Origin of the sequence: Pandoraea eparura (genome assembly GCF_902459725.1) — a bacterium.
Lineage (GTDB): Bacteria > Pseudomonadota > Gammaproteobacteria > Burkholderiales > Burkholderiaceae > Pandoraea > Pandoraea eparura.
In genome coordinates this window covers 346,029-403,060 of sequence record NZ_CABPSH010000003.1, presented here as the reverse complement: position 1 = coordinate 403,060, position 57,032 = coordinate 346,029, and the positions used below count along the sequence as shown (strand labels likewise).

The window sequence follows — 57,032 nt, the reverse complement described above, 5'->3', positions numbered from 1 at the left end:
TGCTTTCGAACCACGCGCTCGGCGGCTGGCGTTGTCATGATTCTCCGCGGAACGGCCAAGCCGTGACGCGTGCCACGCTCACCCGGGACGGACGCTTCCGGCGAGGCACGCACGGCAACGCATGGTTGATGAAAGGGATCGGCGGGTGCCGTGCCCGGTGGCATGGCCTGGGCGTGGCCCCGGGTTGCACCGGACGCGATCAGCATGCTGAGTATGACGAAGCCGAACCGAAGCCATGCCATATGACGACCGGCGGGCGGGAAAGTGGGTGAAAAAGCGGGCGGGACTTGTGGCCTGGCGTGTCTCGGCGGCATGGCGGGCTCCGTCGGGGCGATCGTTGGGACGCCGTGCAGGGCGAGTATTGCAAGCGGCTGCGCGGTGTTTTCACGAAGCTAAAGCCAATATCGTGCCGGAATCGGTAAGTGAATGATTTTGCAAGGAATGTGGGGACGTGATGGCACACATGCACCGATGGCCTGATATCAAGTGTTGCAGTTCCGAAACGTGCGCCTGAGAATCGACGTGTCGACGTGTCGACGTGTCGACGTGTCGACGTATCGATGTATCGACGCATGCGCGGACGCGGACCCGACCCGACCCGACCATGACATGGGCAATTTACCGATTTCGTGAGTGCTGTATATAATTACAGTATTCCACTCCACGGCGAGACAGAACCCCTCATGAAAGCCAACTACTCCATCGCCGACATCGAGCAGGCGATCAACTACTGGACTGGCCGTCAGGCCGCCGACAGCCACTGGTCGTTGTGTCAGTCGGCGCGAGCGCTGGCCAACATTTATGGCGAGATGATCTACCGGCGTGAGACGAGCATTCCCGCCGATACGCTCGACGCCGAGCAAAGCCAGGCCATCGAGACGGCGCTACATCAGATGGAGCTGGGTCTCGCGCCGTGATTCGGGATGAGGCCGGGCATTCCACGGCCTTCCGCCTTCCAGGACGTTTCAGGAGAGCCGGGGCGACGGCGAGGGGGGCCGTGTCGACCATCGTTCGAGCCAGCATTCGAGGTCGACGGCCGACAGCGCGGGGGCAAACAGATACCCCTGCGCCACGCGATACCCCTGGGCGACGAGCAGCGCACGCTGGGCCTCGTCCTCCACCCCTTCCGCAACAACGGTCAGGTGCAGATTGCGCCCGATGCTGATGATGGCATTGGTCAGTGCCCGGACTGTCTCGTCGCGGGCGATGTCGTGCACGAAACTTCGGTCGAGCTTGAGCTCGGAGACCGGCAGGCGACGCAGATAGCCCAGACTCGAGTAGCCGGTGCCGAAGTCGTCCATCGACAGCCGTACGCCCATGCCGTGAACTTCCTCGATGATGCGCAGCGTGCTCGGGTTGTGGTCCATCAGCACGCTTTCCGTGATTTCGATGGCCAGGCACGACGGTGGCAGATCGTGATCGGCCAGAGCGTCGGCAATCGTGCGCGGCAGGTTGTGATCGTGAAAATTGGTCGGCGACAGGTTGACGGACACGTTGCCGATGCCCACGCCACGCTGGCGCCAATCTGCCAACTGGCGGCATGACTCGCGCAGTGTCCAGGTGCCCAGTTCCCCGATCAGGCCGCATTCCTCCGCCAGAGAAATGAAGCGCGATGGCGACACGTCGCCGTACTGCGGATGCGTCCAGCGCGTCAGCGCCTCCGCGCCGTAGACCGAGTCGTCGGACAGATCGATCTGCGGCTGATAGAAAAGCTGGAGCTTGCCTTGGTGCAGGGCGTCGCGCATGGCGGTCTCCAGCTCGAGCCGCTCCTGCGCGTGGAGGTTCATGTCTTCGTGATAGAAGCGCACGCTGCCCGGGCTGGTCATCTTCGCCTGATACATTGCCATGTCGGCGCGTTGCAGCAGGATGTCGAATGCCTTGCCGTGATTCGGATACAGGCTGATACCGAAGCTGCCCGACGGCGCGAGCGTCACGCCATCGATCTGGCACGGCGCGCGCAACGCGCTGCGCATGCGCTCGAGGGCAATATCGAGCCGCTCGGGATCGCACTCGGTGAGCATGGCCACGAACTCGTCGCCCGACAGACGCGCGACGATATCGGCGCCGCGCAGCGAGCGTCGCAGCCGCTGGGCGATCGTGCGCAGCAGGGCGTCGCCCGCCTGATGGCCGAGCGAGTCGTTGACCTGCTTGAAGCGATCGAGGTCGATAAAGATGACGGCCATGCGCGCGTTCAATTCTGCCGCGCTGGCGATGGCCTGCGCCGCGAGCACGCCGAGCATGCTTCGATTGGGCAGGCCGGTGAGGTTGTCCGAGAACGCCAGTTGACGAATGCGCGTGCGCGACTCGTCGCGCTCGAAGGCCAGTTTGCACAGATGCACGCAGACGTCGACGAGCCGCTCATGCAGGGCGTCCGGGCCGCGAGGCGTGCGGTAATAGAAACCGAGCACCCCGAGCACCCGCCCGTCGTTCGCGATGATGGGCATGGCCCACGACGCGGCCAGTCCGAATTCGGCCGCCATGTCGCGGAAATCGGCCCAGCGCGGGTCGTGCGCGATGTCGGTCACGATCACCGGGCGTGCCTGGAACGCCGCCGTGCCACAGGTGCCCACATTCGGTCCGATGGCCAGGCCGTCGATGCACTTGTGATACTGCGCGGGCAGGCTTGGCCCTGCCTGCGGACGCAGCCGGCCTTCGGCGTCGACCCGCACGACCGAGGCCACGACCTCGGGAGCGATCTGCTCCAGTTCGCGGCAGATGAGCGTGAGCACCTCAACGAGGGGCGCATCGCGTACCATCGCGGCGAGCGCCTTGTGCTGCAGCACTTCCTGAATCTTCGACTGCGTGATGTCGGTGAACAGCACCACGGCGTTGATGAGCTGGCCGTTCGCGTCGAGAATCGGGTTCGTCACCACGGACACCCACAGGGGCTGGCGCTGCGCCGTGCGCACGAGCACCTCGCTATGGCAACTGCGGCCGTCGCGAGCGGAAACGAGGTAGTTCGCGAGGGCGTCTTTTACATCGACGGCCGACGCGCCATCGGCGAACTCCCCCACCGGTGTCTCGCCGGCGGGGACGTTGGCGGACTGACCGATCACCTCGTTCGCGGCGTAGCCGAACATGCGCGTGAACCCCGCGTTCACATAGCACACGTCACCCTGCGCGTCGGTGATGAGCACGGCGTTGTCGGTCTCATCGACGCCGAGCGAGAGCAGATGCAGGCGGGCGTCGTCGGCCGCTTGACGCTCCACATGCGCGCTCACGTCGATTGCGAGCTTGATCACGAAGGCGAGCTTGCCCTCGTCGTCGATGACCGGGTTGTAGGTAGCGTCGAGCCAGATCGGGCTGCCGTCGCGGCGACGCCGGCGGACTTGCCCGGAGTGCGAGCGGCGGGTGTGGGTGACGTTGGCGAGGGCGTCGCCGCATGTGGGATCACCGGGGTCGCACAGGAGGGTGTGCGACTGACCGAGCAGGTCGGCGCGCGCGTAGCCGAACATGCCGAGCAGCTTGTCGTTGACATCGACGACGATGCCATCGGGCGTAAGCGTGAGCATGCCCAGCGAATGGTCGAGCGCCGCGAGCAGCGCTTCGCGCCCCGGCGCGGCGCCGGCGACGGACGGTGAACCGGGCACGACCATCACAACGGCCTCCTCGGACGTCCTGTGGACATTGTCGGGTGTGACTTGGGCTGACACGCCAAAATCGCTTTCAAGTATAGCGACCTGCGAGGGCAGGCTCACGTGGGGGAAACCGGGAGGGCGTGACATGTCGACGCCGTTCCGGGCAATAAGCGCATGGGTTGACGTGCCGCTATCCCCGGCCGGCCTCAGTGAACCTCAGCAAATCTCAGGCGGCTTCGGTGGATGCAGCAAACTTCAGGGGGACGCCGGAGATATCAAGCCGCTTTGACGCGAATGCGCACTCCATCGACCGACACCGTCTGACCGGCGCGGATCTTGCAGGTCTTGCGCGTCTCGCGCTGGCCGTCGACACTGACCGCGCCGCTGGCCACCATCACTTTGCCGGCGCCCCCCGAATCCACAAGGCCGGTGAGTTTGAGCAAGTCGTTCAGGGCGACGAATTCGCCTGTCAATTCAAAGGTTACGTTTTGCATGATGGAGCGGATACTACGTAAAAACCCGATGCGCGTCGACTGCCACCGTGCAGCGATCGCCCGCCGGCTGCCCGCTGACGGTTCCCGCTTTACGTGACCACCTGACATGACCGCTTAACGTGAGCACTTAACACGACCACTTAATACGACCAGGTATGGCGTTACTTATGGCAACCCCGTTGAGCGACCCCTTGCGTCGCCTTTATGACTCGATCACTTGTTCGATCCGGCGATCCGGAATCAGCCAGACGGCGGCGACCAGAGCGTACAACGCAAGCGAGAACGCCGGCACCACGAACGCCAGCCCGATGGCAAGCGCGTAGGCCACGACCGACAACTTGCCCTTGACGTCGCGTCCAACGGCGGTGGCGAGCTTCACATTCCCCCCGGTGCCATGCACGCCGAGCAGCGCGCGCGTGAGCAGGTAGTACGCCACTGCCGCCATGAACAGCACCATGCCGTAGAGCGCCGTCGGCCAGGCGGTGAAATGGTTGTCCCCGAGCCAGTGGGTGACGAACGGAATCAGCGACAGCCAGAACAGCAGGTGAAGATTGGCCCAGAGCACGCTGCCGGACACGCGCTGGACGACGTGGAAAAGATGATGGTGGTTGTTCCAGTACAGGCCGACGTAGATGTAGCTCAGGATGTAGGTGAGGAACGTCGGGGCGACTGGCAGGAGGTCGGCCAGTTCGCTGCCGTGCGGGGCTTTCATCTCCAGCACCATGATCGTGATGATGATGGCGATCACGCCGTCGCTGAAGGCTTCGAGTCGGCTTTTACCCATGGGGTTGGTTGTGGTTGTCGGTCACAGGTGGGAGTCACGCCACGGCCACGCGATTGCGGCCGGACTGCTTGGCGGTGTAAAGCGCGCGGTCGGCACGCTGCAGCAGGGTGCCGAATTCGGCGTCGTCGGGGGTGAGGCTGCCGATGCCGATGCTGGCGGAAAAGCGGATCGGCCCGGCGGGGACTTTGGGACCGCTGGGGCCGGGCACGCTGGCGCCGCCGATCGCGATGAGCAGGCGTTCGGCGGCCTGCATGGCGCGTTGTGCGTCGGCCTCGGGCAGCAGCACGGCGAATTCCTCGCCGCCCAGGCGACCGATCGCCGTGCCTTTGCGCAGCGTGGCGCGCATGATCTGCGTCAACTCCACGATGACGCGGTCGCCGACGGCATGACCCCAGGTGTCGTTGATCCGCTTGAAATGGTCGATATCGAGCATCAGCACGGACAAACGACGCTGCTGAGCGCGCGCTGCGGAAAACAGACGTTCGGCTTGCATCAGGAAGGCGCGGCGATTGAGCACGCCGGTCAGTCCGTCGCGCATGGCCATGTCACCCAGCACTTTGTTGACGCGACGCAGCTCGAGGGCGTCGACGACGAGCGCGGACAGATCCGCGAGCAGGGCACGCTTCTCGTCGTCGAGTGTGCGGGGACGGCGGTCCATCACGCACAGGGTGCCCAAGCGATGGCCTTCGGGCGTGCGCAGTGGCGCGCCGGCATAGAACCGGATGTTTGGATCGCCCATCACCAGTGGGTTATCGGCGAAGCGCAGGTCGTCGCGCGCGTCGGGCACGACGAGGACGTCGTCGTCGAGAATCGCATGGGCACAGAAGGCGATCGAGCGCGGGGTCTGCGTGGTTTCGATGCCCTGGCGCGCCTTGAACCACTGGCGGGACTCGTCGATCAGCGAGACCAGCGAGATCGGCGCGCCGACCACATAGGACGCAAGGCGCACGATGCGGTCGAACGCCGGCTCGGGCGGCGTATCGAGAATGTCATAACGGCGCAGCGCTGCGAGACGTTCGGCCTCGTCGAGGGGCACGCCAGAGGTCAGGCCCCGCCTCGACGGGGACGCGGGGGCATGCGATGCGTGGAAGTCGGCTCCGGAAGCTGTCATTTCGCGACGGGCGGTCGCCAAAGGCGACTCTCGATCGATGATATCTGGGACGGCGTCAATTCTGCCCCGCCCGTCGTCACTTGGCAAATGCGGGGGCGTTGCGCCGGTGGCCGGGGGCGCGCCGTTCGTGCGCCAGAGGGCGCGGGCGGCTTGCGCGACCTCATTCGCGACGTCCTGAGGGCTGTCGTGTGGGGTGTCGACATCGTGTGACGCAGGCGAGGAGTGGCTCATGATTTGACTTCGAACGCTTCGCCGGTTTCGAAGAAGTGGCCGCCGGCAATATAGTGAAGGCTGCGCGCCGCACCGGGCTCGACCTGCCAGTGCCCATTGTGCAACGCGCTTGGGTCGGCCCAGGCCGCCTCGCCCCGTTCACGCGTGAGCGTGTTGCGGTCGATGACGACGGCGACCTTGGGCGGCGAGAAATCCAGCGGCATCGACCAGGCGGCGGCCATAACGTTGCGGCGCGCGTCGTGCGCACCGCCCACGAGAACGGTCGGGCCGTGATTGAGCGGACGATAGGCTTTGGAGAGTTCGACGGGCAGGCGTTCGGTCATGGCGGGCACTCGGCAGGCGTAACTTGATGGCTGGCGTAATGGCTGGCGTGAAGGCAAGCGGCCCATGATAGCGCGGCATGGCGACATGCCGGAGGCCTTCGTGACGAAAGCGGGGAACCGAAAAAGGCGGCCCGCAGGGTGAGCTGCGGGCCGCATAAACGGCACGGTGCGGGGAACGCGTGCCGGATCAGATCTGCGCGCAGTATCGCACCCGTTCGTCCTAGTCCAGTCCCCATGCCTTGCGTGCGCGCTCGCCCTATACTGGCGCAACGCAACCGCACGAACACAACGCTTGCCGCCACGGGAGGATTTGGCATGAGCCGAGTGAAATTGCCCACCTCGGGGCAGGCCGATTGGCTGGCGCCCGACAGTGCCTACGGCGTTGACGCAACCGGTGCCACCGTTGGCAGCGACGTCACCGACGTCACCGACAGCGACACCGACGCAACCGACGTGAGCGACGTCCTCGGCAGCGACGACACCGATGCCGAGGACGTCGCTACCGCCGCCGATGCTCCGGTAAGTACCGCGACGGCTGGCCCGAACGTGTATGTCGGCACGGCGTCGTGGACGGACAAGTCGCTGATCGCCTGCAAGCGGTTTTATCCACCGGGGCATACGTCGGCCGAGGCGCGGCTTCGCTACTATGCGAGCCAGTTCCCGATGGTCGAGGTCGACAGCAGCTACTACGCCATGCCCTCGGCATCCAACGCGCAGCTTTGGGCCGAGCGCACGCCGCGCGCGTTCGTCTTCAACATCAAGGCATTCCGTTTGCTCACCGGGCACCAGACGCCCCGTATTGCGTTTCCCCGAGACCTGCAGACTGAGCTACCGCCGGGGCCGCGCGCGAACGTCTACTACAAGGACCTTCCCGATACGCTCAGAGACGAGATCTGGCGGCGCTATCTCGAGGCGCTCGCTCCGTTGCGGCAGGCGGGGAAGCTGGGATTGGTGCATTTTCAGTTTCCGCCCTGGCTGACGGGAGATCGCGCGAGCCGGGCGCACATCGAGGTATGTGCGCAGCGGATGCAGGGCTACGGCGTGGCGGCGGAGTTTCGGCACCGTGGCTGGTTCGACGGGGCGCACGGCGAGGCGACACTGGCGTGGCTGCGAGAGTTGGGCTGGGTCAACACGATCGTCGACGAGCCGCAGGGCTTCGCGAACAGCATTCCGATGGTCTGGGCGACGACCACGCCGCTCGCCGCCGTCGTTCGCCTGCATGGGCGCAATCAAGAAACGTGGAACGTGCGAGATAGCACCGCAGCGTCGGATCGCTTCAACTATGACTATCGCGACGCGGAACTGGCGGCGCTGGTCGATCCGATTCGCGTCATCGCCAAGGAGGTTGCCCGCGTGTATGTGGTGTTCAACAACAATTACGAGGATCAGGGGCAGCGCAACGCGAGGTCGTTGATGAGCATCCTCGGCGCTGATGCCGTCGTGCCGTGAGGTGGTATGTCGGTGATCGGCCATGAAGCGACACTCAGTCGGCAGCGATAGATGGCCGAAACTCGACAAGTCTCCGCCATCTAAGTTGGAGCGTCTCCGAGTGCCTGGCGATGCCGCTCAACTCGTCGTCAGGATGATTTTCCCCACATTCTCCGCCGATTCCATGCGTCTATGGGCGTCGGCAGCCCTCGCCAGAGGAAACGTACTGTCGACAACAGGTTCGAGGCGCCTGCCACCGGAGAAGCGGTTGAGCCAATGTTCACGGAAGCGCCCGACCATAGCGTGCTTTTCAGCCTGAGCGCGCGACTTCATGACCGTGCCGATAATCTGGATATGGTGGTACAGAATGGTCTCCAGGTCGACACTCACTTGCCCGCCCCCACCCAGAATCCCAACTTGCACAAGACGCCCTCCGTGCGCGAGCGAAGCTATATTGCGCGCAAAATATGGCTCGCCGACGAAATCAATCACAACATCGACGCCCCGCCCACCAGTCTTTTGCGCGACGAAGGCTGCAAAATCCTGTGTGCGGTAGTCTATGACATGGTCGGCGCCCAGTTGAACAACACGTTCGAGCTTCGATCCTTCGGCCGTCGCGAACACGGTGGCTCCGGTTGCATATGCGAGCTGTACCGCCGCGGAACCCACACCGCCTGCCGCCGCGTGAATGAGCACGGCGTCTCCTTGCTTGAGTCGGCCGAGATGCATCATCGCTTCATGTGCGGTGACGAACACTTCGGGGATAGCCGCCGCGTGCACGTAATCCAACTGCTCCGGAATGGGCATCGCCATACGCCAGTCGATGCGTGCGATTTCGGCATACGCGCCGCCGCCGACCACACCCATGACGCGGTCGCCCACCTTGTAGCCTTTGACCGAGGCGCCGACCTCCAGTACTTCGCCCGCGATTTCCAGGCCCATGATGGTCGAGTCGCCGAAGTTCGGCCGGCCGTATCCACCGCGGCGATGCGTGAGGTCAGCGCGGTTCACACCAGCCGCATGGACTCGCACGAGCAGGTCGTCGGGGCGCAGTTCCGGTTCAGAAACCTCGGCGAGTTTCAGAACATCGGCATCGCCGAATTCGTTGAAGGTGATGGCTTTCATGGTTGCATATCCTGTTATGGCTGTACATCGCCGAGCGTCGATTGCGCAGCGGCAGAAGCTGAGATGGCGGCCGGGAAACCCGCGTAGAACGCTAAGTGGGTAATGATTGCTGCCAGCTCCTCACGCGTGACGCCGTTGCTCAAGGCACGTCGCAGATGTGCGGGAAGTTCGTCTGGGTGGCCACCCACGATTAATGCGGCGACTGTCACAAGGCTGCGATCGCGCGGCGAAAGCGCCGGGTCGGCCCAGACCTGCGGGAACAGCACATCGTCGACGAGCGCTGCGAGCTTAGGTGTGAACGCGCGCGCGGCTTCACGCGGGCTGTCGAAATTGGCTTTTGACATGATTATTCGCTCCTCAGATTTGACTGATGAACTTGTTGGTAAGGTAGTACTCGATGCCTTCGGCACCACCTTCGGAGCCGATTCCACTTTCCTTAAGGCCACCGAAAGGAAGCTCGGTAGACACGATGCGGTACTGATTAATGCCAATCATCCCGGCTTCCAGCCCGTCGCCAACGTCGATGGCAGTGCGCGCGTTATTCGTGAACGCATAGGCCGATAGGCCATACGGCAGGCGGTTCGCTTCGGCGAGACCGTCTTCCAGTTGGCCGAATCGCATCAAGACCGCAATGGGACCGAACGGCTCCTCATGCATCACTCGGGCGTCCTGTGGTACGTCGGCGAGCACGGTCGGTTCGAAGAAGTAGCCCTCGCTCGCGATGCGCTTTCCGCCGATCAGCACCTTTGCGCCGCGCGCCACCGCATCGGCGACGAGCTCTTCCATCTTTGCAATCTGCCGCAGATTCGCGAGCGGGCCAACTTGCGTGCCGGGCTGCATGCCGTCGCCCACCTTGAGCCTCTGGGTAGCGGACACGAAGTGACCAACGAACTGCTCGTAGACCTCGCGTTGAATCAGGAAACGCGTTGACGAGATGCAGACCTGGCCTGTGCCCCGAAAGCGGTTAGCAGCGCCTTCGACAGCAGCACGTTCGACGTCGGCGTCCTTAAATACGAGCACGGGACCGTGGCCGCCAAGTTCAAGCGTAATAGGCTTCACGCCTTCGGCGGCCCGCGCAGCCAGCAGTCGTCCGATGGGAAGGGAGCCGGTGAACGTCACTTTGCGGATAATCGGCGACGCAATCAGCGTCTTCGACACCTCATCGGGCACGCCGAAGACCACCTGAAGCACGCCCTTGGGCAAACCTGCATCGTCGAGTGCGCGGGCAAGCGCGAGTGCCGTCGCAGGGCTTTCCTCGCCGGGTTTGATGATGACGCTGCAACCCGCAGCCAGTGCCGCCGAGAGCTTACGAGCCGGCGTGATGGCCGGGAAATTCCATGGGGTGAAGGCCGCCACCGGCCCGATGGCCTGCCGCTTCACCAGTTGCTGCACTCCAGGGCGATTCGACGGTACAACGCGACCGTCGATACGACGAGCTTCTTCCGCGAACCATTCGAAGTATTCGGCAGCACGCAGCACTTCATCAAGGCTCTCGGCGAGCGGCTTGCCCTCTTCAAGCGTCAGCAATTCCGCAATGTGAGCGCTGCGCTCGCGAATAAGGTTCGCGCCGCCTTTAAGAATACGTGCGCGCTCCGCCGGCGCAGTATTGCGCCACACGTCGAATGCGCGCTTTGCCGTCTGCAACGCCAAGTCGAGGTCGTTTGCAGTCGCAAGCGGCAAGCGTGCCAGTTCCTGCAATGTGGCAGGATTGATGACCGGGGCGGTATCGCGCTCGCCGGCTGCAACCCATTCGCCGTTGATAAATAGATAGAGTGAGTCGTAGTGAGTGTTCATTGTTTTCGCACTTAAGTAAGTAGTAATCGAATCGATGTGCACGCATGCCCTGCCAAATGGGTGGGGGCTAGCCAGCGCTGTCAAGCCTCTCGATGCTGACGGACGCCACCGCGGCGGCTCACAGTTCTCAGTGAGTGCCTGTCTGCGGAACCCAGTCTAGGTGAGAAGCACGGCTGGTTTTAGCCTGCGTGGAGAGAATGATTCTTCCCGTGAAAGAGAGAATCGGTGTGCGTGACTCGGTTACGCTTGCCGAAACGCAAGGCGGGGATCGCCTACGATGGACGGGTGCCCATGCCACATGGCATTTGAACCGCATGGCTTGGGGCCGATACGATGAATTCAGACGAATGGGACAGATGGGATGGACAAGCTATATAACATGTCGATTTTTGCTAGAGTCGTGGAGATGGGCAGTTTCACCGCCGTCGCGAACCATTTGGACACGACAGTGGGTAACATCTCGCGCGCGGTTTCGGTGCTTGAGGATTCGCTCGACACAAAGCTCATGCAACGCTCAACGCGCCGCCTTGTCGTCACCGATGCTGGACGGCGGTTCTACGACCGGTGCGTGGCCATCTTGGCCGATGTGGAGCATGCAGAGGCCGAGGCACGTGACGCTTTGCTCGAGCCTCGCGGCGCGTTGCGCGTTCACTCGGTTCCTGGACTCGGGCGCAATCTAGTGACACGGGCCGTCCTCGCGTACCGCAAGTCATATCCGGAGGTGTCGGTCGAGCTCTTACTGTCGCAACGCATGCCGAATCTGCTCGAAGAGCAACTCGACGTCGGGATCGTGATTGCGCGAACGCTGCCCGATTCCGCATATGTGAGCCAGAACATCGGCACCAGCCATTGCATCCTCGCAGCGTCACCCGCTTATCTCGCGACACATCGCGCGCCGGCGTGCCCAGACGACCTTGTCGACCATCAATGCGTGTTGCTCGGGACAGTCGATTACGCGCCCGACGAATGGCGTCTACAGAGCCCCGCCGGCGATTCGATCTTCCGCCCCACCGGCCCTCACTTCAGCGTCAACGATATGGATTCGATGTCGCATGCCCTTCGGGACGGGGCTGGGATCGGCCTCCTGGCGGCATTCTCAGCTATCGATGACCTGCGCAGCGGCGCGCTCGTTCGCGTACTGCCGCAGTACCACACGCATGTCCGCAACGTGTACGCTGTCTACCCATCTCGTCAGTTCGTCGATGCAAAAATCAAGCGGTTCGTCGAGTCGTTGAAGACGCACGTCGCCGAGCCTCTTGAAGGCTACGCGAAGGAACTTGAAATTGCGCCGGCGCTGCGAACTGGACCTGAGGTCGTCCGCGCTTAACCAGGGAGACTGCTCCCGAGGCGGGTATTCGTGAGAGTGCGCCATGCAACATTTGCTCGCCTAGGCAAACACCCAAACTCCCGGAACTCTTGGAAATCGGCAACACTCCCGCTGCTCACACATCTCTAGTGTGTTGCATCCACCGGTCGAATCCACAGTCGCTCACGGTCCTTCGTGGCCGTGGGTATGGCGTTCCAACGCAAGCGCCGATAGACGGCGTTGGTGTGCCGGCGGCGGCGCGACTTGCCCTAGAATGGGCCACCACCGTCAACCATGAGGCGCCATTGCAATGAGCAAGTACCTGATCAAAAGCGAAGACATTGCCGGGATGGACGGCATCGCGAAAACGCATTTCCGGAACCCGCACGCAAAACGGACCAACAAATCGCTGGGCGACGCCACTGGACTCACCGGGTTCGGATTTCACATCATTGAAGTTGAGCCGGGGCATGAGACGACGGAGTATCACGTCCATCATCACGAAGATGAGTGCGTTTTTGTGTTGAGCGGAACGGCGACTGCTGTGATCGGGGACGAGGAATTCATTATCGGCCCGGGGGATTTCATCGGTTACCGGAAGGGCGGCTTGGCGCATTCGATCCGCAATACCGGTGCCGAGGTCTTGCGATGTATTGTCGTCGGAGAGCGGCTCCCGCACGATGTTTGTGACTACCCGCGTCAAAACAAGCGGCTGTTCCGCAATCCCGGCATCGGGATGCCTTCGAATCTCGTGGATATTTCAGCGATTGAGGTGCTTGGCAGTCACGTCGGCAAGAAATGACGCCACCCCTGGTCTCCACGCGTTGGGAGAACACGCCGGGCAAGCGCCCCCACCGCTGGCGCTGGGCGATATCTGGACAAATCAAATCGGACAAATCGATCGACGCGACCGACGTCGCGTCATCGATCGCGCGCTTGCGATATTCAACCTCGCGATGGATCGCAAGCGCCGCGCACGCGTCCCGACACGCGCACTACACGAAACTCTGCAACGCCTTGGCGAACCTGGCCACCGCGCCGTCGACGTCGTGCAGTTTGTCCAGGCCGAATAATCCGATGCGGAAGGTCTTGAAATCGTCGGGCTCGTCGCATCGAAGCGGCACGCCGGGGGCGATCTGCACGCCGGCGTCGGCAAATTTCTTGCCGGATCGAATGCCGTCGTCGTCCGTATAGCTGACCACGACCCCCGGTGCCTCGAAGCCTTCCGCCGCCACGCTCTTGAAGCCCTGCGCCGTCAGGAGCGAGCGAATGCGCGCGCCGAGTTCAAGCTGCTCCGCTTTCACTTTGTCGAAACCGTAGGCCTCGGTTTCCTTCATCACGTCGCGCAGCGTCGCGAGACTGTCCGTGGGCATCGTGGCGTGATAGGCGAATCCACCGTTCTCGTAAGCCTCCATGATCTGCAGCCATTGCCGCAGATCGCAAGCGAAACTCGTGCTCGTGGTGGTGTCGATCCGTTCGCGGGCGAGCGGGCTGAGCATGACCATGGCGCAGCACGGTGGGGCGCTCCAGCCCTTTTGCGGAGCGCTGATCAGCACATCGACGCCACACGCCTGCATGTCGACCCAGACCGTGCCGGACGCGATGCAATCGAGCACGAGCATGCCGCCAACGGCATGCACCGCGTCGGCCACCGCGCGCAAATAGGCGTCAGGCAGCATCATGCCGGAGGCGGTCTCGACATGCGGTGCGAAGACCAGATCCGGCTTGTGTTCGCGGATCGCCGCCACCACCTCGTCGATCGGGGCCGGCGCAAAGGCCGCTTGCCTTCCCGGCTCGACGGGGCGCGCCTTCATGACCGTCGCCTCGGACGGAATGCCGCCGGCGTCGAAAATCTGCGACCAGCGGAAGCTGAACCATCCATTGCGAATGACCAGGCACTTCTTGTTCGTCGCGAACTGCCGCGCCACGGCTTCCATGCCGAACGTCCCGCTTCCCGGGACGATGATCGCCGACTTCGCGTTGTAGACTTTTTTCAGCGTATCGGAAATATCGCGCATGACGCCCTGAAAGCGTCGCGACATGTGATTGATGGATCGGTCGGTGTACACGACCGAATATTCGAGGAGTCCCTCGCGGTCGACATCGGGAAGTAGTCCTGGCACGTCCGCCTCCGACAATAGACGAGTATGAAAATCAAAAACAGGGGCTGATGAAAGCCACCTGCGCATGAAGGGAGAAGCAGGGAGAAGCCGATGGGTAGGGTCTCAGCCGTATCAAATCACAAATGCGCCTCACCCGGGGAACCGTTTCGTTCATTATCGTCGCACGTGAGCGCTTGCACCACCCACTTGCACCGTCCGCCAGCGCCGGACGCGATGAAGTACCATTTCCCGTAATTCGACGGCGGTAGGCCGGACGCTGACCGGACCGACCCATGCCGCTCCCCCTGGCGCTGGACTGGAGACAAGCCCATGACGACTGACCGCCGCATCACGTTCTATCACGCGCCCAACACGCGTTCTTCCGGCGTATTGGTGCTGCTCGACGAACTGCAGGCCGAGCACGATCTTCACCTGCTGCGTTTCGCCACTGGCGAGCAGCGCGGCTCGGACTATCTGGACGTCAATCCGATGGGCAAGGTGCCGGCCATCCGCCACGGCGATGCGGTTGTCACCGAGCAGGCGGCGGTCTACATGTATCTTGCCGAGCTGTATCCGGAGAAGGGGCTCGCGCCGATGCCGGGTGACCCACGTCGTGGCGCCTATCTGCGCTGGATGGTGTTCTACGGCTCGTGCGTCGAACCGGCCGTGGTCGACAAGTCGTTGGGGCGCGACGGCGCCGAGCGCTCGCGCTCGCCCTATGGCGACTACGATACCGTCATGTGGACGCTGGAGCGGCACCTGGCGCAGCATGCCGGTCCATGGTGGCTCGGCGAGTCGTTCACGGCGGCCGATGCCTTGTGGGGTAACGCCATGCATTTCCTCACCCAGTTCAAGCTCGTACCGTCGACCCCGGCCGTGACGGCCTACGTGGAACGCTTTCGTGCCCGCGACTCGTTCGTGCGGGCCCAGCAGCGCGACGTGGCGCTGGCGAAGCAACTCGCCGCGTAGCGGTCGGCCGATCGGGCGGCGCGGCCGGTCACGCCCTCACGTCATCAATCAGGCAACACGTCGATGCGCGGCTCGCAGTCGATGGGGAAGCTAACCGAGTTGGCGATGTAGCAACTGGCATGCGCCTGATGATGCAGCTCGGCGGCCAGCGTGGCGTCGCTGCCCGCCCGGATCGTCACGTGCGGACGCAGCACGATGCGTGCGAAGCGGCCTGCTCGCGCGGTGTCGATCATCGTGCCGAGGGCGTGGTCGGTGTACCGCTCGACGATCACCCCTGCTTCTGCGCACAGATGCAGATACCAAAGCTTGTGGCAGGCGCTCGCGGACGCCACCAGCAGGTCTTCGGGATTCCAGCGCGCGGCGTCGCCACGAAAGGCCGGGTCGGAGGAGCCGGGGATCGTCGGCTTGCCGTCGGCGCGAATATCGTGATTGCGTCCGTACTCGCGATAGCCCGACGTGCCGCTGCCCTGATTGCCGGTCCACTCGACGTCGACCTGGTAATGATGTTCGCCTGATGCCATGCATTTTCTCCCTGGTGGGCCGGCGTGAATTACGCCAGCGGTTCTGTCGTCAGTGCGCGTGTGAGGCCATGCATCGGGCGGCGCATGGCGACGTCGAACGGATTGGTCTGCGGGCCGATCAGCTCGGCCTGACGCCGCAGCAATTCCACCACCATCGGCAGCCGATCCTGCGACAGCCGTGCGGCCAGGGTGCCCACGCTCAACGCGGCCACCGCGTGCCCGGTGCGATCGAACACCGGCACGGCCACCCCGGCCATGCCGTCGAGCACGCCGCTGTTGCTGCCCGCGTAGCCCAATTGACGCACGCGCTCGATCTCGGTGCGCAGATAAACCTCGTCGAGCACCCCATACCCGCGCAGACGTGGCACGTTAAAGCGGATGATCTCCTCGCGCTCGGCTTCCGGCAGGAAGGCGAGAATCGCCAGGCTCCCCTGACCGACGCCCAGCGCTACGCGCCCACCGATGTCGCCGGTAAACGACCGGATCGGGAAGGGCCCTTCGCACATGTCGAGGCACACAGCGTCGAAACTGCTGCGCACCAGCAGGAAGATGGTGTCGCCAAGGCTCGCACAAAGCCGCAGCAGCGACGGACGGCACAGCGTGCGCATGCCGCTCGGGTTGCCGGCCTGCGCGGCCATCGCGAAGAAGTCGATGCTCAGTCGGTAGAGCTTGGACGTCTCGTCCTGTTCCACCACCTGCTCGGCGATGAGCGCGTGCAGAATCCGGTGCACCGTCGCCTGGCTGAGGCCGACCGCCTTTGCGATATGGGTCACGCGCTCGCCCTCGGGCTTGGCGTCGCCCAGCGCGCGAATGACGGCAAAGGTTCGTTGCAGAATGCCCGCGCCAGCGGTTTCGGGGGGCGGCGCTGTCGTTGGCGTCGTTGGCGTCGTTGATGTCGTTGATGTCGGCGAGGCCGACGTGCGGGGTGAATCGATGGTATTCATCGGTGCCTCAAATATTCCGTCAAACGGAATATTAGCGTAAGCCGTTGTGACTTGAAAACTGGCGTGATCCGTCGAAATTCGAAAAAACTACCAATATCAACGGTGTGTTAGGGATTATCCCGAGTCGGCAACGCGAAACGAATTCGTCCGTCAGTCCGTTGAATATTCCGTCAAATAAAATAATCTGAATATTTATATCATTTCACGGAATCGTTGTCTTGCGGCAAGCAATTTGGCTCGCTACTGTTCGAGGCAATTGCATTTCTTGCGGCGCGTAAGTGCCCGAAGGTCGTAACCATGTCTTTTCTGACTTTGACGGATGTTTCCAAGACGTTTGGCGAGCTGAACGCCGTCTCGAACGTCAACCTCTCGGTGGAGAAGGGCGAGTTCGTCTCGCTGCTCGGCCCCTCGGGCTGCGGCAAGACCACCACGTTGCAGATGATCGCGGGCTTTGTCGAGACGACGACCGGCCGGATTACGCTCGACGGGCGCGACATCACGCACATGCGCCCGAACAAGCGCGGCCTGGGCATCGTGTTCCAGAGCTATGCGCTGTTCCCGCACATGACGGTGGCCGATAACGTCGGCTTCGGCCTGGAGATGCGCGGCATCGACAAGGCCGAGCGTCAGGCACGCGTTCGCGAGGCGCTGGCCCTCGTGCGCCTCGATGCACTCGGTCATCGCTTCCCGCGTGAACTCTCCGGCGGTCAGCGTCAGCGTGTGGCAATCGCGCGCGCGGTCGTGATCGCCCCGCCCGTGCTCCTGCTCGACGAGCCGATGTCCAATCTGGACGCCAAGCTGCGCGAAGACATGCAGTTCGAGCTGCGCGCCATTCAGCGCAAGATCGGCACGACCACGATCATGGTCACGCACGATCAGTCCGAGGCGCTGTCGATCAGCGACCGCGTCGTGGTGATGGAGGCCGGACGCATCACCCAGGTCGATACGCCGTATCGCGCCTACGAGCGTCCGCAAACGCCGTTCGTCTCACAATTCATCGGCAAGGCCAACATGCTTGCCGGCCGCGTGGCGGCGCGCGACGACGAGCACCTGCACGTCGAACTGAGTCCGCAACTGACCCAGCGCGCGCGGCTGTCCGACCTCTCGCCGCGCGAGCGCGGCATGGCCGTCGGCGATGCGATCACGCTGTGCCTGCGCCCCGAAAAGGTTCGTCTGTGCGCACCGGCCGACGGCCGGATGTCGGCCACGGTGACGAGCCGCTTCTTCCTTGGCAGCCAATGGCTGTATCGCGTGGACAGCCCGCTGGGCGAAGTGCTCGTCTGTTGCCAGAACGAGGGCGGCGAGCCGCTCACCGAGGGCGCGCCGGTCGGTCTCGACTGGCAGGCCGAGGCTGTGCGCTTCATTACCCCGAACGCGGGAGAGCACGCCCATGGCTGAGACGCTGCAAGCGGCCCGCCCCGAGACGGCGCCCGCGACGCGTGCCCCCTGGCATGCGTATCTGCCGATGTGGTTGATGAGCGCCCCGGCCATGCTGTTGTTCGTGGCGTTGGTGCTCATTCCGCTGCTCATGACGCTTGCGCTCACGTTCTACCAGTTCGATCCGTCGAGCGGCCCGATCGCGGCGTTCCAGTTCGGTAACTACGCCGAGGTACTGTTCGACTCGTACTTCCATACGATCTTCCTGCGCACGTTCGGCATCTCGCTCACCGTCACGGCGGTGTGCGCCGTGGTGGGCACGTTCGAAGCCTATGTGCTCTCGCGCATGGGGGATCCGTGGCGCTCGCTCTTCTTGCTGGTGATCCTCTCGCCGCTGCTCGTGTCGATCGTGGTGCGGGCGTTCGGCTGGAGCATGCTGCTTGGCTCGGGCGGCGTGATCAATCAGACGTTCGCCGGGCTCGGCATGGGCCCGTTCAAGCTGGAATACACCAACTTCGCGATCGTCATTGCGCTCGTGCACGTGATGCTGCCGTTCATGGTGATTCCGGTGTGGACGTCGCTCCAGCGGCTCGATCCGCAGACGGAGAACGCCGCGCTGTCGCTGATGGCGTCGCCGGCCACGACGCTGCGCCGCATTGTGTTGCCGCAACTGGTGCCGGGCATTCTGTCGGGCAGCCTGATGGTGTTCGGCCTGTCGGCGAGCGCGTTCGCGATTCCGAGTCTGCTGGGCGGACGCCGCCTCAAGGTCGCCGCCACCGCCGTGTACGACCAGTTCCTGAGTTCGCTGAACTGGCCGCTGGGCGCGACGATCGCCGTGTTGCTGCTCGCGGCGAACCTGATCGTGATGCTGACGTACTACCGCCTGCTCGATCGCCGCTATTCGCGCAGCATGGGCTAAGGCCAGGACGCGTCTCCCGCAGAACAGAACCCACTCGCCATCATGCGTAAAAACAGCCCCCTGGCGCTCGCGTTCCATACGCTCGTCATCCTCTTCGTCCTCGCGCCGATGATCATCGTCGTGCTGGTCGCCTTCACGCCCGAGCAAACGCTCTCGCTGCCCACGCGCGGCGTGTCGCTGCGCTGGTTCCGCGCGATTCTCGACTACCCCGACTTCATCGCGTCGTTCTTCACGAGCCTGAAGCTGGCATTCCTGTCGGCGACGCTCTCGCTCGCGATCGCCTTGCCCGCCGCCCTGGCCATCGGCCGCACGCGCTTTCCGGGGCGCAACTTCCTCAACGGTCTGCTGCTCTCGCCGCTGGTGATCCCAGGCCTCGTGCTCGGCATTGCGCTGCTGCGCTTTTTCGCCATGCTCGGGGTGAGCGGGTCGTTCGCGGCGCTCACGTTCGCGCACATGATCGTTGTGACGCCGTTCATCATGCGCCTCGTGCTGGCGTCGATCAGCGGACTCGACCGCAGTGTCGAGCATGCGGCGGCGTCGCTCGGCGCGGGCGCATGGACGACCTTCCGCCGCGTGACCATGCCGATGATCCTGCCGGGCATTACCGGTGGCTGGCTGCTCGCGTTCATCAACAGTTTCGACGAACTGACGATGTCGGTCTTCATCACGTCGCCACAGACAGTCACGCTGCCCGTGCGCATGTACATGTACGCGACCGAGTCGATCGACCCGATGATGGCGTCCGTCTCGGCGCTGGTCATTGCCGTGACGCTCGGCGCGATGCTGCTGCTTGACCGTGTCTACGGCCTGAACCGCATCCTGATCGGCCAGCATTGAACGCGCGCTCCAGAACCCACATCATGTCTCACGCTTCCCATTCTTCTCGCGTCTCGCAAGACGCCTGCGCGCCGGGCCAACCGCAACTGGCGCGCCTGGTCGAGACGGCGCGCGCGCCCGTCACGTTCTATCTCGACGGCGAGCCGGTACAGGCGCTCGCGGGCGACACGCTGCTCACGGCCATCCTCACGCACCAGCGCCATCTGCGCATCAGCGAATTCAGCGGCACGCCGCGCGCAGGCTTCTGCCTGATCGGGGCCTGCCAGGACTGCTGGGTGCGCTGCGAGGCGGTGTCTGGCGCCGCAGGCGACGTACCACTCACGCGTGTGCGCGCCTGCTCGACACCGGTGCAGGCCGGCATGCGAATTCTCACGCGTGCGGCCGACGTCGACAACACGCACGGAGGCGCCCGTGGCTGAGCGCGCGCAGATCGTGATCGTCGGGGCCGGCCCCGCCGGCATTCGCGCCGCGCAGACGCTGGTCACCGCGGGCCTGCGTCCGGTGGTGCTCGACGAAAACATGCGCTGGGGCGGGCAGATCTACCGTCAACCGCCGGCCGGCGCAGGCTTTGCGCGGACCAAGCAGGCGCTGTATGGCTTCGAGGCGGCCAAGGCCGACGCGATCCACCGCAAGATGGCCGCGCTGTTGCCGCAGCTCGACTATCGACCCGAAACCCTGGTGTGGGCCTGTGATCCGGCGCGGCTCCATACCATGCACGACGGGCGAGAAACGCCGGTGCCGTTCACGCATTTGATCATTGCCAGCGGCGCGACTGATCGCGTCCTGCCGCTGCCGGGCTGGACGCTGCCGGGCGTGTACACGCTGGGCGGCGCGCAGGTGGCGCTCAAGGCGCAGGGGTGCGCGATTGGCGACCCGGTGGTATTCGCCGGCACCGGGCCGTTGCTGTATCTCGTGGCGTACCAGTATGCGAAAGCGGGTGCGAACGTGGCCGCCGTGCTCGACACGAGTCCGTTCGCCCGTCAGGCCAAGGCCGCGCCGCGTCTGCTGAACCAGCCGGCAACGCTCGCCAAGGGACTCTATTACGTGGGATGGCTGCGTGCGCACGGGGTGCGCATCGAACAGGGCGTGACGCTCGACGGCATCGATGGCACCGAGGGGGTGCGCGCGATTCGCTGGCAGCGCGACGGCCGCGACCACACACTGGCCTGTAGCGCAGTGGGGCTGGGCTTCGGCCTGCGTCCCGAGACGCAACTGGCCGATCTGGCCGGGTGCCGGTTCGTCTTCGACGAGCTCAACCGTTGCTGGTTGCCGGAGCGCGACGCGGCCGGTCGCAGCTCGCAACCCGGTATCTATCTGGCAGGGGACGGCGCGGGCATCGCCGGCGCTGACGCGGCGGAACTCGCCGGCCGTCGTGCGGCGCTCGCCTTGCTCGATGATCTCGGCATCGCAGCGCCGTCAATGCCTGAAGTGCCTGACGCCAACGTCATCGAACGCAAGCTCGCGCGCATCGGACGCTTTCGCGTCGGGATCGAGCAGGCGTTTGCGCTGCCCGACAATCCGTCGGCGCATTGGCCGGACGACCTGCTCGTGTGCCGATGCGAGGAAGTCGACGCGCGCACGTTGCGCGACTGTGTGCGCGATGACGGCGTGACCGAAATCAACCGCCTCAAGGCGCTCACGCGTGTCGGCATGGGCCGCTGCCAGGGCCGCATGTGTGGCGAGGCCGCGTGCCATCTGCTGGCGCAAGCCAGCGGGCAGACGCTGGCGCAAGTGGGGCGTCTGCGGGCGCAGGCGCCGATCAAGCCGATTCCGATTGCACCGATGCTGTACGACGAGAACGTCGAGGCCATTCCCGAGGAGGCGCGCGATGAGTGAGCCCCTGCATTACGACGTTGTTGTGGCCGGTGGCGGGCTGGTCGGCGCGTCGGCGGCACGTGCGCTGGCCGAGCGCGGCTTGCGCGTGGCGTTGTTCGAGCGGCGCTATTGCGGCGCGCAGGCCAGCGGCGTGAACTACGGTGGCGTGCGCTGTCAGGGCCGCCCGGAAGAACAACTGCCGCTCGCGATGCGCGCGCGCAAGCTCTGGGATCGCCTGCCCGAGTTGATCGGCATCGACGGCGAATTCGTGCGCTCGGGGCACCTGCGCCTCGCCCGTCGCGAGAGCGATCTTGAGCCGCTCGACGCCTGGTCGGCGATGGCCAGCCGTTACGGACTCGCGTCGACCGTGCTGCGTGGGGCGGCGTTTCGCGAGCGCTTCCCGTGGCTGGGCGACGGTGCCGTCGGCGGTTCGCTGTGCCTGAGCGACGGCCATGCGAACCCGCGTGTGGTGTCTCCCGCGTTTGCCCGCGCTGCCCGTGCGCTCGGCGCGCAGGTGTATGAACGCACGCCGATTACCGCGGTCGCGCACGATGGCGTGCGCTTCCAGCTCACGGCCCAGCCGGCCGACGGCGCGCCATGGCACGTGAGCGCCGACTGGCTGCTCAATACTTCCGGCGCGTGGGCGAATCACATTGCGGGCACGTTCGGCGAGCGGGTGCCGATGCATGCCATCTATCCGAACATGTGGGTCACCGAGCCGCTGCCGAAATTCATCGGCCATAACCTGGGCGTGTATGGCGGCGGCGTGTATGCGCGGCAGGTCGAGCGCGGCAATTGCGTGATCGGTGGCGGACGCGGCACCGGCGACGGCGAGTATGCGCAGCCGTCGGCGGATACCACGCGCGCCGTGATGCGTGAGGCGTGTGCGTTGCTGCCGGCGCTGCGTCATGCGTTGCTTATTCGCACCTGGAGCGGCGTGGAGGGCGAGACGCCCGACAGCAATCCGATCATTGGCATGAGTCGCACGACGCCGCGTCTGGTGCATGCCTTCGGCTTCTCGGGCGGCGGCTTCCTGCTGGCGCCCGGCGTTGGCGAAGTGCTGGCGGATCTGGTCACGCAAGGCGAGACGGCGACACCGATCGAGGCGTTTGCCGTCGACCGGTTCGCGCCGGCCACGGCCGAGGCGTGATCGACCCATGAATCCCGTACGTTCCGAGTTCGTCACACCCCTTCCTCACACCCAGGAAACACAAGGAGAACCACGATGAAGCTATCCCGAAAGGTCGTCATGTGCGCTGCGGCGCTGGCATTGGGCGCGAGCAGCGCGGCCTGGTCGCAGTCCAAAACGCTGTACGTCGGCATGAATGGCGGCTCGATGGAAAAGGCCTACACGACGCAGGTCTTCCCCGAATTCGAGAAGGCCAACAATGTGAAGGTGGTGGTGGTGCCGGGGACGTCGTCCGACGTGCTGGCCAAGCTGCTCGCCAACCGGAACAGCCCGCAGATGCACGTGGTGTTCCTGGACGATGGCGTGATGGCCCGCGCCATCAGCATGGGGGTATGCCAGAAGCTCGACGATTCGCCGGCGCTCAAGGCGCTGTATCCGTTCGCGCGCGTGAAGGGCGACATGGCTGCCGGTGTGCAACTTGGCATGACCGGCATCGGCTACAACACCAAGATTTTCAAGGAGAAGGGCTGGGCAGCGCCGACATCGTGGAGCGATTTCGCCGATCCCAAGTACAAGGGCAAGGTCGTCTTCCAGTCGGCCTCGAGCAGCACGTTCGGCTTGCATGGCTTCCTGGCGCTGAACCGTATCTGGGGCGGTAGCGAGACCAACGTCGAGCCGGGCTTCAGCAAGTGGGCGACCACCGTGGGGCCGAACGTCGTCGAGTACATTCCGAACTCGGCCAAGCTCTCGGAAATGATCCAGACCGGCGAAGCGGCGATCTTTCCGCTGACCCCGACGGCCGTGAGCGAGCTGCAGGACAAGGGCATTCCGGTGGCGTACGTGGCGCCCAAGGAGGGGGCCGTCCAGTTGCTCGTCGACCTTTGCGTCGTGAAGAACAGCCCGGATAACGCCATGGCGCAGAAGCTCGCGCAGTTCCTGCTCTCCGACAAGGGAGAGACGCTGGCAGCCGCCGCGGGGGCGTACATCCCGACGAATCCGAATGCCACCGTGCCGCCTGCGATGCAGAAGCGCCTGGGCAAGATCGGCGATCTGGTCAAGAACATCAAGACCGTGGATTGGGACGCCATCAACCAGCATCGCGCGCAGTGGGATCAGCGCTGGAACCGTCAGATCGAGCAGTAATCTCGATGTCGTGAGCGTGGCGCATGTGCGCCATGCGCAGCGAAGGCGAAATACGCCGGGCCCCTCAGTGAGCGGCCCCCGGAAAGTTGGACACCCGTCTAACCTTTGGGGCCAGTTCACAGGGCGCCCGGCGTTCTTTTTTGAGTGCCCGATGGGTTACATCGCGTCCGACTCGGCGGCGAGTGCGGCGAAGGCGCCCACGAGATCGGCGTGATCGGCGGGGATCACCAGGGCTTGCAGCGCCTGAGCGGGCTGGTCGAGCATCAGATAGCCCAGGCTCCAGGTCGGGAAGGCGCCGGGCGTGTGCGGCGTGCCATCGAGCAATACCTGAATGTCGTAATGGTGACGCGATGCCTCGATGCGCTGCCGGGCATCGGCGAGGGGCTCGCTCGGCCCTTCGATGTACTGGTAGAACATCGCGCCGTCGTAGAGCAGTACGCCGGTGATGTCGTAGGTCGCATTGAAGCCGCGTGAGTTGACGATGATTCTGGAGAGTTCCCGCAGATCGAGGTCGGGCACGGCTCGGCTCAAATACGCGTAACACTCGATCATGCTGAGTTGTCTCCCTCATGCAGGCAGCGCGTTGGCGCGCGATATTGGCGCCAACGCCCATTAGAATAGCGCATGTGCGAAGCTCGAGACTCACGCGCCATGCCGATCAAATTTCTACGTGGATTCACCCAGCCGGTACGCACGGATGCTGCGAACCGGCGTCTGGGCTACTCGCTCGCCTTCGTGGCGGGAGGCGCCAACGCGGGCGGTTTTCTGGCCGTCGGCCAGTACACGTCGCACATGTCGGGCATTGTCGCCTCGCTGTCCGACAACCTGGCGCTCGGCCAGCTCGTGCTCGTGCTGGCCGGGCTTAGCGCCTTGCTCGCGTTCCTGCTCGGCGCTGCGACCTCGGCGGTCCTCATCCATTGGGGACGGCGCCATGGCACCCACAGCGAATACGCCGCGCCGCTGATGCTCGAAGCGCTGCTGCTGCTGGCGTTTGGCGTGATCGGGGCCAATCTCGAAGATCGGCGGCTGTTGTACGTGCCCGGCACCGTCGGCTTGCTGTGTTATGTGATGGGGCTGCAGAATGCCATCATCACGAAGATCTCCCGAGCCGAGATTCGGACGACGCACGTCACCGGACTGGTGACGGACATCGGCATCGAGCTGGGCAAAATGAGCTACTGGAATCGGCCCGGTGTGGCGCGCCATCTGCCGCGCGTGGCAGGCGACCGTCAGAAGCTGCGTTTGCTGGGCACGCTGCTGGGCATGTTCTTCCTGGGCGGATTGGCGGGCGCGTTGGGTTTCAAGCACCTGGGCTTTGTCGCGACGGTTCCGCTCGCGGGGGTGCTGATCATGCTGGCCATCGTGCCGCTGCTCGACGATCTCGCACGAAGCCCCCACTGATCGCCGCGCGGATTCTGCGCCGACCCTCCATCAGGCCGTTCGCCGCTCAGTCGGCCAGGGCGGGAATGGCGCCTTCCTGGAACAGCACGCGCGGCGCGTCCATGGTGCCGTCCTCCTCGTCGACCAGGACTTCGTAGGCGGCGATGCCGGCAAATCCGGACGCCATCGATTGCGCGATGCGCACGGCGCCGAACTCGGTGCTCGCCTGGCGCAGCTCGCCGGGTTGCAGGACGCCGTCCCGGTTCTTGCGATAGGGCACGACGATGAACTTGATGGATTTGGCGTCGCTCATGGTGTCACTCACGATGAAGTTGCGTGATCGGGAATGTAGCATGACTACTGTATAAAAATACAGTGAATTTTGACGTCATCCCGAAGTCCTTCCACGTCCGGGGGGGGGGGCTGGCGGCGCGCCGGGTGTCCCTTGGCCCGGTCAGGTCTGGCGGGGCTGCCGGGTCCAAACAACATCCCGTAATGCCTACATAACTACTAAATGGTCGTATCTTCGCGCGTGTCTTGATAGCCTGCGGGTCGAATCGCGAGTTGCGACCAAAATGATGACAAGCATTGAGAGCGTTGAATGAATGCAGGCAATCTGATTTCGGCAAACCGGCTGCACGACGGCCTGGTCGTTTGGCTGGACAAGCAACACAACTGGGTGGATGACCTGACGCAGGCGCACGTGTTCGACGCGCAGGAACTCGAGCCGGCGCAAGCGGCGGCGAAAAGCGCGCTGGCCGCCAATCTGATCGTCGATCCCATGCCGCGCCCGGCGCAACTGAGCGACGCCGGACCGGTCCCGGAAGATTTTCGCGAGCAACTGCGCTCGCGCGGGCCGTCGGTGCGTGAAGACTTGGGCAAGCAGGCCGAGCAGGGCGGTGCGCCGGCGGCGCTGGCGCATGCGCCGGCATTGACCGTTGCCCCGGAGCACGCTGGCATCTATCGCTATGACCCGTCGGAGCGCGAGTTTCTCAAGGACCGCGCCAACGAGTTCGGCCAGAAGGTGGCGCGGCGCCTGTCCGGCGAACTCAGCGAAGACGATTTCAAGGTCTATCGCCTGATGAACGGCCTGTACCTGCAACTGCACGGCTACATGTTGCGCGTTGCCATTCCGTACGGGACGCTGAGCGCGATCCAGATGCGTCAGCTCGCCTATGTGTCGACGCGTTACGACAAGGGCTACGGCCACTTCACCACGCGCCAGAACCTTCAGTTCAACTGGCCGACGCTGTCGGACTCGCCCGAGATCCTGTCGGCGTTGGCCGACGTGGACCTGCACGCCATCCAGACGAGCGGCAATTGCATTCGCAACGTGACGACCGACCAGTTCGCCGGTGCCGCGAAGGATGAAGTCCTCGATCCGCGTGTGTATGCCGAGATCTTGCGTCAATGGTCGACCGACCATCCCGAATTTACCTACCTGCCGCGCAAGTTCAAGATTGCCATCACAGGTGGCCAGACCGACCGTGCCGCCGTGCGCTTTCACGACATCGGCATTCTGGCGCGCACCAACGAGCGTGGCGAAGTGGGGTTCCAGATTTATGCGGGTGGTGGCCTGGGACGCACGCCGATCGTCGGCACGCTGGTGCGCGAGTGGCTGCCCGAAGCGGATCTGCTGCGCTTCGTCGAGGCGATTCTGCGCGTGTACAACGCGCTGGGTCGACGCGACAACATCTACAAGGCGCGTATCAAGATCCTCATCAAGGAGATGAAGCCCGCGAAGTTCATCGAGATGATCGAGGAAGAGTTCGCGCGCATTGCGCTCACGCACCGGCCGCTGGGCGATGCCGTGGTCGAGGGGATTCGCGAGCGATTCATCGTGCCCGAGTTCGAGACGCTGCCGGGCGAATCCACGGCGTTCGCGCAGTCTTACGCGCGCGATGTCGAATTCCGCCGCTGGGTCGATACCTGCACGCACGAGCACAAGGTGCCCGGCTATATCAGTGCGGTCGTCTCGCTCAAGCCGGCCGGTGGCATTCCGGGCGACGCCAGTGCGCAGGAGATGCTGCTGCTGGCCGATCTGGCGGAGCAATATTCGTTCAACGAACTGCGCGTGACGCACGAACAGAACCTGGTGCTGCCGCACGTCAAGCGCGACGAACTGCATGCACTGTGGTCGCGCCTGAAGGCGGCGGGTCTGGCGACGGCCAACATCGGCCTGATTTCGGATGCCATCGCGTGCCCGGGCCTGGATTATTGCGCGCTCGCCAATGCGCGTTCGGTGCCGGTGGCGCAGCGCATTGCGCTGCGGTTCACGGAAGCGCAGCAACGCGACATCGGACCGGTGACGCTCAATGTGTCCGGCTGCATCAACGCTTGCGCGCATCACCACGTGGCCCACATCGGCATTCTCGGTGTCGACAAGGCGGGCAAGGAAAACTATCAGATCACGCTGGGCGGCTCGGCCGACGAGAATGCCGCGGTCGGCAAGATTCTCGGCCCGGGCGTCAGCTACGAGGACGTGCCGCAGGTGATCGAGAACATTCTCGGACGATATCTCTCGTTGCGAAACGAGGGCGAGCGCTTCATCGATACGCTCGGACGCGTTGGGGCAGAAGAATTCAAGGGGGCTTTGAATGTTGATTGATCGAAACGGACTGCCGGCGGCAGACGTCTGGACTTATCTCGGTGCCGACGATTCGGCCGCGGTTGCGCAACCGCGCAACAAGGACGTGTTGCCGCTCGACGCCTGGCTTGCCGCGAACGAGAAGGGCGTGGCGCCGGCCGGGCTGCGCGTGCAGGGGCACGACGATGCGGCGCGTATTGCGCCGCTGTTGCCGCAACTCGACCTGATCGTGATCGAATTCCCGAAGACGCGCGACGGGCGGGGTTTCACGCTGGCGAAGCTGCTGCGGGACAAGTGGCAATTCCGAGGCGCGATTCGCGCGGCGGGTCCGTTGCTGCCGGATCAACTGGCGATGTTGTGGGCGTGCGGCTTCGATAGCCTGCTCTCGCCGTCGGACGTGCCCACGGCACGTTGGCATGAGGCTGCCCAGGCGGCAGTGGGCCGCGCCTCGCGTCCCCGCACCCTGCTCGAGCGTCTGTCGGCCTGAGGGCCGGGCGCTCAAACCAATGCGGCCGGCGCCTTCCGGCCGCGGTGGGGGCTGTCGGACACGCGCCGTCGAGCCCTTCGAAAATTGCGCTCCGAAATTCGCCCGTGCGTAGGACTCCTACGGGGCATCTCGCTCCCCCTTCCTGCTAAAACGAAAAAACCCGCACAGCCAATGACTGTGCGGGTTTAATTCTGGTCGGGGCGAGAGGATTTGAACCTCCGACCACCTGCACCCCATGCAGGTACGCTACCAGGCTGCGCTACGCCCCGTGAGAAATGCGTCGTCTAGATGCATTGCTCGAAAGAAAGCGAGTATAGCAGAGCTTCGCGCGGGAAAGAAAGAGGGTGTGCGCATCGTACGCATATTTTTTTCACCTGCGGCGCGCTCGGCGCAACGTCCACCGTTGGCAAAATCCCATGATGGTTATCCCGGATGTTGCATTCGGAGGGCCTCACGATAATGGAATTCTGCCCAATCCTGCCCCCTTGAGGCTCGGAGACTAGCGATGCCGCAAATCCTGGGATTCGAGGCCGCACGCGATCTTCTGCTCGCGCAGCGCGCCCACTACGACGTGGCGTACCGTGACTTCCGCTGGCCCGTCCTCTCGCAGTTCAACTGGGCGCTGGATTTTTTCGACCCACAAGCCCAGGGCAACCACTGCCCGGCGCTCTGGGTCGTCGAAGAAGACGGACGTGAGGCGCGTCTGTCGTTCGCCGAGATGTCGCAGCGCTCCAATCGCGTCGCCAATTTCCTGCGTGAACAGGGCGTGTCGCGCGGTGAGCGCGTATTGCTCATGCTGCCCAACCAGGTCGAACTCTGGGACCTCATGCTCGCCTGCATGAAGCTCGGCGCCGTCATGATTCCCGCGACGACCCTGCTCGCCGCCGGCGACCTCGCCGACCGGCTCGAACGCGGTCGCGTGCGCCATGTCGTCACCACCTCACGCGACGCCGTCAAATTCGCCGCCTTGCCCGGCGACTATCGGCGCATCGCCGTTGGCGACGACCCGCCCGACGGATGGACACGCCTTGCGCCCGCCTATGCCGCATCCGATCAGTTCACCCCCGACGGCGCCACGCTCGCGACCGATCCGCTGCTGCTCTACTTCACGTCCGGCACCACCTCGCGCCCAAAGCTCGTGCTGCACACGCACCAGAGCTATCCGGTCGGACATCTCGCCACGATGTACTGGCTCGGCCTGCAACCGGGCGACATCCACTGGAACATCAGCTCCCCAGGATGGGCGAAACACGCATGGAGTTGCTTCTTCGCGCCGTGGAACGCGGGCGCAACCATCTTCGTCTACAACTTCTCGCGCTTCGACGCGCGCGCCGCCCTGGCGACGGCCACGCGTTGCGGTGTCACGACGCTGTGCGCGCCGCCCACCGTCTGGCGCATGATGATCCAGGAAGATCTCACGCGCCACGCGGTGAAGTTCCGTGAGCTGATCGGCGCGGGCGAGCCGCTCAATCCCGAAGTGATCGATCAGGTCAGACGCGCCTGGCACATCACGATTCGCGATGGCTACGGTCAGACCGAAACCTGCTGCCAGATCGGCAACTCGCCAGGGCAGCCGGTCAAGGCGGGATCGATGGGGCGTCCGATGCCGGGCTATCGCGTCGTGCTGCTCGATCACGACGGCGCCGAAGCCGACGAAGGGGAAATCGCGCTCGTGTTGTCGTCGCGCCCGACCGGTTTGATGCAGGGCTACGAGGACGACAGCGAGAAGACCGCCGAGGCCATGCGCGACGGCTACTATCGCACGGGCGACGTGGCGATGCGCGACGAGCATGGCTACTTCACGTACATCGGTCGCGCGGACGATGTCTTCAAGGCGTCCGATTACCGCATCAGCCCGTTCGAGCTGGAAAGCGAACTCATCAAGCACCCGGCCGTCGCCGAAGCCGGCGTGGTGCCGAGTCCCGATCCGGTGCGCCTCGCCGTGCCGAAGGCCTTCATCACCCTGCGCGCCGGTTTTCATGCCGACGACAAGCTCGCCCTAGATATCCTGCGCTTCTGTCGCGACCACCTCGCGCCCTATAAACGTATCCGGCGCATCGAATTCTGCGATCTGCCGAAGACGATCTCGGGCAAGATTCGCCGCGTCGAACTGCGGCGCACGGAAGCGGGGCGCAATCTGGATAGCCGACGCGAGATGGAGTTCTGGGACGTCGATTTCGCAGAGCTCAAGTGACGCTCCGGGGCGTTGCGCTGTACGTCCCCACGCAGTTCGCGCCGGCCGATGCGCTCAACGCAGGTGCTGGATCACCAATTCCGCGCCGAGCATGGCGAGGCCCACGAAGAAGCATCGGCGGAAGACGGGCGCGCTGACGCGCCCGCGTACCCACTGCCCGAAGTACATCCCGCCCAGCGCGGGCGCCAATGCCAGCAGCGAGATGCCCATCGCATGGCCGTGGAAGATGCCGTCGTGCGCCAGCCCGGCCGCGAGGGCCACGGTCGACACGGTAAACGACAGGCCGAGCGCCTGCACGAGGTCGTCGCGCTCGAGGTCAAGCGCCTGGAGAAACGGCACGGCAGGAATGACGAACACCCCGGTTGCCGCCGTGACCAGCCCGGTCACCACACCAATGCCGCCGCCGAGTGCGCCGACGTGCGCGGCAGGCCAGTGCTTCGGCACATGCAGGCGCACCGCCGCAAGCCCCAGCGCCGCATAGAAGAGAAGCGCAATGCCCAGCGCCAAACCGGCAAGATGGCCGCCGTTGGCCAGCCATCCACCGCCCGCCCACGTGCCGACACAGATGCCCGCGAGCATCGGCCACAGCCGTTTTGCCAACGCGGCAAAGCGCGGGCCTGACAACAATTGCCAGACATTGGTCACGAGCGACGGCACGATGAGCAGGGCGGCGGCTTGCGCGGTCGGCATCGCTAGCCCGAGCAGCCCCACGGCCACCGTCGGCAGGCCCAGTCCGATCACCCCTTTGACGAAGCCCGCGAGCACAAAGGTCACAAGTCCCAGGCAGAGCAGGGGGAGGAGGTCGTGCAGGTATTGAGTATTCATCATGGCGCCAGTATCGGTGTGCCATGCGCACCCGCCAATGCGGCATTCGCACAGGCGGGCTCAGGCAGGCGCTGAGGCAGGTGCAGAGGCAGGTGCAGAGGCAGGTATTGCGGCAGACGTTGAGGGAGATGTTGAGGCAGGCATTGAGGCAAGCGCTGACGCAGGTGCCGCAGCAGTCGCTGAGGCTGCGATGCCGGGCCGGCGTGGCGTCCGACGCGCTTTGGCGTTTTCAGTTATGCTCAGGCCAAATTCGCGCCGTGCCGCGCATCGAGCGCGTCCCCCGGAGTTTCGGCTCCGGCGGTCGTGCCGCCGTCGTCGGCACCCCGTAGACCCCCGTACGCCACCGCGCCCACACGGATCATGACCATCGTCATGATGGGCCGCGGCGACGAAAGCCATGCCATAGCATCGCGCCTGTCCAGAGGGATGGAAGTTGGAAAACCAGAATCGTCAACACGAACACACCGCACACACCGGATCGCATGCCGCTCACGAGACGCTTGACCGGCGCCTGGCGCTCATCATGCAACCCGACCACCTGGCGTTGCTCGGCGAAGGCTTGTCGGGCATCGAGCGGGAAACGCTGCGCGTCGAAGGCAACGGCGCGCTTGCCCTGACGCCGCATCCGCCCGCGCTCGGCTCGGCATTGACCAACGAAGAGATCACGACCGATTACTCCGAATCGCTGCTCGAATTCATCACGCCGCCGCAGCGCGATGCGGCCGACGTCATCGCCCGCCTCGACGAAATCCACCAGTTCGCCTACCGCAAGCTCGGCGGGCAATTGCTGTGGAGCGACTCGATGCCGCCCGCGCTGCCCCCCGAAGCCGTGATTCCGATTGCCGACTACGGCACGTCGCACATCGGCAAGCTCAAGCATGTCTATCGCCGCGGCCTCGCGCTGCGCTATGGCAAGCCGATGCAGTGCATCGCGGGCATTCACTACAATTTTTCGCTGGCCGAACCGTTGTGGGCGTTGCTGCGCGAGCGCGAGGGGGCGACGGAATCCGCGCGCGATTATCAGTCGGCGCGCTATGTCGCACTCATCCGCAATTTCCGCCGCTATAGCTGGCTGCTGATGTACCTGTTCGGCGCGTCGCCGGTGCTGCACGCCGAATTCCTGCGCGGTCGCGCGCACGGCCTCGATGCGTTCGACGACGGCACGCTCGGCCTGCCGTACGCGACCAGCTTGCGCATGAGCGATTTGGGCTACCAGAACAGTGCGCAGTCCGAAGTCTCGCCGTGCTACGACTGTCTGCCCAGCTATATTGACGCCCTCACGCAGGCCGTTAGCCAACCGCATCCCGCTTACGAGGCGCTTGGCACACAGCGCGATGGCGAGTGGATTCAACTCTCGACCAACCTGCTGCAAATCGAGAACGAGTTCTACGCTACGATTCGCCCCAAGCGGGTGACGTATAGCGGCGAGCGTCCGGTCCAGGCGCTTGCGCGTCGCGGGGTGCAATACGTGGAAGTCCGTTGCATCGACATCGATCCCTTCCAGCCGGTGGGCATCGACGTCGACACGGCGCGCTTCATCGACGCCTTCCTGCTGTTCTGCGCGCTGGACGACAGCCCGTCGTGTTCGGAAGCGGAGAACCGCGAAAATCGCGACAACTTCGCGCACGTCGTGAAGGAGGGCCGCAAGCCCGGCCTGGTACTGCATCGTGGTGGTGAAGCGATCACGCTGGTTGATTGGGCCGAGGCATTGCTCGATCGCATCGACCGTGCGGCGGCGGCATTCGACGCGCAGCGTGGTGCCGCCCACTACGCCCATACGATGTCGCTGCAACGCGCCAGGGTGCGGGATGTGTCGCTCACGCCGTCGGCCCGTGTGATGGATGCCCTCGAACCGCTGCGCGGTACGCCGGGTGGCGCGTTCCAGGCGTTTGCGCTCGCGCAGAGCCAGCGCCATGCGCAGACGCTGCGCGACATGCCGCTCGATGCCGGCGTGGTCGCGCACTTCGAGACGCTGGCGCGCAAGTCGCTCGACGCCCAGGCTGAACTCGAACGCACGCAGGTCGGCGACTTCAATGCGTTCGTCGCCGATTACCTGGCCGGCACGCTGGGCGCTGCCTCAGCCTGACGCAAAGCACGCCGTGGTATGAGAAAGCGCCTCGTGTGAGGCGCTTTTTTTGGGGGCGGAGCGAATGACGCGAGCGGCGCGCGTCAGCCCAAGATGCCTAGCTGCCAAGTAAAGAAGACCGCCAGTCCGGCGCCGATGGTGAGCAACTGGTGACGCGTCGCGGCGCACACCGCGATGGCCACGAGGGCGGCGACCAGTTGCGGATTGCGCCAGGTCAGCTCCAGACCCGTGCCGTGCGGCGCCAGCGTCATCGGCACGATGATCGCCGTGAGCACCGTCACCGGGACAAACGACAACGCCTCGCGCAGCCACTCGGGAAACCGCACGCGGTCGCCCAGCACGAAGATGCCTGCCTTGACGGCGAACGTCACCGCCGCCATGCCGAGAATCGCCAATACGTAATTCATTTCGCGCCCCCTCGACGCGTCGTATGCAGCGCGACCATGCCGGCGGCAATGCCGAGCGCCACGGCCACGAGCAAGCCAAGCTTGTAAGGCAGGCCCTGACACAGATAAGCCGCGGCCCCGGCGACGATCGTCGCGACGGCCCACGGCAGGCGGGCCATTTGCGGCACGATGATCGCGATGAACGTGGCGACCATCGCGAAGTCGAGGCCCAGCGTCTGCAGTCGCGGAAATGCGGCGCCGAACAGCAACCCGGCAAGCGTCCACACTTGCCAGTTCATGTACATCGACAGACCCGAGCCGAGGAAATACCAGTGGCCCATCGGGTCGTCGGGGTGACGATGAAAGTGGCTGCTGGTCACCGCGAACGTTTCGTCCGTCAGCAGGAACCCCAGCAGGGCACGCCAGCGCAAGTTCAGGTGTCCCACATGCGGCAACAGGTTGGCCGCATAGAGCATATGACGCAGATTGACGATCAGCGTCGTCGCCCAGAGCACGAGATAGCCCACGCCGGTCGCGAACAGGCCGGCGGCGATGAACTGGCTGGATCCGGCGAAGACGGAGAGCGACATCAATTGTCCGTGCCACGTCGCCAGCGGCGTGGTGGCCACCAACGCACCGAAGATGAGGCCGAACGGGGCCGCGCCGACGATCATCGGCAGGGTGTCACGGGCGCCTGCGGCAAAACTTGCCGCACGGGTCTGAGCCAGCATGAAAACGCTTTCCTGAAGATAAGGGGTAGAAGACGACAAGGAGAAGGCGTGAGCATAGCCGCTACGCCGGACCGCACGCTTGTACGTTCTTGCGCTTGCAATCGGAAACCAGGCGGGGCGGCAAAAAAAACGGCCACCGGTTGGGTGGCCGCGCAGGGTAACGGTGCCCGGTCGCGTCGGCCGCTCGCACGGCCGGGACGCCGAGCCAAGCGTTACGGATGCTTGAACATATCGAGAATGCGCGCTTTCTCGCTCGCGTCGACACCGCCCGGCGACGGCGGCTGACCGGCCGAGGGCGGCGGGGCTGCGGGAGACGGCGAGTTGCTGCCGAAGAACGGCAGCGAGAAGCCGCTGCTGTTGTCGTCGATCCCGATGCTCGCGACAAACCCGTTGCCCGGCAATTTGTCGGACTCGTAAAGCTCGCCGTTCACGACACTGACCCCTGCAGGCATGGCCATCTGCTGTTCCGGCACGCCGTTGAGCGCCACGCCCATGTACTTGGTCCACACCGGCAGTGCCAGTTGTGCGCCGAATTCGCGGCTGCCGAGCGTCTTGGGCTGATCGAAGCCGAGCCATGCCACGGCGACGAGCGAATGCTGGTAGCCCGCGAACCAGCCGTCGAGCGCGTCGTTGGTCGTACCGGTCTTGCCCGCCAGATCGGTGCGCTTGAGGACGTTCGTGCCTGCGCCCGTGCCGCGTTGGGCCACCGATTGCAGCAGGCTGTTCATGAGGTAGGCGTTCGGCGCGGAAATCGCGCGGGCGGCGTTCACCCCGGCAACCACCGGTGTGGCCTTGTTGAGCACGTTGCCGCGCGCGTCGCGAATCTCGCTGATCAGGTATGGGGCGACGCGATACCCGCCGTTGGCGAACACCGCATAAGCACCGGCCAGTTGCAGCGGCGTGGTCTGCCCGGCCCCGAGCGCCATCGGCAGATACGGCGGCACCTTGTCGGCGTCGAAGCCGAAGCGCGTGGCGTAATCCTGTGTGTATTGCGTGCCGGCGAATTGCAGCAGGCGGATCGCCACGAGGTTCTTCGAGCGTTGCAGCCCTTCGCGCACGGTCATCGGGCCACTGAAGGCGTCGTCGTCATGCGGATCCCACGCTTGGCCGCCCGTCTGGGCGGGGGGCAGGTTGAGCGGGCCGTCCATGACCATCGTCGCCGGGCTCACGCCTTTCTCGATGGCCGCCGAGTACACGATCGGCTTGAAGGTCGAGCCCGGTTGACGCCATGCCTGCGTCGCGCGATTGAACTTGCTCTGGTTGAAGTCGAAGCCACCGACCAGTGCGCGGATGGCGCCGTCGTCCGGCGAGAGCGAGACGAGCGAGCCTTGCACTTCCGGCAACTGCGTAATGCGCCACTTGCCGCGGGCGTCTTTCATCACGCGGATGATGGCGCCCGGACGGATGCGGATCTTCTCGCTGGCCCTGGCAGAGAGTGCCGACGCGGCAAAGCCGATCCCGTCGCCGCTCACGACCACCGTGTCGCCCGAGAGCGGCACGGCCGTGACCTGCGACGTGCTCGCGGCCACCACGACTGCCGCAACCAGATCACCGTTGTCGGGATGTTCGAGCAACGTGTCTTCGATGACCTGCTGACGATCGGGCATCGCGGCGGGCAGCTCCACGAACCCCTCGGGGCCACGATAGGCGTGGCGGCGCTCGTAGTCGAGCACGCCCATGCGCACCGCTTCGTACGCGGCTTGCTGCTTCTTCGAGTCGATCGTCGTGATGACAGTCAGGCCGCGTGTGTAGGTGTCGTCCTTGTACTCGTCGTACACGGCCTGCCGCACCATTTCGGCGACGTACTCGGCATGCACGTTGTACTCGTTGCCCGACGTGCGCGTGTGAATCGACTCGTGCAACGCGTCTTCGTACTGACTGCGGGAAATGTAGCCCAGATCGAGCATGCGCTTGAGAATGTATTCCTGACGAATTTTCGCGCGCTTCGGGTTGACGATCGGGTTGTAGGCCGACGGCGCCTTGGGCAGGCCGGCCAGCATGGCCGCTTCGCCGAGCGTAATGTCCTTCAGGTCCTTGCCGAAATAGATGCGCGCGGCGCTCGCGAAGCCGTAGGCGCGTTGCCCCAGATAGATCTGGTTCATGTACAGCTCGAGGATCTTGTCCTTGGACAGGGCCGACTCGATCTTGTACGCCAGCAACATTTCGTAGATCTTGCGCGTGGCCGTCTTCTCGCGCGAGAGGAAGAAGTTGCGTGCGACCTGCATCGTGATCGTGCTGGCGCCCTGTGCGGCACCGCCGTGTAGTACGTCCGACACGCCGGCGCGCAGAATGCCGATGAAGTCGACGCCGCCGTGTTCGTAGAACCGATAGTCCTCGATCGCGAGCACGGCCTTCTTCATGACGTCCGGAATCTGGTCGATGGTGACCAGGCTGCGGCGCTCTTCGCCGAATTCGCCGATCAGCACGTTATCCGACGTATAGACCCGCAGCGGTACCTTGGGCCGGTAATCGGTGATGACGTCCAGCGGCGGCAGGTTCGGCCGCATGACGATCAGCGCATAGCCGACGAGCAACGCGCCAACGATGGCCAAGCCTACTAACGTAGCAAGGATGACGGCGAGGGTGCCGAAACCGCGTTGACGACCGGAGGCGAGCTGCGAGGCAGAGTGTGCAGACGACGTCTGGGACGTAACGACGGGGGACTTGGGAGGCGCCGAATCAGACGGCGCACGAGGCGGCAAACATTGCTTCAAGGACATACCCAACGAAAATTGCAGGATGGGAACAGGCCAGCCGGCCTAGCGCTGCGTGGATCCCCGCCGCGCGGCGAAATCGGTGCAGTATGCCACGCCCGGCACGAACACGCGCGTTTCGGGCGTTTTCCCGCGCGTCAACGATGCCGCGGCGCGCTTTGGCGACCCGCTACAGGACCGGCACATCCAGCATGCCGCGTACCCGCCAGGCGCACCATACCACGCTACCCCTGGACTCGCCCGATGCGTGACATCGTGGGCAGACGCCACCTCAACCCAGGCGTTTGAGAAAGACCGTCATTTCCTTTTCGGCCTGCCGGTCGCCGTGCGCTTGCGCCGCGGCGATGCCGCGGGTCCATGCGTCGCGGGCGCCGTTGAGATCGCCCGCGCCGTGTCGTGCTTTTCCCAACAGCTTCCACGCGGCCGTGTAAGCCGGATCGAATGCCACGCAATGGGTCAGGTGATCGGCCGCGACCGCGAAGTTCTGCGCATCCAGGTAGGCCTTGCCAAGTCCGAAGCGCAGTAGCGAATTGTCTTTGCCGGATGCCAGAAGTTTTTCAAGTCCCTCGATCATAATTCGAATATATCGTATGAATATATAAAAATTGTCATAAGATCATGTCCGCTTCCTGCGTCATCGGTGGCGCGTTGCTGCGTGGCGTCGACCTCGTCTGTTTCGATTGTCGAGACGGGCGACGCAGCGGTCGACGGATCGAGATGTCGTCCATCGCCCTTTGCCCACCGCTCGCTCGATGGGCAAAGGGCCGGGCGCGGTCGATATCCTGGCGCGAAGGCGCGCAACACGTCCATCTCGGACACGTCATGGGCAGGTATACCCGAAGGACGCTCAAGTCTGGTGTGCGCCACGCCGATGACACAAATAATACTGGCCCGACAGAGGCCATACAGGGATCAGAACCCATTACGTAAGACGGAGACAACAGTATGTTGCGTAGCTTTTCCATCAAGGCACGCCTCGGCATCACGATGGCGCTATTGGCGGCATTATTGATTCTGTTGGGGGCGCTCGGCATTGCGGGCATGACACGTACCGGCGCGGCCCTTCGGGAGACATACGCCAATCACCTCGCCGCCACGGTGGCGCTCGGCAAGGACAACGCCACCCTCGCGCGCACCCGCGCCATTCTCGATCGCGTGGTGCTGCATCCGGAATCGCCCGATGGGGACAAGATTGCCAAACGTGCACGCGGCATGATCAAGGATGCGAACGCGGCGTGGGCGGCCTATCAGGCGTTGCCGCGCGGTGCCGAGGAACAGCGGATGGCCGATGAGGTCGCTGCCCGGCGCGAGGTCTTCTTCCAGCAGGGCATGAATCCAATGCTCGCCGCCATCGATGCGCGAGATCGCACGGCCATGGACGAGATCACCATGCACGTGCTGCCCAAGCGCTACGCCGAGCTCACGGCCGCCAGCGACGCGCTGGCCGCGTACAAACTGAAGCTCGGGCACGACACGTACGAGGCGTCGATGACCGAACTGGTGGCATTCCGCTGGCTGAGCATCGGCGCTACGGCGCTCGGCGTGCTCATGGCGATCGCCTGCTACTTCTCGCTGCGCGGCGCGATCATGCGCCCGCTCGGTGAAGCGCTGACGCACTTCGAGCACATTTCGGCGGGCCAGCTCGACAACCCGGTGCACGCGCGTGGCAAGGACGAAATGTCGACGCTCATGCGCGGGCTCGAAGCGATGCAGTCGCGACTCGCGGACACGATTCGCGGTGTGCGCCGCAGTTGCGATGCGATGGCGACGGCCACAGCCGAAATTTCGGCGGGCAACACCGACCTGTCGGCGCGCACCGAAGAGCAGGCCGCGTCGCTCGAGGAGACGGCGTCGTCGATGGAGCAACTGACCGCCACGGTCAAGCAAAACGCCGACAACGCGCGTCAGGCGAGCCAACTGGCCGTCAATGCCTCGGATATCGCGTCGCGTGGCGGTCAGGTCGTCGCGCGCGTCGTCGACACGATGCAGGGTATCTCGACGAGTTCGTCGCAGGTGGTGGACATCATCGGTGTGATCGACGGAATCGCCTTCCAGACCAATATCCTCGCCCTGAACGCCGCCGTGGAAGCGGCTCGTGCTGGCGAGCAGGGCCGCGGATTCGCCGTGGTGGCAGGCGAAGTGCGCACGCTGGCGCAGCGCAGTGCCACGGCCGCGCGCGAAATCAAGGCGCTCATCGAGACCTCGGCGCAGAAGGTGGCCGATGGCTCGACGCTGGTGGCGGAAGCCGGGCGCACGATGAACGACATCCTGCAAGCGGTGCAGCGCGTGACCGACATCATGGGGGAGATCTCGGCGGCGTCGGACGAGCAGAGCGGTGGCATCGAGCAGGTAAATCGGGCTGTCACGCAGATGGATGCCGTCACGCAGCAGAATGCGGCGCTCGTGGAGCAAGCCGCGGCCGCCGCCGCGTCGCTGGAGGATCAGACGCATGCGCTTCGCGAGGAGATGGCGCGCTTCCGGTTGGGCGACGAGAGTCAGGCAAGCGGCGCGGCAAGACGTCCGGCCTTGCACGCCGTGGAGACATCGCCGCTTTCCCTGGCCGCTTGAGCAACGCGTAGCCGTCCACCGTCCGGCGACGTGGCTGGGGCGTGGCGAGGGTGTGGCAGGGGCGTGACGGCAGCGTGAAAGGGGCGCGAAAGGAGCGTGAAAGAGGCGTGAAAGCGGAGGCGTGAAAGGGGCGTGGCATGGGCGTGTTCATGGCGGCAGTGCGCCGAACCGGGTAACATTGCCCATCTTTTGCTCAGTTGAGGGTGGCGAAGTATGAAGCGAGTGGTGCTGATGGCGGCGGTGGCCGTGCTGGCTGGCGGAGTGGCCGGGTGTGGCCCGATCAACCAGATGAGCCGGCCCGATCCGGCAGCGGGGCGACTGCTCGACCTGGGGACCGGGGCCGATCGCTTCATGGTGCTCAACTGCATCTATCATGGCTGGAGCGCGCTGGCGCCGAACGTCGAATCGACGTCGTACGCGCGTGAGGGGGCGGACCGCGTGCGTGTCTATCGTGGTCAGGGCGCTGATGGCAAAGCCATCTACAACCCGTATGTCGATGTGATGCAGGGCGGCTTCGGTGCGCGTTTGCAGTATTTCGAAATTCCCGGCAGCCACCTGCCGCGCGACTATGAACAGACGGTCAAGCGCTGCATGGTGCCGTACTCGGGCAGCAGCGACTGAGGGTCGGCCGCGGTACGATGGTGGCTCAGCCGCGCCGACAACAAAACGCCACGGGAGACCGTGGCGTTTTCATTGATGCCTGCCAAGTGTCGGCAAGGCGCCTGCGCCGTGCCGACGATGCTCCGACGATGCTCCGACGATGCTCCGACGATGCTCCGACGATGCTCCGACGATGCTCCGACGATGCTCCGGGCGATGATGCTGCTCAGCCGTGGAAGTCCTCGCGGGCTTCGATGACGGCCTTGACCACGCCCTGGCGCACGAGGAAATCACCGAATTTCTCGCCAGCATCGCGCAACCTGGCGTACTGCGCGAAGAGCGGCGTGAGTTCGGCCACGATCTGGTCTTCGTTGAGCGATTCCTTGTACAGCTTGTTCAGGCGCTGGCCGTGGAAGCCCGCGCCGAGGTACAGGTTGTACTTGCCGGCCGACTTGCCGACCAGACCGATCTCGGCGATGTAAGGACGAGCGCAGCCGTTCGGGCAGCCGGTGGCGCGCACAGTGATCGGCTCGCCCGCAAGCCCCGCGTCGTCGAGCACTTTCTCAAGTCGCGTGACCAGGCCGGGCAGGGCGCGCTCGCTCTCGGCCAGTGCCAGACCGCACGTCGGGAAGCCGACGCAGGCCATGGCGTTGATGCGCAACGCACTTTGATGTTTGCCGTCGAGCAGGCCGTATGCCTTTACCAGGGCATCGATCTGCGGCTTGTCGGCATCGCTCACGCGCCCGATGATCAGGTTCTGGTTGCCGGTGATGCGGTAGTCGCCCTGATGCACCTTCGCGATCTCGCGCAGCCCGGTCATCAGACGGTAGTCGTCCCAATCCTTCACGCGCCCGTTCTGGATGAAGAGCGTGAGATGCCAGAGATCGTCCGCGCCCTTGAGCCAGCCGTACTGATCGCCGTTGGTTGTGAACGCGAACGCGCGCTCAGGCGCCAGATCCCAGCCGAGATACCGGTTGAGGGTTTCCTTGAACCAGGCCACACCACGGTCGTCGATGGTGTACTTCAGGCGCGCATGCTTGCGGTTGCCACGGTCACCGAAGTCGCGCTGCACGAGCAGCACCTTCTCGGCGACGTCGACGATGCGATCGGCCGGCGTATAGCCGATGACGCTCGCCGTGCGCGGGTACGTCGCGGCGTCGCCGTGCGTCATGCCCATGCCACCGCCGACCGTCACGTTGAAGCCTTCGAGCTTGCCGTCGTCGCCCACGATGGCGATGAAACCCAGGTCGTTGGCGTAGAGATCGACGTCGTTGTTCGGCGGAATCGCGATGGCGATCTTGAACTTGCGCGGCAGATAGTGCTTGCCGTAGATCGGCTCGTGATCCTCCTTGCCCGCGCCCAGACGCTTGTCGCCCAGCCAGATCTCGCGATACGCCGTGGTCTGCGGCAACAGGTGCTGATCGATCTTCAGGCACCAGTCGAGCGCCTCGGCGTGGGCGGGCGACTGGTGCGGATTGTTCGAGACGAGCGTGTTGCGATTGACGTCGCCGCACGCGGCAATACTCGTCATCGCGACCTCGTCGATGCCCTTGATGAGCGGTCGCAACTGGTGCTTGAGCACGTTGTGATACTGCACCGTCTGACGCGTGGTCAGGCGAATCGTGTTGCCGCCGTACTTCTGGGCGAGATCGTCGAGCTTGAGCCATTGCGCGGGCGTGCACACGCCGCCCGGCATGCGCAGCCGGATCATGAACTGATAGGCCGGTTCGAGCTTCTGCTTCTGCCGCTCGGCGCGCAGGTCGCGGTCGTCCTGCATGTAGGAGCCGTGGAACTTGAGCAGTTGGGCGTCCTTCTCGAAGATCGCGCCCGTGAGCGGGTCGGCCAGACCTTCGGCGATGGTGCCACGCAGGTAATGGCTGGCGTCTTTGATCTTCTCGACTTCGGAGCGCGGCGCCGTCGAGGCGTCGCCGGCTTGCGTGGGTTGCGTCATGTGAGCGGCTCTATCGGTCAGCGCGGGGGTGCCGCGCGGGTCTTGTCGGGGGGGGGCGGGCGAACGCGTGTCGGATGCGCGGGATCCGCGATCAGTACACGTCGCGCTGGTAGCGCTTTTCGCGTTGCAACGTCTTCACATACTCGGCGGCGGCGTCCGGCGTCAGCCCCCCGTGTTCCGTCACGATGTCGACGAGCGCGGCGTTCACGTCGCGCGCCATCTGGTCGGCATCGCCGCACACGTACAGGTGGGCACCTTCCTGCAACCACGCGTACAGTTCCTTGCCTTGTTCGCGCATGCGGTGCTGCACGTAGATCTTGTCTTCAGTGTCGCGCGAGAACGCGAGGTCGATCTTCGTGAGCGCACCGTCCTTCACATAGCGTTGCCATTCTCGCTGATAAAGGAAGTCCGTGCGGAAGTTTCTGTCGCCGAAGAACAGCCAGTTCTTGCCCGGCGCGTCGAGGGCCTGGCGCTCCTCGACAAAGGCCCGGAACGGGGCGATGCCGGTGCCCGGGCCGATCATGATGACCGGTGCGTGGCTGTCCCGCGGCAACTTGAAGTTCCGGTTCGCTTCGATATAGACCGGCACCGTCTGGCCTTCGCGGGCGATGTCGGCGAGGTAGGTCGATGCCACCCCGCGACGCGCACGGCCGTGGCTGTCGTAGCGGACGGCGCCGACGGTGATGTGCACGGCACCCGGATTGGCGGCCAGACTCGAGGCGATCGAGTACAGGCGCGGCTGAAGCGTGCGCAGCGTGCCGACGAACTCGGCCGCCTTGACCTTGCGGGCGGGGAACTGGCGCACGACGTCGATCACGTCGCGGCCATTCAGATACTCGCGCAACGCCGTTTCGTTGCCGGCGCCAAGCAGTGCCTTCAGTTCGCTGGACTCGGCCAGCGCGGCGTACTTTTCCAGGAAAGCGCGCGAGAGCGTCGTGATGTCGTAGGCGCGTAGAAAGGCATCGCGCAGCGACAGCGTGCTGTCCTGCGTGGTCGTGGTGGCCTGCGGGTCGAGGGCCAGTGTGTCGATGAGCGTGTCGACGAGCGCCGCGTCGTTCTGCGCGACGACGCCCAGCGCGTCGCCCGGCTCGTACGTGAGGCCAGAGCCTTCGAGCGAGAGTTCGATGTGATGGACTTCCTTGGACGAGCCACGTCCCGAGAGCGTGACGTTCTCGATCACGGTGGCGTCGAACGGCTGCTTGCGGCTGTATGGGCTCGATGCCGATGCCGATGCCGGTGCGATGCCGCTCGCGAGTGCGGCGAGGCTGAAACCTTCGGGCACGCCAGCCGTTTTGCCGGGAGCCGCCGGCGCCGCCACACTCGCCAGTGCCTGGAGGGTGTCTTCGATCCAGCGCTCGGCCGGCGCGTCGTAGTCGACGTCGCTGTCCATGCGAGGCACGAGCCGTTGCGCGCCCAGCGCGGCCAGCCGTGCATCGAAGTCTTTGCCGGCCTGGCAGAACTTTTCATAGCTCGAATCGCCCAGGCCGAGCACCGCGAAGCGGGTGCCGTCGAGCTGGGGGGCTTTCGCGCCGTGCAGGAAATCGTAAAAGTCGCGCGCGTCGTCAGGCGGTTCGCCTTCGCCTTGCGTGGACACGGCAACCAGCAACAGCTTGTCGTTCTTCAGACGCGAGGCCTTGTAATCCCCCATGGCGAACAGGTCGACCTTGAAGCCCGCGGCGACGGCACGCGCCTTGGCGTGCTCGGCCACTTCCTGCGCGTGCCCGGTCTGGGAGCCATAAAGGATTGTCAACAGCGGGGCGGCTGGCGCGGCGCTGGCTGCAACGCCCGTCGGCGCACCGGCTTGTCGCACCGAGTGGTTGATGCCGGCGAGAAAACCTCGCACCCAGGCGAGCTGCTCGCCGGAAAGGCCGTCGACCAGTTGGCTGAGCATCTGGGCTTGCTGGGCGGAAAGCGGTGTCGTCTCTTGCATGTCGTTCATGGCTCCAGGGGCCGGACCTGGACGCCAGCCCTGGCGGGGTGTTCCCGTCGAGCCACCCCCAGACGGACCGGCAAGGGGATACACAACACGATATCGGCTGGTCCTTAGAAATTAAAATAATAAAATTTAATTTTTATATATCGAATTTCCATATAGACACAAGGCGCAAGCGGGGCGGTGCCGCGTGAGCCTGCGACGCATGCGGCGGGTACGCCGGAAGTCCCCGTGTGACGGCTTTCCGGGGCGGTGGGTGCTGGGAAAACGTGCTATGCTCCTCGCCGTGATTGATCAGGTCCTTCCAAGCACCACTTGATTCACGCAATCCGCTAATCGGTCAGGCCGTGTCGCGGAAGGTTTCGTAACCCGCTATTTCTCGAGACACTCGTAGAAAAGGTGAGCGCAAAATGAGTTTGATGGAACAATTCCAAACGAACTCGTACCTCTTTGGCGGCAATGCCCCCTACGTCGAAGAACTGTACGAATCGTATCTAGATAATCCGGCTTCCGTGCCGGACAATTGGCGCCAGTATTTCGACGCGCTGCAAAACGTTCCCGCAGTGGATGGTTCCAACGCCAACGACGTGGCTCACGCCCCGATCGTGGAGTCGTTCGCCCAGCGCGCCAAGGCCAATGCCTTCGTGTCGCGTGCCGGCGCGTCCGACCTGGCTGTTGCCCGCAAGCAGGTGCACGTGCAGTCGCTCGTCGCCGCCTACCGCTTCCTGGGTGCGCGCTGGGCCAATCTGGACCCGCTCAAGCGTCAGGAACGTCCGGCCATTCCGGAACTGGAACCCGCGTTCTACGACCTGACCGAAGCCGACATGGACAGCGTGTACTCGGCCGAGAACACGTACTTCGGTTTCGAGCAGGCCAGCCTGCGCGACCTGCTCAAGTCGCTGCGCGACACGTACTGCGGCTCGATCGGCGCCGAGTACATGTACATCAGCGACCCGGTGCAAAAGCGCTGGTGGCAAGAGCGTCTGGAGAAGGTGCGTGCCACGCCCAACTTCAGCGCCGAGAAGAAAAAGCACATCCTCGAACGCCTGACCGCAGCCGAAGGCCTGGAGCGTTACCTGCACACCAAGTTCGTCGGCCAGAAGCGCTTCTCGCTCGAAGGCGGCGAATCGTTCATCGTGGCGATGGACGAACTCGTTCACCACGCCGGTGCCAAGGGCGTGCAGGAAATCGTGATCGGCATGGCCCACCGGGGCCGCCTGAACGTGCTGGTCAACACCCTCGGCAAGATGCCGTCGGACCTGTTCGCCGAATTCGAAGGCAAGCACGTCGACGACCTGCCGGCCGGTGACGTGAAGTATCACAAGGGCTTCTCGAGCGACGTCTCGACGAGCGGGGGTCCGGTTCACCTGTCGCTGGCGTTCAACCCGTCGCACCTGGAAATCGTGAATCCGGTGGTCGAAGGCTCGGCCAAGGCCCGTATGGACCGTCGCGGCGACGCCGACGCGGCCAGCGTGCTGCCGGTGCAAGTGCACGGGGACGCGGCGTTCGCGGGTCAGGGCGTCGTGATGGAAACGCTGAACCTCGCCCAGACGCGCGGTTACGGCACGCATGGCACGGTGCACATCGTCATCAACAACCAGATCGGCTTCACCACGTCGGACCCGCGTGACGCGCGTTCTACGACGTACTGCTCGGACGTGGTCAAGATGATCGAAGCGCCGGTGCTGCACGTCAACGGCGACGATCCGGAAGCGGTCGTGCTGGCCATGCAACTGGCCCTGGACTTCCGTCAGGAATTCAAGAAAGACGCCGTCGTGGACATCGTTTGCTACCGCAAGCTGGGCCACAACGAGCAAGACACCCCGGCGGTCACGCAGCCGCTGATGTACAAGAAGATTGCCCAACACCCGGGCACGCGCGCGTTGTACGTCGAAAAGCTGGTCACGCAAGGCGTGATCACGGCAGAAGAAGGCAATGGCTTCGTTGCCGCCTATCGCAAGGCGATGGACGACGGTCACCACACCGTTGACCCGGTGCTCTCGAATTACAAGAGCAAGTACGCGGTCGACTGGGTGCCGTTCCTGAACAAGAAGTGGACCGATGCCGGCGATACGGCCGTGCCGCTGAACGAACTCAAGCGTCTGGCCGAGCGCATCACCACGATCCCGGCGAACTTCAAGGTGCACCCGCTCGTCGAGAAGGTCATCAACGACCGTCGCAAGATGGGTGCGGGCGAGCAGCCGCTCGACTGGGGCATGGGCGAGCATCTGGCCTTCGCCTCGCTGGTCTCGTCGGGCTTTGCAGTGCGCCTGACCGGTCAGGATTCGGGCCGCGGCACGTTCACGCACCGCCACTCGGTGTTGCACGACCAGAACCGCGAGCGCTGGAACGATGGCACCTACGTGCCGCTGCAACACGTGGCCGACGGCCAGGCCAACTTCACGGTGATCGACTCGGTGCTGTCCGAAGAAGCCGTGCTGGGCTTCGAATACGGTTACTCGACTGCCGAGCCGAACACGATGGTGCTGTGGGAAGGCCAGTTCGGCGACTTCGCCAACGGTGCGCAGGTCGTGATCGACCAGTTCATCTCGAGCGGTGAAGTGAAGTGGGGCCGCGTTTCGGGCCTGACGATGCTGCTGCCGCACGGTTACGAAGGCCAGGGTCCGGAGCACTCGTCGGCGCGCATCGAACGCTACCTGCAACTGTGTGCCGACACGAACATGCAAGTGGTTCAGCCGACCACGCCGGCACAGATCTTCCACCTGCTGCGTCGTCAGATGATCCGCCAGTTGCGCAAGCCGCTGATCGTGTTCACGCCGAAGTCGCTGCTGCGCCACAAGGAAGCCGTGAGCGACCTGTCGGAACTCGCCAAGGGCGGCTTCCAGACGGTCATCGGCGAAACCGATGCGTCGATCGACGCCAAGAAGGTCAAGCGCGTGGTCGCCTGCTCGGGCCGCCTGTACTACGACCTGATCGCTCGCCGTCGCGAAGACAAGTCGACCGACGTCGCGATCGTCCGTGTGGAACAGCTCTACCCGTTCCCGCACAAGGCGTTCGAGAACGAGCTGAAGAAATACGAAAACCTCACCGAAGTGGTGTGGGCCCAGGACGAGCCGCAAAACCAGGGTCCGTGGTTCTACATCGAACACCACCTGATCGAAAGCATGAGCGCCGGTCAGAAATTGGCTTACGCGGGTCGCGCGGCTTCGGCCTCGCCTGCCGTGGGCTACTACGCCAAGCATTACGAACAGCTCAAGCAGCTGCTCGATACGGCTTTCGGTCGCCTCAAGGGCGCGACCGTGGTGCAGTAACCGGTTAGGTCTTACAGCGGTCGTCCTCCCCCAGGGACGGCCGCTGCCGTATTTCCGAATTGAACGTTTATCGAATCCAGGATCCAGAAATGGCCATTGTTGAAGTCAAAGTCCCCCAGTTCTCCGAGTCGGTTTCCGAAGGCACGCTGCTCGACTGGAAGAAGAAAGTCGGCGAAGCCATCGCCCAAGATGAAACCGTGATCGAAGTCGAAACCGACAAGGTCGTGCTGGAAGTGCCGGCGCCCGCCGCGGGTGTGATCGTCGAAGTGACCGCCGCCGCCGGCGATACCGTGACGTCCGAACAAATCATCGCCAAGATCGACACGGAAGCCAAGGCAGGCGCTGCCGCGCCGGTCGCCGCCAAGCCGGCGGAAGCCGCTGCACCGGCTGCCGCATCGGCCGCTGCGCCTGCCGCCGGTGGGGCATCGGGTGGCATCGCCAGCCCGGCCGCCGCCAAGGTGCTGGCCGAGAAGAACCTGTCGGCCGCGGACGTGGCCGGCTCGGGCCGCGACGGTCGCGTGACCAAGGGCGACGCCCTGGCCGCCGGCGCCAAGCCCGCCGCCGCCGCCTCGTCGATTCCGGCACCGGCCCAACGTGCCGCGCTGCCGTCGGTGGCCGCTTCGGTCGGCCGCGACACGTCGCTCGAAGGCCGTCCGGAACAGCGCGTGCCGATGTCGCGCCTGCGCGCCCGTATTGCCGAGCGCCTGCTGCAATCGCAACAGACCAACGCCATTCTGACCACGTTCAACGAGGTCAACATGAAGCCGGTGATGGATCTGCGCAACAAGTACAAGGACAAGTTCGAGAAGGAGCACGGCGTGAAGCTGGGCTTCATGTCGTTCTTCGTCAAGGCCGCCGTCCACGCGCTCAAGAAGTACCCGGCCGTGAACGCCTCGATCGACGGTAACGACATCGTCTATCACGGCTACTTCGACATCGGTATCGCGGTCGGTTCGCCGCGTGGTCTGGTGGTGCCGATTCTGCGCAATGCCGACCAGATGAGCCTGGCCGACATCGAGAAGAAGATTGCCGAATACGGCAAGAAGGCCGCCGACGGCAAGCTGTCGATCGAAGAAATGACCGGCGGTACGTTCTCGATCTCGAACGGCGGTGTGTTCGGTTCGATGCTGTCGACTCCGATCATCAACCCGCCGCAGTCGGCCATTCTGGGCGTGCACGCCACGAAGGACCGCGCGGTGGTGGAGAACGGCGAGATCGTCATTCGCCCGATGAACTACCTGGCCATGAGCTACGACCACCGTATCATCGACGGTCGCGAAGCCGTGCTGAGCCTCGTCGCCATGAAGGAAGCGCTGGAAGATCCGGCCCGCCTGCTGCTCGACCTGTAAGCGTTAGCGCGCACTGCGCGGTGTCGCCCGGCCATCCTCGCATGGCCGGCGCGCCGCGCCTCCCCCTGCCGTCTACCTTCAGTGAGTCACAAACAAAATGGCAAAAGAATTTGATGTAGTCGTTATCGGCGCCGGCCCCGGTGGTTATATTGCCGCCATCCGCGCCGCCCAACTCGGTTTCTCGGTTGCCTGCGTCGAGAAGTGGACCAACCCGACCGGCAAGATGGTGCTCGGCGGGACCTGCCTGAACGTCGGTTGCATTCCGTCGAAGGCGCTGCTCGCCTCGTCGGAAGAGTTCGAGAAGATCGGTCATCATCTGGCCGACCACGGGATCACCACGTCGGATGTCAAGATCGACATCGCGAAGATGCTCGCGCGCAAGCAAGGTATCGTCGACAAGATGACCGGCGGTATCGAATACCTGTTCAAGAAGAACAAGATCACGTGGCTCAAGGGTCACGGCACGATCGTGGCCAAGAACGACGGCGGCTATCAGATCGATGTGAAGGGTGCCGAGGCCGAATCGGTCACGGCCAGGAACATCATCATCGCCACGGGTTCGAAGGCTCGCCATCTTCCGGGTATGCCGGTCGACAACAAGCTCATCTCGGACAACGAGGGTGCGCTCTCGTTCGACACCGTGCCGAAGAAGCTCGGCGTGATCGGCGCCGGCGTGATTGGGCTGGAGCTGGGTTCGGTGTGGCGCCGTCTGGGTGCTGAAGTCACCGTGCTCGAAGCGATGCCGGAATTCCTGGCCGCCGCCGATGCCGGCGTGGCCAAGGAAGCCGCCAAGCAGTTCAAGAAGCAGGGTCTGGACATCAACGTCGGCGTGAAGGTCGGCGAAGTCAAGACCGGCAAGGACAACGTCACGATCAGCTACACGGACAAGGACGGCAACGCCAAGACGCTCGAAGTCGACCGTCTTATCGTGTCGGTCGGTCGCGTGCCGAACACTGATGAGCTGGGCCTGGGCAACATCGGTCTGGCGACCGACGAGCGCGGCTTCATCCCGGTGGACGACCACTGCCGCACCAAGCTGCCGAACGTGTACGCGATTGGCGACGTGGTGCGCGGCCCGATGCTCGCGCACAAGGCCGAAGACGAAGGCGTGCTGGTGGCGGAAGTCATCGCGGGCCAGAAGCCGCACATCGACTACAACTGCATTCCGTGGGTGATCTACACCTCGCCGGAAATCGCCTGGGTCGGCAAGACCGAGCAGCAGTTGAAGGCCGAAGGCCGTGAGTTCAAGCCGGGTCAGTTCCCGTTCGCGGCCAACGGCCGTGCGCTGGGCATGGGCTCGTCGGACGGTTTCGTGAAGGTGCTGGCCGATGCCAAGACCGACGAAATCCTCGGCGTGCACGTGATCGGTCTGAACGCCTCGGACCTGATCGCCGAAGCCGTGGTGGCGATGGAGTTCAAGGCGGCGTCGGAAGACATCGGCCGTATCTGCCATCCGCACCCGTCGCTGTCGGAAGTGATGCGTGAAGCCGCCCTCGATGTCGAGAAGCGCGCGCTGAACAAGTAAGTCGCTTCAGGCTGACGAGTACGATCAAAGGCGAGGCAACTCGCCTTTGTTTTTTCCCGATTTCCTCTGCCCCCCGGCCGGTCGCCGCACCGCATGAACGTTCGCGAATACTATCAACAGGAACTGGCCGCTCGCGGCTACGAGCCCGATGAGGCGCAGGAGCGCGCCGTCGAGCGTCTGCAACAGTGCTACGACGAATGGGCGGCATACAAGGCCAAGCGTTCGAACACCTTCAAGAAGTGGCTCGTGCATCCCGATCTGCCCAAGGGCGTGTACCTCTGGGGCGGGGTCGGCCGCGGCAAGAGCTTCCTGATGGACAGCTTCTACTCGGTGGTGCCGCTGCAGCGCAAAACGCGCCTGCACTTCCACGAGTTCATGCGCGAGGTGCATCATCAGTTGCAGGCGCTCAAGGGACAGCCCGACCCGCTCGACGAACTGGCCAAGCGCATCGCCAAACGGTATCGCTTGATCTGCTTCGACGAATTCCACGTGTCCGACGTGGCCGACGCCATGATCCTGCACCGCCTGCTTGCCGAGCTGTTCAAGAACGGCGTGCAGTTCGTAATGACGTCGAACTACCGTCCCGACACGCTCTACCCGGACGGCTTGCACCGCGACCGCGTGCTGCCCGCGATCCGGCTGCTCGAAGAGAAGCTCGACGTGCTCAACGTCGATGCCGGCGTCGACTATCGCCGCCGCACGCTGGCGCAGGTGCAGGTTTATCACTATCCCCTCGGCAACGAGGCGAATCGAGCGCTGCGCGCGGCGTTTGCCGAGATCGCCGGGGTGCCGGATGAAAGCCCGCTGCTGCACATCGAGCAGCGTGAGCTCAAGGCGCTGCGCCGCGCCGGCGGCGTGGTGTGGTTCGACTTCCATATGTTGTGCGGTGGCCCGCGCTCGCAGAACGACTATCTCGAACTGGCCAATCGCTTCCACACCGTTGTGCTGTCGGATGTGCCGAAGATGACGCCGCGCATGGCCTCGGAAGCACGCCGCTTCACGTGGCTCGTCGACGTCTTCTACGACCACAAGGTCAAGCTACTGATCTCGGCGGAAGTGGCGCCCGAGGAGCTGTATCAGGAGGGCACGCTCGCCAACGAATTTACGCGCACGGTCTCGCGTCTCGTGGAGATGCAGTCTCTGGAGTATCTCGAAGCGCCCCGGCGCGTGGTGGATACGTCGCTCACGTGAGCGTGGTGCGCGGCGCCTGAGTCTCGACGCGTCAATGGCTTCCGCGTAGGACTGAGTGCGAGATTCAGCGTGAGCGGGCGCCGCGGTCGCGCTGACGCGGATTGTCAGCGGGCGAGGGCGGGGGCGGGGGCGGTTGCCGCTGTTCGCGCAGATGGTTGTAGATGTCGCCGCGCAAGTCGCCCTGCGGCCGCACGTCCTGCGGTGGCGGCCGTGACGCTCCGGCCCGTGCGCCGCCGCGGTTGTCGCCATGTCCGTCCTGGCGCTCTGCACCTTGGACGAACCACCGTTGGAAAAACGGGCGGTTCGACGGCGGTTGGGCCGTTGCGCTCAGGGCGGCGACGGCCAGCATAATGCAACACGTCATCCGGACAAGTCGGGCATGACGCATCTTGCCACCTCCTTGTCGGTTGAACTGCCGCGTACCTTGCACGTGCGCGGCCTGTCGGATGGACGGGCGCCGGGACGTGACACGCAATTGGGGCTACGCTTCCAGAGTAAAAGGGCGCGGGGCCGCTTGCTGTAAAGATTTGTAAAGCAATGTAAGCCGGCAGGCGAGGGCGGCGAGACGTCGCCTACCATGCGCAGTTTGATCGACGGAGTTCTGCAATGCGTAAGCTGTCAACGATCGCGATATCCCTCGGGTCCCTGGTTGTCGTGCTGGGTCTGCTCTTCGGCTCGCCGTACTACACGTTGTGGCGGGCGCGCGACGCGGCCGATGCGCGCGATGCCAACGCGCTCTCCTCGTACGTCGATTATCCGGCCGTGCGCGAGAGCCTGAAATCGAGTTTCCACGACGAACTTTCGCGCCAGATGGACAAGCAGCGCGGCAACGCCTTCGGGGCGCTTGCCCTTGCGCTGGGCGGCTGGGTGTCGGATCGCGTGGTCGAGGCGCTGCTGACGCCGGAAGCCGTGGCGGCCATGCTGCGGGGCGACAGTACCGGATTGCCGCCCGTGCCCGGTGCGCCTGCGCCGCGCGACGCGGTACCTCAGGCGCCACAAGCGCAGGCCGCCCCGCCGGCGTCGGCCGACCCGTATGCGCCGGTGGTCCCTGCGGCGCCGAATGCCCCCGATGCCGGCTCGGGCGGCGCGTCGTCTTCCGCGGGCGATACGCCATCGCGCACGATCACTCGGACCGAGTTTCAGGACTTCAATCACTTCCTCGTGCATGTCTCGCGCAGCGACCGTCCGACGCGCGTCGTGACGTTCACACTGACGCGGCGCAATCTCGTGCAATGGCGTCTGACCGCGATTGCCTTGCCGCCGTTGTAATCGTCGACATCATGCGGATACCGGGAACGAAAATCGCCGTCGGCGCAATGCCGAGCGTCGCATCCTTGGGGCGTTGGTGCGCCGCCGCGCTCCTGTCGTCCAGTGCCGTCGTGGCGCTGGCGGCCGGGGACATGACGACGCCGGTCGGCGTATGGCGAATCGTCGACGATACCGGCGATGCGAAGGCACTCATCACCGTCGCCGAGCAGGACGGCGAATACGTTGGATCACTAACGAAAAGCCTCGGCAGGCGCGACGCACTCGAGCGTCGCTGCACCGCGTGCACCGATTGGCGCAAAGACAGGAAGCTCCAGGGGCTGCAGATCATTCGCGGCCTGCGTCGTGACGTGCAGCGCGACGAATATACCGGTGGGAAGATTCTCGATCCGGACAGCGGCCACGAATACGGCTGCCAGATGAAGGTTGTCGATGATGGCCGCAAGCTCGAAGTGCGAGGCTATTTCGGCATCTCGTGGCTCGGGCGCACCCAGACCTGGATACGGGAACCGTAATGCCATCCCATGGCGGGCGGATCGACGCCGGCCACCGCGCGCGGGCGGATTTCGCCTAGAGGACTTCCTCAGCACGGCGTCACGCCTTTGGCGTAATCTGCAAAGCGACTCGCGCGAATGGCGTTGCGGCGCTGGTGGTTGTCGCGAGTCCTACGACAATCAATTCCGTATCCGGGAGGATGACAATCATGAAGCAGATTTCGAACGCGACGTCGTGGCGACGGCTGGGCGCGCACGCGCTCATTGCGGTGGCATTGCTGGGTGGCGTTGCCAAGGCGGCCGTGGCGGCCAACGACATGTCGCCGGTCGGCGTGTGGAAGACCATCGACGACAATACCGGCAAGCCGAAGGCGCTCGTCACGATCACGGAAAAGGACGGAGAGTATGTCGGGGTCGTCACCAAGGGGCTTGGCGAAAACGACGATCCGGAGCGCGTCTGCACGGCCTGTACGGACGCACGCAAGGGGCAGAAGATGCTGGGCATGCAGATCATTCGCGGCATCCGCAAGGATGGCGACGTGTATGACGGCGGCAAGATTCTCGATCCGGAAAACGGCATGGAGTACAGCTGCAAGATCACGGTGATCGATGGCGGCAAGAAGCTCGACGTTCGCGGCTTCCTCGGCATTTCGCTGCTCGGTCGCACGCAGACCTGGATCCGCGACCAGTAAGCTCGCTTTGCCACCGCTCCTGCGAGGTAGACCCGAGCGGGACGACGCCCACAGCAGAAGAAGACTCGGACGAGCATTCGTCCGGGTCTTTTTTGTTGGCGTGCGAGCACAGTGTGACGGCAGCGCTGCTGCCAAGACTGGCTACGCGAAGGCGATGAAATGACAACGTGACAGCGGCGTGTTGCGTCCTCACACGCGTTTCGATCCGCGGGATGATCGCAAACACCGCGAACACCGCGAACACCGCGAACACCGAGAACACCGAGAACACCGAGAACACCGAGAACACCGAGAACACCGAGAACACCGAGAACACCGAGAACACCGCGATCACATTGCCGCGCGTGCGTCGTGGGCTCCGATGGCCTGACGCAAGACACGGCAAAGCCCGGCCAGTGTCGCTTCACTGTCCGGGTTCGCCGTCGCCGTTGGGTCAGCACCCCGCCGACGTCCCCCTCTCGCGATCCTGCGACGTCTTGCGATGTCGCGTTATTTGCCTAATCCACCGAGTAGTCCGGTCACCGGCGCGAGCAGGCCGCTGGTGGCGCCCGTGCTGCCGCCACTCCCCGACCCGACACTGGCGAGCGTCGTGAGCGGTGACGTGACGGTGCTCAGTAGCGTCGTGACAGGTGCCAGCGCCGTGCCTGCGCCACTGCTGCCACTGCCACTGGCGGCGCTCGTCACACCGCCCAACAAGCCCGTCACGGCCCCCAGCGGATTGTTGCCGGAGGCGCCCGTCGCACTCGTGAGCCCACCGAGCAGTCCGGTGAGGGATCCGAGCGGATTGGTACCGCCGGACGTAGTAGGCGTCACGGTGGTGTTCCCCACGCTGGCGAGCACGTTGCCGAGCGCATTGGGTTGCGTGGTGCCGGTAGTGCCTGAGAGCAGGCCACCCGCGCTCGTGACGGTGTTGCCCAGCGCCATCAGCGGATTGCCCAGGCTTGCGGTGGCCGCGTTCGGTGCGGCAGACTTGACCTGCGCGCCGGTCGAATTCAATGCGCCGCCCAGGGTGCCCAGCAGACCGGCCACCGGCGTGCCCAGACCGGTGGTGCTGCCGAGCGTTTGCGCGGTTGTCACGACGGTATTCGTGATCGGTGTGATGGCCGACGAGAGGGGCGTCGCTGCCTGAACGACCGGGGCGCTCGTCAGTGCCTGCGTGAGTGCGGCGCCGCCTTGCACACCGCCCTGACCGACCGTCGCGACGGCGGTGCCCAGCACACCGGTGAGCGTGTCGACCGGTGTGTTCGCCAGCGGACCGCTCTTGCCGATGCCGGCAATGCCGCTACCGAGCGATACCCCGGCATTGCCGAGATCGGACACGACACCGCCCGTGTTCGCGAGCGTGGTGCCGACCGGGTTCGTGCCGGACGTGCCGAGTTGTCCCAGTCCGTTGCCCACGCCCGTACCCAGATCCGTGATGGCATTGCCGGTTTGCGTGAGCGCGCCGCCGAAGCCTTGCGTGGCTTGCGTCGACACGCCTGGCACCGTCGTGCCGGCGACCTGATTGCCGAGCGCGCTGACCACAGAGCCGACCGAACTGACGACACCGGTACTGCTCGTGGCCGGATTCGTCGGATTCGTCGGGTTCGTCGGCGTGACGGGATTTGTCGGGTCCGATGGGTTCGTCGGCGTATTCGCCGTGGCGCCGCTGCCGCCGCCCGAGCTGGAACAACCCGTGACACCGACGATGCTGGCCACCAGCACGGCCAGCATCGTGGGACGCAGAATCTTCGACATGACTTTTCTCCTCGTTGGGACCGTCGAGGCGCGCTCAACCCTTGGTCGACGTGCTTCGGCTGTGTGAGACCAGACCGGCGATGTCCTGATCGGCCTCGAAGCGAAGACGGAAGGTTTCGCTCTTCAGGGTGCGGATGCTTTGCACCAGAAAATCGTGGATCGCGGCCAGTTCGCTGTGGTCGTACGCCGCGCTGACCGCCGTGAGTTCGCGCGAGACCGACGACAGGAATTGTTCGATCTGCGCACAACGCGCTTCGATGGGGTGGATCATGACCATGCGCCGATCGTGCGGATTCTTCTCGCGCTCGACGAAGCCCGCGCGCTCGAGCCGGTCGATGACCGTGGTGATGCCGCCCGAGCTGACCCCCATGAGTTCCGCGAGCTGACCGGCGGTGATCGATTCGAGTTCGAGAATCAGATCAAGGGCATTCAGATCGGTGACGTTCAGGCCGAGCTGTTCGGCGAGCGCTGCGTGATAGAGCGCGGTGTACACGGCGAGCCGGCGCCCAAGCGAGCGGACGATGCCGGCGACGAGATCGTTGCGGTTCGTATGTCGGTCGCTCATGGTGCCGTGCGATGCGTTGAACGGGGAGGCGGTCGATGCCGCCCCGGAGGCGGCACCCGAATCGGCGCCGTGCGGCGTGTGGCGGTGGCTGGCGCTGAAGCCGTTGCCGGTATCGCGCATTGCCATGGGCTCGGAACGTTGCGGGGCGCTATCGCCATGACCGCGCATCAGAACGCTGGTGTCGGGAATGAAGCGGGCCATGGCATCTCCTTATCGATAAATCATGTGGTGCGCGCACGATGGGCGCGCACCACGGCTGGACTGGCGATTACTTGCCGACGCTGGCCACACTACCGAGCAGGCTGGTGACCGGGGCGAGCAGTCCCGTGAGACCGCCCGTCGCGCCGCCCGAGCTGCCGCCAGCCGTACTCGTCACGCCGGAGAGCAGGCTCGTGACCGGCGCCAGCGGGCTGCTGCTGCCGCCCGAGGTGGCGCCGCTCACACTGCCGAGCAGACCGGTGACCGGGGCGAGCGGGCTGCCGCTGCTCGATCCGCCGACGCCGCCGAGCAGGCCCGTGACCGAGCCGAGCGGGTTCGATGACCCGCCGGCCGTCGTCGTGCCCAGGTTG

Annotated in this window: 50 protein-coding genes and 1 tRNA gene (2 of these 51 cut by a window edge); 26 read left to right on the top strand and 25 right to left on the bottom strand. The window is 64.5% G+C overall.

Features of this window, described 5'->3' with window-relative positions; genetic code table 11:
* On the bottom strand, positions 1-38 hold the start of the coding sequence (locus PEP31012_RS09755; RefSeq protein ID WP_150589149.1) for a hypothetical protein. 160 nt of this gene lie to the left of the window's left edge; the window shows 38 of its 198 coding nt (coding positions 1-38); the start codon lies at positions 36-38; the stop codon falls past the left edge of the window.
* A 645-nt stretch (positions 39-683) separates the two neighbouring features.
* On the opposite strand from PEP31012_RS09755, the gene PEP31012_RS09750 reads away from it, so the two are divergent.
* Positions 684-917: a DUF3717 domain-containing protein gene (locus PEP31012_RS09750; protein ID WP_150589148.1), complete on the top strand. Its 234-nt coding sequence runs from the start codon at positions 684-686 to the stop codon at positions 915-917.
* A gap of 48 nt (positions 918-965) precedes the next feature.
* Here the strand turns inward: PEP31012_RS09750 and PEP31012_RS09745 are convergent, their stop codons facing one another.
* From PEP31012_RS09745 to PEP31012_RS09725, 5 genes are all read right to left on the bottom strand, one after another.
* Positions 966-3,596: a sensor domain-containing protein gene (locus PEP31012_RS09745; protein ID WP_150589147.1), complete on the bottom strand. Its 2,631-nt coding sequence runs from the start codon at positions 3,594-3,596 to the stop codon at positions 966-968.
* A gap of 257 nt (positions 3,597-3,853) precedes the next feature.
* Positions 3,854-4,072 carry an RNA-binding S4 domain-containing protein gene (locus tag PEP31012_RS09740; RefSeq protein WP_150589316.1) on the bottom strand — a complete coding sequence of 73 codons (219 nt, stop codon included), beginning with the start codon at positions 4,070-4,072 and terminating at the stop codon, positions 3,854-3,856.
* A gap of 202 nt (positions 4,073-4,274) precedes the next feature.
* Positions 4,275-4,856 carry a TMEM175 family protein gene (locus PEP31012_RS09735; RefSeq protein WP_150589146.1) on the bottom strand — a complete coding sequence of 194 codons (582 nt, stop codon included), beginning with the start codon at positions 4,854-4,856 and terminating at the stop codon, positions 4,275-4,277.
* A gap of 34 nt (positions 4,857-4,890) precedes the next feature.
* Positions 4,891-5,892 (bottom strand): GGDEF domain-containing protein, encoded by a 1,002-nt coding sequence (locus PEP31012_RS09730; protein WP_217427125.1) that lies wholly within the window; start codon positions 5,890-5,892, stop codon positions 4,891-4,893.
* A 302-nt stretch (positions 5,893-6,194) separates the two neighbouring features.
* Complete coding sequence (locus tag PEP31012_RS09725; protein ID WP_150589144.1) at positions 6,195-6,521, bottom strand: hypothetical protein; 327 nt, start codon at positions 6,519-6,521, stop codon at positions 6,195-6,197.
* 315 nt (positions 6,522-6,836) lie between these two features.
* Here PEP31012_RS09725 and PEP31012_RS09720 point away from each other — a divergent pair, with 315 nt between their 5' ends.
* A complete protein-coding gene (locus tag PEP31012_RS09720; protein ID WP_246171219.1) occupies positions 6,837-7,970 on the top strand; it encodes a DUF72 domain-containing protein in 1,134 nt (377 codons plus the stop codon).
* 117 nt (positions 7,971-8,087) lie between these two features.
* Here the strand turns inward: PEP31012_RS09720 and PEP31012_RS09715 are convergent, their stop codons facing one another.
* From PEP31012_RS09715 to PEP31012_RS09705, 3 genes are read right to left on the bottom strand one after another with little or no spacing between them, the layout of a single operon-like run.
* Positions 8,088-9,074 carry an NAD(P)H-quinone oxidoreductase gene (locus PEP31012_RS09715; RefSeq protein ID WP_150589143.1) on the bottom strand — a complete coding sequence of 329 codons (987 nt, stop codon included), beginning with the start codon at positions 9,072-9,074 and terminating at the stop codon, positions 8,088-8,090.
* Positions 9,075-9,088: 14 nt separating this feature from the next.
* A complete protein-coding gene (locus PEP31012_RS09710) occupies positions 9,089-9,418 on the bottom strand; it encodes a carboxymuconolactone decarboxylase family protein (RefSeq protein ID WP_150589142.1) in 330 nt (109 codons plus the stop codon).
* Positions 9,419-9,431: 13 nt separating this feature from the next.
* Complete coding sequence (locus PEP31012_RS09705; RefSeq protein WP_150589141.1) at positions 9,432-10,868, bottom strand: NAD-dependent succinate-semialdehyde dehydrogenase; 1,437 nt, start codon at positions 10,866-10,868, stop codon at positions 9,432-9,434.
* 361 nt (positions 10,869-11,229) lie between these two features.
* Here PEP31012_RS09705 and PEP31012_RS09700 point away from each other — a divergent pair, with 361 nt between their 5' ends.
* Together PEP31012_RS09700 and PEP31012_RS09695 are read left to right on the top strand one after the other, a co-directional pair.
* Positions 11,230-12,195, top strand: coding sequence for a LysR family transcriptional regulator (locus PEP31012_RS09700; RefSeq protein ID WP_150589140.1), 966 nt, complete (start codon positions 11,230-11,232; stop codon positions 12,193-12,195).
* A gap of 289 nt (positions 12,196-12,484) precedes the next feature.
* On the top strand, positions 12,485-12,976 hold the full coding sequence (locus PEP31012_RS09695) for a cupin domain-containing protein (RefSeq protein WP_150589139.1): 492 nt from the start codon (positions 12,485-12,487) through the stop codon (positions 12,974-12,976).
* A gap of 193 nt (positions 12,977-13,169) precedes the next feature.
* Here PEP31012_RS09695 and PEP31012_RS09690 read toward each other — a convergent pair whose 3' ends face one another.
* Positions 13,170-14,297 (bottom strand): aminotransferase class V-fold PLP-dependent enzyme, encoded by a 1,128-nt coding sequence (locus tag PEP31012_RS09690; protein WP_150589138.1) that lies wholly within the window; start codon positions 14,295-14,297, stop codon positions 13,170-13,172.
* Between the two features lie 309 nt (positions 14,298-14,606).
* Between PEP31012_RS09690 and PEP31012_RS09685 the strand changes: the two genes are divergently transcribed.
* Positions 14,607-15,245 (top strand): glutathione S-transferase family protein, encoded by a 639-nt coding sequence (locus tag PEP31012_RS09685; protein WP_150589137.1) that lies wholly within the window; start codon positions 14,607-14,609, stop codon positions 15,243-15,245.
* Between the two features lie 44 nt (positions 15,246-15,289).
* Here the strand turns inward: PEP31012_RS09685 and PEP31012_RS09680 are convergent, their stop codons facing one another.
* Positions 15,290-15,766: an OsmC family protein gene (locus PEP31012_RS09680; RefSeq protein ID WP_150589136.1), complete on the bottom strand. Its 477-nt coding sequence runs from the start codon at positions 15,764-15,766 to the stop codon at positions 15,290-15,292.
* A 29-nt stretch (positions 15,767-15,795) separates the two neighbouring features.
* The gene (locus PEP31012_RS09675; protein WP_246171218.1) at positions 15,796-16,710 is read right to left on the bottom strand and encodes an IclR family transcriptional regulator; all 915 of its coding nucleotides are present in this window, start codon (positions 16,708-16,710) and stop codon (positions 15,796-15,798) included.
* Between the two features lie 297 nt (positions 16,711-17,007).
* Here PEP31012_RS09675 and PEP31012_RS09670 point away from each other — a divergent pair, with 297 nt between their 5' ends.
* The 7 genes from PEP31012_RS09670 (at position 17,008) to PEP31012_RS09640 (ending at position 23,930) form a co-directional block, all read left to right on the top strand.
* Positions 17,008-18,108 (top strand): ABC transporter ATP-binding protein, encoded by a 1,101-nt coding sequence (locus PEP31012_RS09670; RefSeq protein ID WP_150589135.1) that lies wholly within the window; start codon positions 17,008-17,010, stop codon positions 18,106-18,108.
* Positions 18,101-19,006: an ABC transporter permease gene (locus tag PEP31012_RS09665; protein ID WP_150589134.1), complete on the top strand. Its 906-nt coding sequence runs from the start codon at positions 18,101-18,103 to the stop codon at positions 19,004-19,006. The genes PEP31012_RS09670 and PEP31012_RS09665 overlap by 8 nt, the downstream gene beginning before the upstream one ends.
* Positions 19,007-19,048: 42 nt before the next feature.
* Entirely contained in the window at positions 19,049-19,843 is a 795-nt protein-coding gene (locus PEP31012_RS09660) for an ABC transporter permease (protein ID WP_150589133.1), read from the top strand.
* Positions 19,844-19,866: 23 nt separating this feature from the next.
* The gene (locus PEP31012_RS09655; RefSeq protein ID WP_150589132.1) at positions 19,867-20,262 is read left to right on the top strand and encodes a (2Fe-2S)-binding protein; all 396 of its coding nucleotides are present in this window, start codon (positions 19,867-19,869) and stop codon (positions 20,260-20,262) included.
* Complete coding sequence (locus PEP31012_RS09650) at positions 20,255-21,679, top strand: FAD/NAD(P)-dependent oxidoreductase (protein ID WP_150589131.1); 1,425 nt, start codon at positions 20,255-20,257, stop codon at positions 21,677-21,679. Before PEP31012_RS09655 ends, PEP31012_RS09650 begins: the two co-directional genes overlap by 8 nt.
* A complete protein-coding gene (locus PEP31012_RS09645) occupies positions 21,672-22,808 on the top strand; it encodes an NAD(P)/FAD-dependent oxidoreductase (protein ID WP_150589130.1) in 1,137 nt (378 codons plus the stop codon). The genes PEP31012_RS09650 and PEP31012_RS09645 overlap by 8 nt, the downstream gene beginning before the upstream one ends.
* A 75-nt stretch (positions 22,809-22,883) precedes the next feature.
* Complete coding sequence (locus tag PEP31012_RS09640; protein ID WP_150589129.1) at positions 22,884-23,930, top strand: ABC transporter substrate-binding protein; 1,047 nt, start codon at positions 22,884-22,886, stop codon at positions 23,928-23,930.
* A 156-nt stretch (positions 23,931-24,086) separates the two neighbouring features.
* Here PEP31012_RS09640 and PEP31012_RS09635 read toward each other — a convergent pair whose 3' ends face one another.
* Positions 24,087-24,482, bottom strand: a complete 396-nt coding sequence (locus tag PEP31012_RS09635) for a BLUF domain-containing protein (protein ID WP_150589128.1) — start codon at positions 24,480-24,482, stop codon at positions 24,087-24,089.
* Between the two features lie 99 nt (positions 24,483-24,581).
* Between PEP31012_RS09635 and PEP31012_RS09630 the strand changes: the two genes are divergently transcribed.
* Positions 24,582-25,331 (top strand): YoaK family protein, encoded by a 750-nt coding sequence (locus tag PEP31012_RS09630; RefSeq protein WP_150589127.1) that lies wholly within the window; start codon positions 24,582-24,584, stop codon positions 25,329-25,331.
* Between the two features lie 46 nt (positions 25,332-25,377).
* Here PEP31012_RS09630 and PEP31012_RS09625 read toward each other — a convergent pair whose 3' ends face one another.
* Positions 25,378-25,623 (bottom strand): hypothetical protein, encoded by a 246-nt coding sequence (locus tag PEP31012_RS09625; RefSeq protein WP_150589126.1) that lies wholly within the window; start codon positions 25,621-25,623, stop codon positions 25,378-25,380.
* A 288-nt stretch (positions 25,624-25,911) separates the two neighbouring features.
* On the opposite strand from PEP31012_RS09625, the gene PEP31012_RS09620 reads away from it, so the two are divergent.
* Complete coding sequence (locus tag PEP31012_RS09620) at positions 25,912-27,918, top strand: DUF2849 domain-containing protein (protein WP_150589125.1); 2,007 nt, start codon at positions 25,912-25,914, stop codon at positions 27,916-27,918.
* The gene (locus PEP31012_RS09615) at positions 27,908-28,384 is read left to right on the top strand and encodes a DUF934 domain-containing protein (RefSeq protein ID WP_150589124.1); all 477 of its coding nucleotides are present in this window, start codon (positions 27,908-27,910) and stop codon (positions 28,382-28,384) included. Before PEP31012_RS09620 ends, PEP31012_RS09615 begins: the two co-directional genes overlap by 11 nt.
* Positions 28,385-28,576: 192 nt before the next feature.
* Here the strand turns inward: PEP31012_RS09615 and PEP31012_RS09610 are convergent.
* Positions 28,577-28,653, bottom strand: a tRNA-Pro gene (locus PEP31012_RS09610).
* A 236-nt stretch (positions 28,654-28,889) separates the two neighbouring features.
* Here PEP31012_RS09610 and PEP31012_RS09605 point away from each other — a divergent pair.
* Entirely contained in the window at positions 28,890-30,578 is a 1,689-nt protein-coding gene (locus PEP31012_RS09605) for an AMP-binding protein (protein ID WP_150589123.1), read from the top strand.
* Positions 30,579-30,632: 54 nt separating this feature from the next.
* On the opposite strand, the gene PEP31012_RS09600 is transcribed toward PEP31012_RS09605, so the two are convergent.
* Complete coding sequence (locus PEP31012_RS09600) at positions 30,633-31,406, bottom strand: sulfite exporter TauE/SafE family protein (RefSeq protein WP_150589122.1); 774 nt, start codon at positions 31,404-31,406, stop codon at positions 30,633-30,635.
* 430 nt (positions 31,407-31,836) lie between these two features.
* On the opposite strand from PEP31012_RS09600, the gene gshA reads away from it, so the two are divergent.
* Positions 31,837-33,489: a glutamate--cysteine ligase gene (gene gshA, locus PEP31012_RS09595; RefSeq protein WP_150589121.1), complete on the top strand. Its 1,653-nt coding sequence runs from the start codon at positions 31,837-31,839 to the stop codon at positions 33,487-33,489.
* 83 nt (positions 33,490-33,572) lie between these two features.
* Here the strand turns inward: gshA and PEP31012_RS09590 are convergent, their stop codons facing one another.
* From PEP31012_RS09590 to PEP31012_RS09575, 4 genes are all read right to left on the bottom strand, one after another.
* Positions 33,573-33,896, bottom strand: coding sequence for an AzlD domain-containing protein (locus tag PEP31012_RS09590; RefSeq protein ID WP_150589120.1), 324 nt, complete (start codon positions 33,894-33,896; stop codon positions 33,573-33,575).
* On the bottom strand, positions 33,893-34,606 hold the full coding sequence (locus PEP31012_RS09585; RefSeq protein WP_150589119.1) for an AzlC family ABC transporter permease: 714 nt from the start codon (positions 34,604-34,606) through the stop codon (positions 33,893-33,895). The genes PEP31012_RS09590 and PEP31012_RS09585 overlap by 4 nt, the downstream gene beginning before the upstream one ends.
* 212 nt (positions 34,607-34,818) lie before the next feature.
* Positions 34,819-37,326: a penicillin-binding protein 1A gene (locus tag PEP31012_RS09580; protein WP_246171216.1), complete on the bottom strand. Its 2,508-nt coding sequence runs from the start codon at positions 37,324-37,326 to the stop codon at positions 34,819-34,821.
* Between the two features lie 265 nt (positions 37,327-37,591).
* Entirely contained in the window at positions 37,592-37,894 is a 303-nt protein-coding gene (locus PEP31012_RS09575; protein ID WP_150589117.1) for a tetratricopeptide repeat protein, read from the bottom strand.
* Between the two features lie 371 nt (positions 37,895-38,265).
* Between PEP31012_RS09575 and PEP31012_RS24145 the strand changes: the two genes are divergently transcribed.
* Complete coding sequence (locus PEP31012_RS24145; protein WP_150589116.1) at positions 38,266-39,888, top strand: methyl-accepting chemotaxis protein; 1,623 nt, start codon at positions 38,266-38,268, stop codon at positions 39,886-39,888.
* 213 nt (positions 39,889-40,101) lie between these two features.
* Entirely contained in the window at positions 40,102-40,509 is a 408-nt protein-coding gene (locus tag PEP31012_RS09565) for a hypothetical protein (protein ID WP_150589115.1), read from the top strand.
* A gap of 205 nt (positions 40,510-40,714) precedes the next feature.
* Here the strand turns inward: PEP31012_RS09565 and PEP31012_RS09560 are convergent, their stop codons facing one another.
* Together PEP31012_RS09560 and PEP31012_RS09555 are read right to left on the bottom strand one after the other, a co-directional pair.
* Positions 40,715-42,439 (bottom strand): NADPH-dependent assimilatory sulfite reductase hemoprotein subunit, encoded by a 1,725-nt coding sequence (locus PEP31012_RS09560; RefSeq protein ID WP_150589114.1) that lies wholly within the window; start codon positions 42,437-42,439, stop codon positions 40,715-40,717.
* 91 nt (positions 42,440-42,530) lie between these two features.
* Positions 42,531-44,378 carry an assimilatory sulfite reductase (NADPH) flavoprotein subunit gene (locus PEP31012_RS09555; protein WP_150589113.1) on the bottom strand — a complete coding sequence of 616 codons (1,848 nt, stop codon included), beginning with the start codon at positions 44,376-44,378 and terminating at the stop codon, positions 42,531-42,533.
* 404 nt (positions 44,379-44,782) lie between these two features.
* Between PEP31012_RS09555 and PEP31012_RS09550 the strand changes: the two genes are divergently transcribed.
* The 7 genes from PEP31012_RS09550 (at position 44,783) to PEP31012_RS09520 (ending at position 54,161) form a co-directional block, all read left to right on the top strand.
* Positions 44,783-47,644 carry a 2-oxoglutarate dehydrogenase E1 component gene (locus PEP31012_RS09550; RefSeq protein WP_150589112.1) on the top strand — a complete coding sequence of 954 codons (2,862 nt, stop codon included), beginning with the start codon at positions 44,783-44,785 and terminating at the stop codon, positions 47,642-47,644.
* Positions 47,645-47,733: 89 nt separating this feature from the next.
* The gene (gene odhB / locus PEP31012_RS09545; RefSeq protein WP_150589111.1) at positions 47,734-48,993 is read left to right on the top strand and encodes a 2-oxoglutarate dehydrogenase complex dihydrolipoyllysine-residue succinyltransferase; all 1,260 of its coding nucleotides are present in this window, start codon (positions 47,734-47,736) and stop codon (positions 48,991-48,993) included.
* 97 nt (positions 48,994-49,090) lie between these two features.
* Entirely contained in the window at positions 49,091-50,518 is a 1,428-nt protein-coding gene (gene lpdA / locus PEP31012_RS09540; protein WP_150589110.1) for a dihydrolipoyl dehydrogenase, read from the top strand.
* A 93-nt stretch (positions 50,519-50,611) separates the two neighbouring features.
* Positions 50,612-51,709 (top strand): cell division protein ZapE, encoded by a 1,098-nt coding sequence (gene zapE, locus PEP31012_RS09535; protein WP_150589109.1) that lies wholly within the window; start codon positions 50,612-50,614, stop codon positions 51,707-51,709.
* Positions 51,710-52,315: 606 nt separating this feature from the next.
* Positions 52,316-52,978 (top strand): DUF2939 domain-containing protein, encoded by a 663-nt coding sequence (locus PEP31012_RS09530; protein WP_150589108.1) that lies wholly within the window; start codon positions 52,316-52,318, stop codon positions 52,976-52,978.
* Between the two features lie 110 nt (positions 52,979-53,088).
* Positions 53,089-53,490 (top strand): DUF2147 domain-containing protein, encoded by a 402-nt coding sequence (locus PEP31012_RS09525; protein WP_246171215.1) that lies wholly within the window; start codon positions 53,089-53,091, stop codon positions 53,488-53,490.
* Between the two features lie 188 nt (positions 53,491-53,678).
* Complete coding sequence (locus tag PEP31012_RS09520) at positions 53,679-54,161, top strand: DUF2147 domain-containing protein (protein ID WP_150589106.1); 483 nt, start codon at positions 53,679-53,681, stop codon at positions 54,159-54,161.
* 489 nt (positions 54,162-54,650) lie between these two features.
* Here the strand turns inward: PEP31012_RS09520 and PEP31012_RS09510 are convergent, their stop codons facing one another.
* The 3 genes from PEP31012_RS09510 to PEP31012_RS09500 form a co-directional block, all read right to left on the bottom strand.
* A complete protein-coding gene (locus tag PEP31012_RS09510) occupies positions 54,651-55,898 on the bottom strand; it encodes a collagen-like triple helix repeat-containing protein (RefSeq protein ID WP_150589104.1) in 1,248 nt (415 codons plus the stop codon).
* A 34-nt stretch (positions 55,899-55,932) separates the two neighbouring features.
* Positions 55,933-56,664 carry a MarR family winged helix-turn-helix transcriptional regulator gene (locus PEP31012_RS09505; RefSeq protein WP_150589103.1) on the bottom strand — a complete coding sequence of 244 codons (732 nt, stop codon included), beginning with the start codon at positions 56,662-56,664 and terminating at the stop codon, positions 55,933-55,935.
* Between the two features lie 67 nt (positions 56,665-56,731).
* A protein-coding gene (locus PEP31012_RS09500; protein ID WP_150589102.1) for a collagen-like triple helix repeat-containing protein crosses the window boundary here: on the bottom strand, positions 56,732-57,032 show its final stretch. 866 nt of this gene lie beyond the right edge of the window; 301 of the gene's 1,167 nt are visible here — the last part of the coding sequence; the start codon falls outside the window, past its right edge; the stop codon is at positions 56,732-56,734.

Excerpts from the sequence above, each read along its gene's own strand:
- PEP31012_RS09565 (WP_150589115.1), top strand. The coding sequence starts at position 40,102 with ATGAAGCGAGTGGTGCTGATGGCGGCGGTGGCCGTGCTGGCTGGCGGA.
- PEP31012_RS09740 (WP_150589316.1), bottom strand. The coding sequence starts at position 4,072 with ATGCAAAACGTAACCTTTGAATTGACAGGCGAATTCGTCGCCCTGAAC.
- PEP31012_RS09625 (WP_150589126.1), bottom strand. The coding sequence starts at position 25,623 with ATGAGCGACGCCAAATCCATCAAGTTCATCGTCGTGCCCTATCGCAAG.
- odhB (WP_150589111.1), top strand. The coding sequence starts at position 47,734 with ATGGCCATTGTTGAAGTCAAAGTCCCCCAGTTCTCCGAGTCGGTTTCC.
- PEP31012_RS09715 (WP_150589143.1), bottom strand. The coding sequence starts at position 9,074 with ATGAAAGCCATCACCTTCAACGAATTCGGCGATGCCGATGTTCTGAAA.
- PEP31012_RS09660 (WP_150589133.1), top strand. The coding sequence starts at position 19,049 with ATGCGTAAAAACAGCCCCCTGGCGCTCGCGTTCCATACGCTCGTCATC.
- PEP31012_RS09725 (WP_150589144.1), bottom strand. The coding sequence starts at position 6,521 with ATGACCGAACGCCTGCCCGTCGAACTCTCCAAAGCCTATCGTCCGCTC.
- PEP31012_RS09645 (WP_150589130.1), top strand. The coding sequence starts at position 21,672 with ATGAGTGAGCCCCTGCATTACGACGTTGTTGTGGCCGGTGGCGGGCTG.
- PEP31012_RS09670 (WP_150589135.1), top strand. The coding sequence starts at position 17,008 with ATGTCTTTTCTGACTTTGACGGATGTTTCCAAGACGTTTGGCGAGCTG.
- PEP31012_RS09550 (WP_150589112.1), top strand. The coding sequence starts at position 44,783 with ATGAGTTTGATGGAACAATTCCAAACGAACTCGTACCTCTTTGGCGGC.
- PEP31012_RS09590 (WP_150589120.1), bottom strand. The coding sequence starts at position 33,896 with ATGAATTACGTATTGGCGATTCTCGGCATGGCGGCGGTGACGTTCGCC.
- PEP31012_RS09700 (WP_150589140.1), top strand. The coding sequence starts at position 11,230 with ATGGACAAGCTATATAACATGTCGATTTTTGCTAGAGTCGTGGAGATG.
- PEP31012_RS09675 (WP_246171218.1), bottom strand. The coding sequence starts at position 16,710 with ATGAATACCATCGATTCACCCCGCACGTCGGCCTCGCCGACATCAACG.
- PEP31012_RS09640 (WP_150589129.1), top strand. The coding sequence starts at position 22,884 with ATGAAGCTATCCCGAAAGGTCGTCATGTGCGCTGCGGCGCTGGCATTG.
- PEP31012_RS09575 (WP_150589117.1), bottom strand. The coding sequence starts at position 37,894 with ATGATCGAGGGACTTGAAAAACTTCTGGCATCCGGCAAAGACAATTCG.
- PEP31012_RS09530 (WP_150589108.1), top strand. The coding sequence starts at position 52,316 with ATGCGTAAGCTGTCAACGATCGCGATATCCCTCGGGTCCCTGGTTGTC.
- PEP31012_RS09630 (WP_150589127.1), top strand. The coding sequence starts at position 24,582 with ATGCCGATCAAATTTCTACGTGGATTCACCCAGCCGGTACGCACGGAT.
- PEP31012_RS09695 (WP_150589139.1), top strand. The coding sequence starts at position 12,485 with ATGAGCAAGTACCTGATCAAAAGCGAAGACATTGCCGGGATGGACGGC.
- PEP31012_RS09605 (WP_150589123.1), top strand. The coding sequence starts at position 28,890 with ATGCCGCAAATCCTGGGATTCGAGGCCGCACGCGATCTTCTGCTCGCG.
- PEP31012_RS09635 (WP_150589128.1), bottom strand. The coding sequence starts at position 24,482 with ATGATCGAGTGTTACGCGTATTTGAGCCGAGCCGTGCCCGACCTCGAT.
- PEP31012_RS09745 (WP_150589147.1), bottom strand. The coding sequence starts at position 3,596 with ATGGTCGTGCCCGGTTCACCGTCCGTCGCCGGCGCCGCGCCGGGGCGC.
- PEP31012_RS09665 (WP_150589134.1), top strand. The coding sequence starts at position 18,101 with ATGGCTGAGACGCTGCAAGCGGCCCGCCCCGAGACGGCGCCCGCGACG.
- PEP31012_RS09680 (WP_150589136.1), bottom strand. The coding sequence starts at position 15,766 with ATGGCATCAGGCGAACATCATTACCAGGTCGACGTCGAGTGGACCGGC.
- PEP31012_RS09685 (WP_150589137.1), top strand. The coding sequence starts at position 14,607 with ATGACGACTGACCGCCGCATCACGTTCTATCACGCGCCCAACACGCGT.
- PEP31012_RS09710 (WP_150589142.1), bottom strand. The coding sequence starts at position 9,418 with ATGTCAAAAGCCAATTTCGACAGCCCGCGTGAAGCCGCGCGCGCGTTC.
- PEP31012_RS09705 (WP_150589141.1), bottom strand. The coding sequence starts at position 10,868 with ATGAACACTCACTACGACTCACTCTATCTATTTATCAACGGCGAATGG.
- PEP31012_RS09580 (WP_246171216.1), bottom strand. The coding sequence starts at position 37,326 with ATGTCCTTGAAGCAATGTTTGCCGCCTCGTGCGCCGTCTGATTCGGCG.
- PEP31012_RS09735 (WP_150589146.1), bottom strand. The coding sequence starts at position 4,856 with ATGGGTAAAAGCCGACTCGAAGCCTTCAGCGACGGCGTGATCGCCATC.
- PEP31012_RS09555 (WP_150589113.1), bottom strand. The coding sequence starts at position 44,378 with ATGAACGACATGCAAGAGACGACACCGCTTTCCGCCCAGCAAGCCCAG.
- PEP31012_RS09750 (WP_150589148.1), top strand. The coding sequence starts at position 684 with ATGAAAGCCAACTACTCCATCGCCGACATCGAGCAGGCGATCAACTAC.
- PEP31012_RS09505 (WP_150589103.1), bottom strand. The coding sequence starts at position 56,664 with ATGGCCCGCTTCATTCCCGACACCAGCGTTCTGATGCGCGGTCATGGC.
- PEP31012_RS09600 (WP_150589122.1), bottom strand. The coding sequence starts at position 31,406 with ATGATGAATACTCAATACCTGCACGACCTCCTCCCCCTGCTCTGCCTG.
- lpdA (WP_150589110.1), top strand. The coding sequence starts at position 49,091 with ATGGCAAAAGAATTTGATGTAGTCGTTATCGGCGCCGGCCCCGGTGGT.
- PEP31012_RS09620 (WP_150589125.1), top strand. The coding sequence starts at position 25,912 with ATGAATGCAGGCAATCTGATTTCGGCAAACCGGCTGCACGACGGCCTG.
- PEP31012_RS09520 (WP_150589106.1), top strand. The coding sequence starts at position 53,679 with ATGAAGCAGATTTCGAACGCGACGTCGTGGCGACGGCTGGGCGCGCAC.
- PEP31012_RS09585 (WP_150589119.1), bottom strand. The coding sequence starts at position 34,606 with ATGCTGGCTCAGACCCGTGCGGCAAGTTTTGCCGCAGGCGCCCGTGAC.
- zapE (WP_150589109.1), top strand. The coding sequence starts at position 50,612 with ATGAACGTTCGCGAATACTATCAACAGGAACTGGCCGCTCGCGGCTAC.
- PEP31012_RS09615 (WP_150589124.1), top strand. The coding sequence starts at position 27,908 with ATGTTGATTGATCGAAACGGACTGCCGGCGGCAGACGTCTGGACTTAT.
- PEP31012_RS24145 (WP_150589116.1), top strand. The coding sequence starts at position 38,266 with ATGTTGCGTAGCTTTTCCATCAAGGCACGCCTCGGCATCACGATGGCG.
- PEP31012_RS09655 (WP_150589132.1), top strand. The coding sequence starts at position 19,867 with ATGTCTCACGCTTCCCATTCTTCTCGCGTCTCGCAAGACGCCTGCGCG.
- PEP31012_RS09510 (WP_150589104.1), bottom strand. The coding sequence starts at position 55,898 with ATGTCGAAGATTCTGCGTCCCACGATGCTGGCCGTGCTGGTGGCCAGC.
- PEP31012_RS09560 (WP_150589114.1), bottom strand. The coding sequence starts at position 42,439 with ATGACGCAACCCACGCAAGCCGGCGACGCCTCGACGGCGCCGCGCTCC.
- PEP31012_RS09720 (WP_246171219.1), top strand. The coding sequence starts at position 6,837 with ATGAGCCGAGTGAAATTGCCCACCTCGGGGCAGGCCGATTGGCTGGCG.